Origin of the sequence: Oleisolibacter albus, assembly GCF_003336875.1 — a bacterium.
Taxonomy (GTDB): Bacteria; Pseudomonadota; Alphaproteobacteria; order Azospirillales; family Azospirillaceae; genus Niveispirillum; species Niveispirillum album.
This window is the reverse complement of the sequence record NZ_QGNJ01000015.1, coordinates 57054-107442: the sequence shown is the minus strand read 5'-3', so window position 1 is coordinate 107442 and position 50389 is coordinate 57054. Positions and strand designations below refer to the sequence as shown.

The following is a 50389-nucleotide window of genomic DNA, read 5'->3' as shown; positions in this document are numbered from 1 at the left end:
CGGTGAACCGTGCCGATGCCCACCGGCGTCCCGCGCTCCGCCAGACGACGCTGGATCTCGACCAGCGTGATGTCGCCCTGATCCGCCCAAAGGCCGAGGATGAAGTCCGCATGCGCCTCGATCCGGTGCGAGAGCTTGTCCCCACCCTGCGGTTTTGGGGCCGGGCTGCCCGTGGCCCGCGTCCGGGAGCACCAGCGGATCGCGGTCGACGGCGCGATCCCGAACCGGGACGCAGCGCCCCGGCAACTCATTCCCTCGTCCAGCACCGCCGCAACCACCCGACGGCGCAGATCCATCGAAAGCCCAAGACCCATGCAGGCTGGCCTCCATACCCAGCCAGCAGCATGAATCACAAAATCAGGCCCCTGGGAATCCCTAACGACTCCTGTCGCCCGGAAACCGCTCTAAGGTCGCGTTGGCGTCACCTTTGCCGGGCTGATGTCACCGTGAGCCCCTGCCTGGAAATCAATGTCCGGCTGGCCGGGGCCAGGCCGGAGCCAGGCCGGGATGGAATCTCGCCAGGGGAACGGGACAAGCGGCTCTGTCCGCTGTTGGCGCTGCGAAGCCTGCCTCCTTCCCATGACCGGGGACCCCATGCCCGACACCGCAGCCCCCACCCGCCTGACCGCTGTGCGCCCGCCGGTGCCCGAGGGACAGACGCTGACCTTGACCATCAATGGCGTCGACCGGGCCGTGACCATGCCGCCCTGGACCACGCTCCTGGATGCGCTGCGGCAGCACCTGGATCTGACGGGAACCAAGAAGGGCTGCGACCATGGGCAGTGCGGGGCCTGCACCGTGCTGGTGGACGGCAAGCGCATCAATGCCTGCCTGACCCTGGCGGTGATGCAGCAGGGGCGGGCGATCACCACCATCGAGGGGCTGGCCTCCGGGGCGGACCTGCATCCGCTGCAACAGGCCTTCATCGACCATGATGCCTTCCAGTGCGGCTACTGCACGCCGGGACAGATCTGTTCCGCCATCGGCCTGATGAACGAAGGCACGGCGCGGACACCCGACGAGATCCGGGAACTGATGAGCGGCAACATCTGCCGGTGCGGGGCCTATCCCAACATCGTCGATGCCATCCGCACCGTCATGGCCGCGCAAGCCGGCGGGGAGCAACAGCCATGAGGAGCTTCAGCTACAGCCGCGCCGACAGCGTGGATCAGGCGCTGCTCGGCATTGCCGCCAATGGTCACGGGCCTGCGGGCACCGCCGCCGCCGTCCGTTTCATCGCCGGAGGCACCAATCTGCTGGACCTCATGAAGGCCGATGTGCTGCGGCCATCCGCCCTGGTCGATATCAACCCCTTGCCGCTCGCCCGTATCGAGGACGGGCCGGATGGGGGGCTGCGCCTGGGCGCCCTGGTGACCAATGCCGATACGGCATATGATGACCGTGTCCAGGCCCGCTATCCCCTGGTCAGCCGGGCCATCCTGGCCGGGGCCTCCCCGCAGCTGCGCAACATGGCCAGCAATGGCGGCAACCTGCTGCAACGGACGCGCTGCTATTACTTCTATGACACGGCCACGCCCTGCAACAAGCGGACCCCTGGGTCCGGGTGCGCGGCCCTGACCGGGGTCAACCGCATCCACGCCATCCTGGGGGCGAGCGAACACTGCATCGCCGTCCATCCGTCCGACTTCTGCGTGGCCCTGGCCGCCTTGGACGCGGTGGTGCAGGTCAGGGGCTCGGATGGGGAACGCTCGATCCCGTTCGCCGATGTCCACCGCCTGCCCGGTGATACGCCCCACATCGACACCTGCCTGAACGCGGATGAGATCATCACCGCCATTGATCTGCCCCGACAGGGCTTCGCCCGGCACTTCACCTACCTCAAGGCGCGGGACCGGACATCCTATGCCTTTGCCCTGGTTTCCGCCGCGGTGGGGCTGGAGATCGAGGCCGGCACGGTGCGAACGGCCCGGGTTGCGCTGGGCGGTGTCGCCCACAAGCCCTGGCGCGACCCGGCGGCCGAAGCCCTGCTGGTCGGCAAGCCCCCGACGGCGGAGACCTTCGCCGCGGTGGCGGACGTCCTGCTCCAGGGGGCTCGCGGCTACGGCCACAACGACTTCAAGATCGAACTGGCCCGGCGGGTGGTGGTGCGGGCCTTGCGCGATGCAGCCGAACGGGAGCCGTCATGATCGCCTTTCCCTCCTTCCCCGACAGGCTGGAAACCCCGGGCGGACAGATCGGCCGTCCCGTCAACCGCGTGGACGGGCGCCTGAAGGTGACCGGCGCCGCCAGATATGCCGCGGAGCACACGGCCCCCGATCTGGCGCACGGCTACATCGTGTCCAGCGCCATCGCCAAGGGACGCATCACCCGCATCGACACCAGCGCCGCCCTGGCGCTGCCGGGGGTCCTGGCTGTCTTCACCCATGAGAACCGGCCCGACCTGGCCTGGTTCGACCGCAAATGGAAGGACGAGGATTCGCCCAAGGGCTCCCCCTTCCGCCCGCTTTACGACGCGACCATCAGCCATTCATTCCAACCCGTGGCACTGGTGGTGGCCGAGAGTTTCGAACTGGCCCGCTATGCCGCCCGGCTGGTCAAGGTGGATTACGCGGCCGAACCGCACCAGACCGACCTTGCCGCCGTCCATCGTGATGCCTTTGCCCCCAGCAAGGACAAGGGCGGCTTCCAGCCGCCGCCCAGGCCGCGGGGCGATGCCGACCGCGCGTTGGTGGAGGCGGAGGTGACCGTCGACTGCCACTACAGCCAGCCCGCCGAGTACCACAACCCCATGGAGATGCACGCCTCCACCGTTCTCTACAACGACGACGGCACGCTGACGATCCATGACAAGATCCAGGGCGCCAGCAACAGCCAGACCTATGTCTGCAACGTCTTCAACCTGCCGAAATCGGCCGTGCGGGTCTGTTCGCCCTTTGTCGGCGGCGCCTTTGGATCGGGTCTGCGGCCGCAGCACCAGCTGTTCATGGCGGTTCTGGCCGCCACGCAGCTGAAGCGGTCAGTGCGGGTGGAGCTGTCGCGGCCGCAGATGTTCAGCTTCGGCCACCGGCCCCGATCCCTGCAGCGGGTGGCGCTGGGCGCCCACCGCGACGGCCGCCTGCGGACGCTGATCCATGAGGCCGTGCAGGAGACCTCCCAGTTCGAGAATTATGTGGAGATCGTCGTCAACTGGTCGGGGCAGCAGTACAAGGCGGACACTACGCGGCTGGACTACAGGCTGGCCCGGCTGGACGTCTACACGCCGCTGGACCAGCGGGCGCCGGGGGCGGCGACCGGCGTCAATGCCATCGAGATGGCCATGGACGAGCTGGCCTATGCGCTGGAGATGGACCCCATCGCCCTGCGGCTGAAGAACCATACCGACATCGATCCCAACACCGGTCGCCCCTTCTCCAGCAAGGAGCTGCGGGCCTGCTTCGCCCAGGGGGCGGAGCGCTTCGGCTGGTCACGGCGCAATCCGGTGCCGCGCTCCATGCGCCAGGGCCGCGACCTTGTCGGCTGGGGCGTGGCCGCCGGTGTCTGGGACGCCATGCAGGGACAGGCGGAAGCCCGGGCCGTGCTGGGCCTCGACGGCAGCCTGATGGTGGCCAGCGCCACGGCCGACATCGGCACCGGCACCTATACCGTCATGTCGCAGATCGCCGCCGATGTTCTGGGCCTGCCGCTGGAACAGGTCCGCTTCAGGCTGGGCGATTCCGCCCTACCCACGGCCCCGATCGAGGGCGGGTCCTGGACCGTGTCCAGCGTGGGATCGGCGGTCAAGGCGGTCTGCGACAAGGTCCGTGACCGGCTGGCCCGGGCAGCGCTGACGCTGGAGGGGCGGCCCTTCGGCACGGCCACAGCCGACGACCTGCTGTTCACGGACGGCTGCATCCAGTCCCGCATCGATCCCGCCCAGCGCCTGCCATTGACCGAGGTGATGCGCGAAGCCGGCCTGTTCGCCATCGAGGAGACGGCGCGGTCCCTGCCCTACCTGCTGCAGCGGGCCCGGCACACGCTGGGCACCCATTCCGCCATCTTTGCCGAGGTGCGGGTGGATGCGGATCTGGGCACCGTCCGGGTCAGCCGCATCGTCAGCGCCGTGGCCGCCGGGCGCATCATCAATCCGAAGACCGCGGGCAGCCAGATCCTGGGCGCCGCCGTCTGGGGCATCGGCATGGCCCTGGAGGAGGAGGCCCTGACCGACCATCGGCTGGGACGGGTGATGAACCATGACCTGGCCGAGTACCATGTGCCGGTCAATCCCGACGTCGGGACCATCGACGTGATCTTCGTCGACGAAGAGGACAGGGTGGTCAACCCGCTGGGCGCCAAGGGCGTGGGCGAGATCGGCATCGTCGGCGTGGCCGCGGCCATCGGCAATGCCATCTTCCATGCCACCGGGGTGCGGGTGCGCGAGCTGCCCTTCACCGTGGACAAGATCCTGGCGGCCGGCGGCCCGTGAACCGGCATCCGCCGGCCCCGGTCAGGGGATCTGGCGCAGGGCGGCCAGTCCCGCCTCGGCGATGCGGAGGGTCCGGGTGTCGTCCTGGCCATACGCTTGGCCCTCGGGCCGGTTCTGCCGGGCCGCCGCGCGGGCCCGTTCGAGCATGGCCTTGAGTTCCCGGGCCAGTTGCCGTGCATCCTCCAGCAGGGTGTCCCGCGAGCGCACAGGCGATGAGATGGCTTCGCGCGCGCCCAGCGGCCGGGGGCCTCCGTCGTCATGCCCCTCTGCCTGCTGGCCTGACGGCTGCTCTGCCGGCCCGGCGGCGGCTGTGGCCGGGGCCGTGGTTTCCTGCGCCGTCCCGTCCTCCACGCCGGCCACGGTGTCGGCCTCGACGACAGGGAGTGAGGGCGGCGGCATGGTGGCCGCAGCGTCGGTGCTGTCGGCCAATGGCTGGTCGGCCGTCGCCTCGGCCGCAGCCGCGCTTCCTCCCGCACCCCCGGTCGTGGTTACGGTCGCTGACCCGGTCATGGTCTGCGGCCCGGTCGCCGCCGGAACGCCGGCATCGCCGCCACCGGCGGACCGCACCGCTGCCGCCAGATCCCGGGCCAGCCGGGCCGCCATGCGCGCCATGGTCTTGGCGTCCAGGCCCATCATCCGCAGGCTGCGCAGCTGCTCCTTGATCTGCTCAATCCGCTTCTGGGCCGCGGCCTTGCGGGTCTGTGCCGGATCGGCCCGGTTGCGGTACATCTGCTGCAACACTTCCATCGCCTTGGCCTGTGACTCGCGGCGTTCCGCCCAGAGGCCCGGCGCGGTCCGGCCTGAAGCGTCATAGAGGCCGAGCGGGCCAGACTCCACAGCACCGGTCGGCGACGCCGTCGGAGCCGAACCGGTCTCCGCCGCCGCCACAGGGGCAGACCGCACCGGGGACGTCCGCAGCGACGAGGGCAGCAACGGCATAAGTCTGGTGGACAGAACGGACATGATGGTCATGCTCCAGCAGCCGGGTTCATCCCGGCCCATCATACGCGGACAACAACCTGCCGACGATAGCCCGCTGCGGTTTACGCACCGTAAAACGGCGGATGCGTCAGGTCAGCAGGACCGCGGCCCCGGCCCCCAGCGCGGCGATGCTGGCGCCTCCCACATAGGCACCGATGCCGCGGCCACCAACCCAGGCGGCGATGACGGCCTTGGAGAGGGTGTTGACGGCCACGGCGGTGGCGATGGCCTGGGCCGCCAGCACCGCCAGGGTGCCGTCGGCCATGCGGGCCATGGAGATGGTGACGGCATCCACGTCGGCGATGCCGGAGGCCGCCGCCACCAGCAGCACGCCGCTATTACCGACCCAGTCGCGCACGGCCTGCGCCGCCAGCAGGACTAGGGCGATGAATCCGGCCAGCTTCAGGGCCGTCGCCAGATCCAGCGGGTTGGAGATGGCCAGATCCGGCTGTTCCTGCCGGGTGTTGCGGGCCAGCAGGGCCAAGCTGGCCACGGCCTGCACCAGCGCCGCAACGGCCAGGGCCGGCAGCAGGGCGCCGGCGAGAGCGGGATTGAGCAGCAGGGCCACCGCCCCCACCCGCAGCACCATGACCACACCGGCCAGCAGGATGCCGGCGGCCAGCAGGCGGGCGGAGTCCGGATGCTGCCGCCCCAGCCGCGCCAGAGTCAGGGTGGTGGCGGTGGAGGAGGCCAGTCCCCCGGCCAGCGCTGCCATGACCACGCCCAACCGCTCCCCGAACAGCCGCACCGCCACATAGCCACCGAAGGAGATGGCGGCGATGAGGATGGCCAGCAGCCAGATCTCCGCCGGGTTGAGACTGTCCCAGGGATCGACGGTGCGGTTCGGCAGCACCGGCAGCAGCAGGAACGTCATGGCCAGCAGGATCAGGACGGCCCGGATCTCCTCCCAGCGCAGGGTGCGCAGCCATTGGTGCAGCGGCTCGCGCATGGCCAGCAGGCCGGTCATAGCCACCGCCCCGGCCACCGCCACCCGCTGGTCGCCCAGCAGGGCGTAGGCGCCCAGCAGGAAGGTGCAGAGACCGGCCACCACAGCGGTCACGCTGCGGGACTGGCCCGCCCGCGCCTCCAGCAGGTGGAAAGCGGTGAAGGCAATGGCAAAGCCGAGGAAGGCGAAGCCCAGCAGCCCGACCTGGGTCAGCGCGGTCAGCGCTCCTGCGACGCCGCCCAGTAGACCGGTCAGGGCGAAGGTGCGCAGACCGGCGATGCGCTGGCCTTCCACCTCGTCGCGGCTGCGCCAGCCCCGCTCCAGCCCGACCAGCAGACCGATGGCCAGGGCAACGCTGAGGCGCATGAGAAGGGACAGTTCATCCATCCCCCGTTTTTGCCGGCCAGGATGCGATTTGAAAAGAGGGAACTGCAGAGACCCGAAGTAGGGCGACCGGAGCAGGTCAGCGGATGGCGGCCGGCGTCTGTACCGGCCTCACGCCGCCGAAAGGGCGCAGGCCCGGACCAATGGATTCAAGGCCAGCCTGTCACCATCGCGCTCAAGCATCGACTTTCCATGCAGCCGGCCCAACCAGCCTCCGCCGCCTCCGACGCGGGCCAGGGCCAGGCCGGCTTCACGGGCGGTGAACGCACCCGGCAGCGCCGACAGCGCGGCCAGCGCACTCCGCTCCTCCGGTGTCAGCAATCCCAGAGACCAGCCCATGGCGGCGCCCACCGACTGATGGCGGGCCGGCCCGGGCCGGCGCAGCCCCGGCAGGGCGCGCACCGGGTCGCGGCAGGCCTCGGCCGTTGCCGCCAGTCCCAACAGCCCGGCGGCCCGCGCCGCGAGTTCCACCCCCAGCGGCAGCCCACCCAGATCGCGGCAGATGCTGGCAATGGCGGGAGCCGCCGTCTCGTCGCCCTGGAAATCCAACCCTGCGGCGGCGGCCGTTTCCAGGAACAGGCTGGTGGCGGCTGCCGGGGCTCCCGCGGCGGGAACCGGCAGCGGCGACAGGCGCACGCAGAAGGCGTGCAGCCGCCGATGGGCCAGATGGGACGTGACCAGGACGGCCGCCTGCGGACAGGCCTCCAGCAGGCGGGGCACCAGCGTCAGCGCCCCCTCCCCCAGCAACTCCACCCCGTCCAGCAGCAGCAGGCAGGCGCGCTGGCCGACAGCATCGATCAGGGTTGCGACCGGACTGCCCTGTATTCCTCCGCTCGCCCCCAACCGGCTGTTGATCCGGATGGCGAGCGCCTCGGCATCGGTCAGGGTGACGCCGCTGAGGGGCACCAGCCATTGGCCGGCGGGAAAATCATCCGCCAACTGACGGGCGGCGCTGCAGGCCAGCCGTGTCTTGCCCGTTCCCGAAAGGCCGGTGATGACCAGCAGACGGTCGCGCCGCAGCCGCCGCACGGCATTGGCCAGCTCGGTCTCCCGTCCCGACAGGGCCAGCAGCGTGTGCGGGATGTTCCCTGGCGTCGTCGTCAGCGCCGGTGACGCCAGCCGGTATCCACGGCCATGCACGGTCAGGATCACCGAGCCGTCGCTGTCGCCGATGGCGGCCCGCAGGCCGGAGACCTGCACGGCGACATTGGCCGGATCGACGATCTGGCCGGGCCAGACCCGGTCCAGAAGCTGCGCGGCGGAGACATCCTGGCCGGCATGGTCCGCCAGCACCGACAGCAGTGCCCGGGCCCGCCGGCCCAGCGGCACCACCGAGCCGCTGCGGCAGGTCAGGGTTCCGCTGCCCCGGCGGAAGATATAGGCGCCGACGGCCAGATCGGGCTGCCGCGCATCCTGTGCGGTCTGTCCAGTGTCGGTCCACATGCGCGCCTCCGCCAGCAGGACACCGGTTCCCGCCGAGGACGGCGCCCCGGCGGGAACCGGCAGAGTAGCCTCAGGCCCTGGCAAACGCCAGGAGGTCTGCGCTTAGCTGCTCCTTATGCGTATCGGTCACCCCATGGGGACCGCCCGCATAGACCTTCAGTTCAGCATGGGGAACCAGGCGGGCCACGGCGCGGCCGGCAGCGTCGATCGGCACGACCTGATCGGCATCGCCATGGATCACCAGGGTCGGCAGCCCTTCGAACGCTTTCAAATCCTCGGTGAAATCGGTTTCCGAGAAGGCCTTGATGCAGTCATAGGTGGCCTTGTGGCTGGCCATCATGCCTTGCATCCAGAAGCTGTCCATCATGCCCTGCGATGGCTTGGCATCGGGCCGGTTGAAGCCGAAGAAGGGACCCGCGGCGATATCCTTGTACAGCTGCGAGCGGTCGGCCAGACTGGCGGCGCGCAGCCCGTCGAAGACGTCCTTGGGCGTGCCGGCCGGGTTTGCATCCGTCTTCAGCATCAGCGGCGGCACGGCACCGACCAGCGCCACTTTCGACACGCGGGCACGGCCATGGCGGGCGATGTAGCGGGTCACCTCGCCGCCACCGGTGGAAAAGCCGACCAGCACGGCGTCGCGCAGATCCAGCGTTTCCATCAGTTGGGCCAGATCATCGGCATAGGTGTCCATGTCATGGCCCTGCCAGGGCTGACTGGAACGGCCATGGCCGCGCCGGTCATGGGCCACGGCCCGCAGACCGTTGCTGGCCAGATGGAACATCTGGGCCTCCCAGCTGTCCGAATTCAGCGGCCAGCCGTGGCTGAACACCACGGGGCGGCCACTGCCCCAATCCTTGTAATAGATCTGTGTGCCGTCATCGGTGATGATCGTGCCCATGTGTCCGCTCCGGTTTCTGCGTTGGCGTCGGGGTGCCGATCGTCGGTGCCGCGCCGGCACCGGAAAAGATCGACGAGGGAACTATTCGGACGAAAACCGGAATTATGCGTGTTAAAAGACATAAAATCGCACCCGGACCAGGGGCTATCCGCCTACCTCTAACGGTTTGATTATTTGTGTGGATGGATGTCTTTGCGATCGGACAGCCGTTTTCTGTTGGATGCCGCCCGCCGCCGCCTGTTGCGGGATGGAACCCCCGTGCCCCTGGGTGACCGCGCCTTCGATCTGCTGCTGAGCCTGGCTGCGGCGGACGGGCGTGCCGTCACAGTGGAGGATCTGACAGACCGGGTCTGGCCGGGCCTGACGGTCGGAGCCGGGAATTTGCGTGTCCAGGTGCGGGCGCTGCGCCGCGTCCTTGGCAATGACGCGGTGGAGAATGTGCCCGGCATCGGCTATCGCCTGGCCTTGTCCCTGGACCGGACCGGTCGCACTCCCCTGCCCGCAGCCGATGACCTGCTGGGGCGAAGCCGGGATATGGCCCGTCTGGACGAGCTTCTGGACCACTCGCGGCTGGTCAGCATCATCGGCCCCGGTGGCGTGGGCAAAACGGCACTGGCTCTGGCAGCCCTGGCGACCAGAGCCGGACAGGACGGGGTGCGTGTGGCCCATGTGGAACTGGCACCGGTACGGCAACCGGGACTGGTGGCAGTGGCGACGGCGGCAGTCCTGGCGGCCAAGCTGCTGGGACCGGACATCATTGCCGCCATCCAGACCGCCCTGGCGGATCAGCCGACGCTGCTGTTGCTCGATAATGCCGAGCATCTGCTGGATGAGGTCGGGGACTTCGCCGAGGGCCTGCTGGGTGCCTGCCCCGGCGTGCGGCTGCTGCTGACCAGCCGGGAGCCGCTGAACATCAGCGGGGAGCTGCTGTTGCATCTCTGCCCGCTGGACTGTCCGCCCGACGGACCGCTGTCCGCGGCGGAGATTCGCCGCTATCCCGCGGTACAGCTGGTGCTGCACCGCCATGCCTTGGGTGGCTGGCTGTCACTGCCCGACGAGGATCTGCCGGCCCTCGCTCGCCTGTGCCGGCAGCTGGACGGACTGCCGCTGGCCCTGGTTCTGCTGGCGGCACAGTTGCGCGACTGCGGGGTGGAGGCTGCGGCACAGGCTTTGGACGGGCGGTTCCAGGATCTTCCCCTGCCCGATACCGTCGAGTACCACCATGGCAGCCTGTCACGGATGTTGGACTGGAGCCTCGACCTGTTGCCAGAGGCGGACCGGCTGCTGCTGGGCCGCCTGACCGTCTTTTCCGGCCTCTGGCAGGTCCAGGCGGCGGCGCAGGTCTGCGGCGGCCCGCCCCTCGATCCGGCAACCGTTCCCGGCCTGGTGGCGGGTCTGGTGGCCCGCTCGTTGATCGCCGGACCGGTGCAGACCCAGCAGTCCGGTCTGCGCATGCTGGAAACCATCCGCCAGTACATGACCGCCCGCAGCCACACCCGCCTGGAACAGGAGGATCTGCAGCGTCGGCTGGTTCGCTGGCTGACGGTCCGGCTGCGGGAAATCCGGTCCACCATGGCCAGCACGGGGTCCATTGATCCACGGACCATTCCGGACCTTGCCGATATCTTCGCTGCCACGGATTGGGCACTGCGCGGGGGTGACGTGACCGGCGGGCAGATCCTGGCCATCGATGCCCTGAAGACGCTCTGCCGTGACGCCCTTTACCCCCAGGCGGCCCGGATCCTGATCCAGGCCCGCGACGGCGGCGGCGATGCGACACCTCGCGCCGTGCGTGCCATGCTGGATCTGCTGCTGCATGGGGAGGCGATCCCCATCCGCCTGCCGTTCCATGCCGATCGGCCCCGCTTCACACGGAACGAGTTGGATCCCATCCTGGCAGTCCTGCGCCAGACCCCGGACCTTCCGGTCACCTGGCAGATCGATGCCCTGACGACAGCCGGCTGGCTGAAGCATTATGCCGGCGATTTCGACGGGCGGCATTCCCTCTGGATGGACGGTGTTGCCGTGGCCGAACGCAGCGGCTTCTGGCATGATCAGGCCTCGATAGTCTCTCTGCTGGGCTGGACCAGCGCAGGCCAGGGAGATTTCGTCCAGGCCCGGGCCTATTTCGTCCAGGCCCAGGCTTTGGCGGAGCAGCATGGATTGCGGCGCAAGCTGCTGCTGCTCCGCTACGCCGATATGGAATTCATGGCTGGCGAGCTTGACCGGGCCATCGCCATCACCCGGGATGCGATCGCCTTGGATGAACAGGCTGTGCCCGCGCTGATGCAGACGCTGCATGCCAACCTCGCCTCGTATCTTCTGCTGGCCGACCGGACGCAGGAGGCTGTGCCCCAGGCGCTGGCGGCCTTGCGCCTCACCCTTCGCCACCAATATGCCTATGCCCATGCCTGGACCCTGGAGCGCGGCGCCCTGCTGGCCTTGCGGCTGGGACACCGCGATCTCGCCCTGTCCCTGGCCTGCCTTGGTCAGGCCCTGGTCCCGGCCAATGATCTCAGCCGCAGCGGCCCCGAACTGGCCATCCATACTCTGCTGGCCGGGACCCTGGGCGAATTGCATCCGGCCATCGACCAGCCATCCGTCGATGCCGTCTTGACCCGGCTGGCCGATGTCTATGAAGCCGCGATGGAGAGGGCACCCTCATTGTGAAGTGAAGCGTGCTTTTGCTTCACACACGCCCTTGGCTCCTACCCTTGTCTCCATGACATCCCCGGCAGACAGGCGACCGAACCCTCGACCGCTCAGACGACGCTGTACGCTTCAACTCCGCGCCAGAAGGGCACCGAGCCGCCGATACAGGCTGTCCAGCTGCGCCCGCTGTATCGTGGTCAAGGGCGCTGCCTGATCTTCCAGGAGCGTCAGGCTGCGCTCGACCCGAACCACATCCAGGAAGACCTTGCCCACCCGATCGCCATCCCGGGTCTCGGCCGGTCGGCGCGCCTGTTTCGGTTGGCGGGCTTCCCGCAGGGCCTTGACCGAGCCGCCGCGGCGAACCAGCTCCATCAACATGGCCCGTTCCGCCGGGTCCTCGGCCAGCGCCAGTTCGATCATGGCATTGCGGCTGAGGTGCAACGTTGCACATTCCTCCAGCACCGCGTCCGGCAGGGTCAGCAGCTTCAGCGCCCGGTTGACCTGGGTCCGGCTCCACCCAACAGCCGCCGCGGCGGCCTCCTGGGTGTAGCCGTGGCTGTCCATCAGGGCTTGCAGCCCCCTAGCCTCTTCCGCCGGTGACAGATCGACCCGCTGCAGATTCTCGACCAGGGCGATTTCGGCGGCATCGCCGGTGCTGACGATGGCATTGACCCGGTCCCAGCCCAGCAGTTGCACCGCACGCCAGCGCCGCTCGCCGGCCACAAGATCATAGTCGCCCCGCGCCCCGGCCTTCGCCCGGACGATGATGGGCTGCAACAGCCCCTGCCGGTTGATGCTGTCCGCCAGCTCACGCAGAGCCTGGGCATCGAAGTGGCGGCGCGGCTGGTCCGGGCGCGGATGCACATGGGCCAGTTCCACCTGGATCAGGCGGGGGAAGTCGCGCTTCAACAGCGACGGATCGCCCTGTTCCGCCACATCATCCATGGCCCGCTCGAACGCGGCATTACCCTTGCGCAGCTTCATCGGCGATCTCCCGGGCGATCTGCATATAGGCTTGCACCGGATGATCCGCCGGCAACACGTCCACAGCGATCAGGCCGTTGTAACTGGCCTGGTTCAGGCCGGTGCTCATGCGGATGGCCGGAAACACACGGCCCAGCCCGCTTTCCGGCGTGAAGCGCCGGCCCAGATCCGACAACACTTCTCGATCAACCGTTTGCCGTTCCGTGAACATGGTGGGCACCACGCCCAGCACCTCCAGGTCATGGTTGGTGAAGCGCCGAACACGGCTGATGGTTTTCAGCAGCAGCGGAATACCCAGCAGATCCACCGGCCGCGTCGCCACGGGGATGATGACCTGATCGGCAGCGTTCAGGGCATTGATGGTCATGCTGCCCAGGTTTGGCGGTGTATCGATCAGGATCCAGTCGTAATCCTGCCGGACTTCGGCCAATGCTGCGCGGAGCCGTGTTTCCCGTCCGACGATTCCCGCGGCGGCATCGAAATCGGCCAGGGCCACACCGGACGGCAGCACATCGAATGTCTTCAGCCGGATGATGGTGTCACGGATTGGCCGGTCTTCCACCAGCACGGCATAAAGGGTGGCATTGGCCTGCTCCAGTTGGATGATATCGCATCCGACCATGGAGGTGGCGCTGCCCTGCGGATCGGCATCCACCAGCAGCACCCGGAATCCAAGCCGGGCGAAGCAGGCGGCGAGGTTGACTGCCGACGCCGATTTGCCGACGCCGCCCTTCTGGTTGCTGCAGGCGACCACACGCGCTTGTGCATTGGTTCCGCCTTGCATGAACCGGCTGACGGCTTCCGGAATCGGTTCCTTGCCGCTTTCCCAGCGGCTTATCCGGGCTTTGTCATAGGCACGGTCAAACCGTTCATTGAGAAGGCTGGCCAGTTGGTCCTGCGTCAGTTCCCGTTTGCGGCGGAATGCCTTCAAAACGTCGCCGTCCATGGCCCCCTCGTTCGGTCGTCCGAAAAAGATAGAGCATGGCGTCTTGGGGCTGTCAATAAAGTTGACGATACTGCGTCAACCATGACGTCACCTGTCGTGTCTGTGCAACGTTGCACAACGATCGGCTGGCCCGTGTCGAGGGAACGGTCGCCTGCTGCATTCCGAGCGAAGGATACGGTGTTATCGCCTATGTTGACATTCATCGAGGGAACGGTCGCTTGATCGAGCATGGCGACCTTGATTGAGAAAATCTCCCCGTCGGCCCGCGAATGAGCTGACCTTTTCTGCTCTGTGCTTTCCACGCACATTGTCCGGGAAGCCCGTCTTTTCACTGCCGCTGTCGTTTGGTCCTGGCCGGTTGCAGCGAGGCGTGAGCTGTCCTGGCCGTCTAGACCAGTCGTGATTCTGGTTAAAAAGTTAAGGTGTTAAAGGGTTACGGGCTGGAATCCAACAGCCTTTTCAGCGACTTATGATCGGGTTGGGCGACTGATCCCTCGCAGATAGGCGTCTGATCCCTCGATTTCTGGCGACGGTTCCCTCGGCTCCAAGCGACTGTTTCCCCGACTTCGTTTTTCCTGGCGACCGTTCCCTCGGAGTGCATTTCCCCGAGTCCTGACCTGTTTCGGCCTCTGGCGATCATTCCCACGGTGGAAGGCGACCATTCCCTCGCTGCTGGTGGTCCCATTGCAGGGCTTGTACGGCACATTACGAGTCCGCGTCTGATTCGTGACAGCGATTTGGCGATCGTTTCCTCGACACAGGTCTTTCGCCGCCACGGACGGCCTTGAAAATTCATCTGTATAACAATGGGTTCTGGATGATTTGGCGACCATTCCCTCGAAACCGTCGCTTGACCATTGGAATAAGCGACCATTCCCTCGACTCCGGGCCGAACTTTCCCGGGAAGGGACGTCTTGTGCCGATTGGCGACCCATCCCTCGAGTCTGTCTCAGGAATCTTCGAGGGATGGGTCGCTTGTTCCAAGATCTGGGTGACAGAATTGCCTTGGATACCACATGCTGCTGATCCCCTCCGGCCATGGATCGGTCGGTGCCATCCATGGCCGCTCTTGGACCGTGGGAACGGTCGCCTGTCAGCGGGAGCGTGAATGGACGGTGAGGGCAGGGGGCCTGACCCGACGAGGGATTGGTCGCTTACGACGGAGGAAGTCATGGTCGCCAAGCAGCAGATCTTGCCGGGCCTCGACAGTCCGCTGCGCGGATCGATCAAGAATGAACGCAGCGTCATGGCCTATTCCTTCTTCAGCCTGTCGAAGGAACCGAAGACGGAGCTGGAACCCTATGACGACGGCAATGTCCGTATCGAGGTCAAGGGCACCAAGGCCGGCGTCGCCACCGTCTACGACAAGGAACTGCTGATCTACGCCGCTTCGCTGATCGTGGACAAGGCCAATCGCGGCGAGCGCATCAGCCCGAAGATCACCTTCGCCGCCAACGACTTCTTCCGCGTCATCCATATCCAGAGCGCCGGCACCGCCTATGAGCGTGTCACCGGGGCGCTGGAGCGGCTGCAGGGCACCCAGATCAAGACCTCGATCGAGACGGGCGGGGAGGGGACGGACAGCTGGTTCAGCTGGCTGAAGGATGCCCGCGCCAATTACCGCAAGGATCCCCGCACCGGTGAGCGTGTGCTGCAATCGGTGACGCTGGAGATCTGCGACTGGCTTTACCGCGCCATCGAGCGCGACAACAAGATGCTGACCTACCACCCCGACTATTTCGAGCTGGGGGTGCTGGAAAAGCGCCTGTACGAGCTAGCCCGTGCCCATTGCGGGCATCAGCCGGGCTTCCGCATCGGGTTGGAGAAGCTGCGCCGCCGCGTCGGCAGCGAGATGCAGCTGAAGGATTTCCGCATCCGCCTGTCCCGGATCGCCGAGAAGCAGAAACCGCTGCCGGAATACGCCTTCAAGCTGGAGGACCGCTCGGTCCTGCGCCCGGGGGCCGAGAAGAAGCCGCGCCAGCGCATGAAGCTGGAGAATGTGCTGGTGGTGTTCTGGCGTCTGGACCGCTGGCGCGACTACAGCCTGGAACGCTTCCCCGACGTGGACGATCTGGAAGACTGATCCGCCCCCACGGCGAGGGTCCCGACGTCGGGACTTCGGCCGGTCATGTCCAGCAGATTCAGACGACGCGCTGCCCGGCAACCCAGGTGCCGCGTACCCGCAGATCGGTATCCAGCAGCACCAGATCGGCCTGGGCGCCGGGGGCGATTCGGCCGATCCGCGTCTCCAGGCCGAGATAGCGGGCCGGATACAGGCTGGCCATGCGCAGCGCCCGCTCCAATGGCAATCCCAACAGGCCGATGGCGTTGCGCATAGCCGCGGCCATATCGATATCGGCGCCGGCCAGCACGCCATCCGCGGTCACCAGCCGCCCGTCGCGGCGATAAATGGTGCGGCCATGCAGCTCGAAGCTGGTGGCATCGGTGCCTGTGGGCGGCATGGCGTCGGTGACCAGGAACAGCCGATCCTCGGGCTTCAGGGCAAGGGCGGTGCGCAGCAGCGCCGGATGCACATGCACACCGTCGGCGATGATGCCGCAGGCTGTCGCCGGGTCGGTCATGGCTGCCAGGGTGATGCCAGGCTCGCGGTTGGCGATGGGCGGCATGGCGTTGAACAGGTGGGTGAAGCCCGCCAGACCGGCGGCGATGGCCTGGAGCGTGCGGGCATGGCTGGCGGCGGAATGGGCGCCGGCCACCACCAGCCCGGCAGCGGCAAGGCGGGCGATGTCGCTGTCGGCTACCACCTCCGGCGCCAGCGACAGCAGCACCCGGCCGCTGGGGAACCGGGCGGGCAGGGTGCAGAGAAAGGCCAGATCGGCGTCCGTGGGCGTGCGCACATAGGCTTCGGTATGCACACCGCGCCGCTCGCGGCTGATGAACGGGCCTTCCAGATGCAGGCCGGCGATGCCGCTGCCGGGCCGGGCGGCCGCCTCCGCCGCTGCGTCGGCGGCCCGGCGCATGCCTTCGGCGCTGTCGGTGATGAAGGTGGGAAGCAGCGCCGTGGTGCCGAAGCGGCGATGGGCGGCGGCAATGGCCAGGACACCCTCCAGGGTCGGCGTCTGGTTGAACAGCACGCCGCCGCCACCATTGACCTGGGTGTCCAGGAAGCCGGGCGCCAACAGCCCATGCTCGGGCAGCGGCACCATCGTGACACCGGCCGGGGCCTCATCCGCCGGCACCAGGGCGGTGATATCCCCATCCTCCAGCAGGACCCCGTAATCCTCCCGCATGTCCGTGCCGGTGAAGATCCGGCACCCCGTCAGGAACTGTCGCATCCATGGCCTCCGCGGCCGGCCGGTCCATCGCTGACCACACCGTCCCATACCGGAATCACACGTCATCACAAGTGGTTAAGGTCCCTGCGGTTCGATGCGGGACACGGGTACGACCCTAGCACGCCGGCAGTGGCCGGGCCAGACGCAGGGCGCCGTCCAGCGCATCGCCCCGTGGCGCGACCAGTGCCGCCTGGGCGGATTCCGGAAGCCAGGGCCGCAGCGGCCCGGCCAGCCCGCCCATCAGGCTGACGCCCGGCGCCCCCAGGGCACATAGCCGGGCCACCATGGCGGCCAGATCCCGGGCCGCCTGCCGCAGGATGGCCGCCGCAACACCATCGCCCTGACCGGCCAGATCCAGCACCAGTGGGGCCAGGGCGCCGTAATCACCCGGCGTGGCCTTGGCCGACCAGTCCACCACGGCCACCGGCCCGCGTCCCGGCCCTGCGTCCAACCGTGTCAGCACTGCCGCGGTCAGCGGGCTTGCCGGGGTCAGTCCGTCATGGGCCAGCAGGGCCATGCGCACCGCCTCCCGCCCGATCCAGGCGCCACTGCCCTGGTCGGACAGGGTCAGGCCATAGCCGCCGATGGCGTGGCCGCGCCCCTGGATGATGGCATAGCCCTGGCTTCCGGTGCCGGCGATGAGGATGGCGCCGTCGGCCCCACCCGCAGCGCCAAGGCAGGCGGTGTGGGCATCGCTGGCCACGGCGATGGCGCCGAATCCCACCGGGACCGTTGTCAGCAACGGGTCCGAATCCGCGGGGGCGACGATGCCCGCCAGTCCGAAGCCGGCGCGGAGCCGGGGCAGGGCGCTCCGGTCCAGCCCGGCGGCGGCGAGGGCCGCATCGGTGGCCGCCAGGATGCCGGCCCAGGCCACGGCCGGTCCCAGGCGGATATTGGCCGGCCCGCCCACCCCTTCCCCCAGGATGTGCCCCTGCGCATCGGTCAGGCGGGCGCGGCAGCGCGTGCCGCCACCATCGATGCCGAGGTATAGGGGCAGGGCGGGATCGATGCGCATCGGGGAAACCCAGTTCCGTTTCAATCTTGAACTGCAAGGCACGCCACCAGGCTGGGGCCTTCCTCCGTATCGAGATACACCGGGAAGACTCCGGGTTGGCAGCAGAAAATCATGGACATGCGTAGTTGGAAGCGTGTTCACCGTGGCCGGCACCGGTGTTCAGCCGGCGCAAGGCACCCTTCCTGAAACGGCACTGTTCGGATGCATCGCCAACCCGCACTCGATAGGACCGGAAGATGCTTCCGCCTGCCGGTCCGGTACAGTAGGGAGCTCCCGACGCAGGGATGGGGTTGCTGAGTGGCCAATCAGTCCGTGAAGATCGATCCGGTATCCGGGCCGCAGTCCCGCGCCCTGCCGCTGCTGTTCCTGCTGGCCTCGCTGCTGTCGCAATATGTGGGCGCAGCCTCGGCCAAATCCCTGTTCCCGCAGGTGGGGGCGGAGGGGGTGACGGCGCTGCGCGTCGGCATCGCCGCCATCCTGCTGATGCTGGTCTGGCGTCCCTGGCGGTCGCCGCCCGCGGCCGGGGCCTGGCGGACGCTGGTGGTCTATGGCCTGACTCTGGGGCTGATGAACCTGTCGATCTACCGGGCCATGCAGCTGATCCCCATCGGCATCGCCATCGCCATCGAGGTGACTGGGCCGCTGGCCGTGGCGCTGTTGGGATCGCGGCGGCTGCGGGACTTCGTCTGGATCGCCTGCGCCATGCTGGGGCTGTCGCTGCTGCTGCCCATCGGTGAGGCCGGATCGGCGCTGGATCCGCGCGGCGTGGCCTTCGCCGTGGCCGCGGCCGTGTGTTGGGCGCTCTACATCATCTTCGGCAAGCGGGCCGCGTCCCTGCCGGGCGGACAGGCGGTGGCCTGGGGCATGCTGGTGGCGGCCAGCTTCACCGTGCCCGTCGGTCTCGCCCATGCCGGGACAGCCCTGTTCGCGCCGGGGGTGCTGCTGGTCGGTCTGGCCGTGGCCGTGCTGTCCAGCATGGCCCCCTATTCGCTGGAGATGCTGGCGCTGAAACGCCTGCCCGGCCCCGTGTTCGGCGTCATCGTCAGCGCTTCGCCCGCCGTGGCCGCGGTCATCGGCTTCCTGATGCTGGGGGAGCGGTTGAGCCCGCTGCAATGGCTGGCCATCGCCCTGGTCATGCTGGCCTCGGCCGGCAGTGCCCTGACACGCCGCGCCCAGCCTTGAGATCGCGGCGGGCTGACACCGTGGGGCAGGGGGGAAGGGGATAGGGCCGGAGGGGCTTTATCCCAGCAGGCCGGCCAGGGGCAGGGCGTCCAGCAGGACCCCGGCCTCCACCGATCCCAGCTCCGCCGGCACGATCAGCAGCGCGTCGGCGGCGGCCATGGCCGATTGCTGCGCCGAGCTGCCATGGCCCAGCCGGTCGGCCACGGGCACCCCGTCGTCCGCCTGACGCAGTGCCACGCTGACATACTCCTCCCGACCCGGCTGGTGCCGGATCGGACCGCCGGTGCGCACGCGCAGCCGGGCTGGGGGCGCATGGGGGCTGCCGGCCAGGGCCCGCAGCAGCGGCAGGCCCACCAGCGCCAGTGTCACCAGCACGGCATTGGGATTGCCCGGCAGGCCCAGGAACAGGGGGCGCCGGCCATCACCTCCCGGCAGATGGCCCACGGCCAGCGGTTTGCCCGGCTTGATGGCCAGGCGCCAATGGTCGATCTCGCCGCCCACCGCCACCAGGGCGGTGCGCACATGGTCCTCGTCACCCACCGATACCCCGCCGGAGGTCACCAGCGCGTCGCAGCCGGCGGCCGAGCGCAGCGCCGCCTTCACCTGCTCCGGGTCGTCGGCCACGGTGGGCAGATCCACCACCTCGAACCCCGCGCTCTCCAGCAGTCCGGCGATCAGGAAGCGGTTGGAATTGTGGATGGCGCCGGGGCGCAGCGCCTGACCCGGTTCCACCAGCTCGCTGCCGGTGGACAGCACCGCCACCCGCAGCCGGCGACAGACCGGCACGGTGGACAGCCCCAGCGTGGCGGCCGCGGCCAGATGGCGCGGGTCCAGACGTGTGCCGGCCGGCACGGCCACGGCGCCGGCCTCCATATCGTCGCCGGGCAAACGGACATTGGCGCCCGCCGCCGGGATCTTGCGCACATGCACCATGCCGGCCTGTTCCCGGCAATCCTCCTGCATCACCACCCGATCACAATCGGGGGGCAGGGCGGCGCCTGTGAGGATGCGGACCAGTCCCGGACCATCCGGCAGGTCCAGGCCGCTGTCGCCGGCCGCCACCCGTCCGCGCAGCGGCAGCATCAGCTCGCCCGCCCCGTCCGGCACATCGCCAGGACGCAGGGCATAGCCGTCCATGGCCGAGCGGCGGAAGTCCGGCACTGGACGGGTGGCCACCAGATCTACGGCCAGAACCCGGCCGCGGGCCGCCCGCAACGGCACCGCCTCGCGCTCCAGCACCGGCTGCATGCGCGGCAACAAGGTCGACAGCAGGCCGGCGATGGTCCGGTCCCGGCTGTCAGGGCCGCAGCAGCCGCAGGCGTCGGGCGATGGCATGAGGTGGTCCTCCGCGGCAGGGGTCAGTGCCCGGCCGCGTGGGCCGGCATGGTCCAGATCGGCACGCCGGTCATGTCCGGCAGGCGGTGGGCGATGCCCTTGTGGCAGTCTATACAGGTCTGCCGTCCCGTGAACAGGAACTCCTGGTGGGCGGCAGCGGCACGGGCACTCTGGCGGGTAATGTCCATGGATTCCGCGCTGTGGCAGTTGCGGCATTCCAAGGAGTTGTTGGCCTTCAGCCGGGCCCATTCATGCTCGGCCAGTTCGCGCTTCTTGGCCTCGAACTTCTCCGGCGTGTCGACGGTGCCGAACACCTTGCCCCAGACCTCCTTGGACGCCTGCATCTTGCGGGCGATCTTGTCCGTCCAGTTGTGGGGGACGTGGCAGTCGGGACAGGTGGCGCGAACGCCCGAGCGGTTGGACCAATGGATGGTCTGTTTCAGGTCGGCATAGGGATTGTCCCGCATCTCATGGCAGCTGATGCAGAACGCTTCCTTGTTGGTGGCCTCCAGGGCGGTGTTGAAGCCGCCCCACCAGATGACGCCGGCGACGAAGCCGCCGACGGTCAGGACGCCGATGCCCAGATGGGCGGCAGGACGGTTGAAGGCCGCCCAGGCCGCTTTGGCCAGACAGAAGACCCGGTTGAGCAGCCCCATCACTTGTCCCCCTTCCCCTCGGGATGGGCGCCGCGGATGACGCTGTCCACATCCTGGAACTGGTTGGGCACGCGTGGCTGTGCATCGGTCTGCGGCACATGGCACTGCAGGCAGAAATAGCGGCGGGCGGAAACGGCGCCCAGAACCTGGCCGTCGCGGTCCTGGAAGTGGGTGACGGAGATCATCGGCGCCTGGCTGTCGCCGGTGAACTCACGGGCGTGGCAGGTCAGGCATTTGTTGACCTTCAGGTCCAGCTGGTAGTTGACCACGCTGTGCGGAATGACCGGCGGCTGTTCCGGATAGTTGCGCGGTCGGCGACGGTCGTCGGTCACGTCCTTGGGCATGGCTGGCGCTTCCATCACCGTCTGCCCGCCGGCCCCGGTGAAGGCGGGCCGGCCGCTGGCGGCGACGTCGCGGGCTGTGGCCGTGGCTGGAGTTGTCGTGGTTGCGGTGGCAGGCGCGGGCGCCTTGTCCTCCGCTGGCGCTGCCAGCGGTACTGCCAGCACGGGCAGAGCCGCCAGGGCGGCTAGCAGCAGACAGGTGCGCAGGGGCCGGGGCATGCGGAACGTCATCATCGATCAGGCCTCCTGCGCCAGGGTGATGCGGACGGCGCACTTCTTGAAGTCGGTCTGCTTGGAGATCGGGTCGGTGGCGTCCAGCGTGACGCGGTTGATCAGCACGTCGGCGTCGAACCAGGGCACGAAGACCAGGCCGACGGGCGGCTTGTTGCGGCCGCGGGTCTCCACCCGGGCCCGGACCTGACCGCGGCGGGAGGCGACGACGACCTCCTGCCCGCGCCGCACGCCCAGGGTCTTGGCGTCTTCCGGGTGCATGTAGCAGAGCGCCTGCGGCACGGCCTTGTGCAGTTCCGGCACCCGCCGGGTCATGGACCCGGAATGCCAGTGCTCCAGCACGCGGCCGGTGCTGAGCCAGAAGGGATAGTCCTTGTCCGGGCTTTCCGCAGCGGGCTCGTAGGGCAGGGCGAAGATCCGGGCCCTGCCGTCCTTGTGGCCGTAGAAGCGCATGCCTTCACCGGCCGGCACATAGGGGTCGCTGCCCTCGCGGAAGCGCCAGCGCGTCTCCTTGCCGTTCACCACCGGCCAGCGCAGGCCGCGCTCCTGGTGATAGACGTCATAGGGCGCGAGGTCGTGGCCGTGGCCGCGGCCGAAGCTGGCATATTCCTCGAACAGCCCCTTCTGCAGATAGAAGCCCAGTTCCTTGGACTCGCGGTTCTCATAGGCCGGGTCACAGTCGCTGACGGGGAACCTGTCCACCTGCCCGTTGCGGTACAACACGTCGTACAGGGTCTTGCCGCGGTAGTCCGGCGCCTTGGCCAGCAACTCCTCTGGCCAGACCTCTTCCACCGTGAAGCGTTTGGAGAATTCCACCAGTTGCCACAGGTCCGATCGCGCCTCACCCGGCGCATCCACCAGCTGATGCCAGACCTGGGTGCGGCGCTCGGCATTGCCGTAGGCGCCTTCCTTCTCCACCCACATGGCGGCGGGAAGCACCAGATCGGCGGCCATGGTGGTCACGGTGGGATAGGCGTCGGAGACGACGATGAAATTGTCCGGGTTGCGGTAGCCGGGCCAGGTCTCGTTGCCCGTGTTGGGCGCGGCCTGCATGTTGTTGTTCACCTGCACCCAGTAGCAGTTCAGCTTGCCGTCCTTCAGCATCCGGTCCTGCTGCACGGCGTGGAAGCCCGGCTTGGCCGGGATGGTGCCTTCCGGCAGCTTCCACAGATGTTCGGCATGGGCGCGGTGTTCGGGGTTGGTCACCACCATGTCGGCCGGCAGCCGGTGGGAGAAGGTGCCCACCTCCCGCGCCGTGCCGCAGGCGCTGGGCTGCCCGGTGAGGGAGAAGGGGCTGTTGCCGGGCTGGGAGATTTTCCCGGTCAGCAGATGGATGTTGTAGACAAGATTGTTGGCCCAGACACCGCGGGTGTGCTGGTTGAACCCCATGGTCCAGAAGCTGGTGACCTTGATCTTGGGATCGGCATAAAGCTCGGCCAGGGCCAGCAGCCGGTTGGCCGGCACGCCGGACAGGGCGGCCACCTTCTCCAGCGTGTAGGGCGCCACGAAGGCCGCATATTCCTCGAAGGAGATCGGCTCGGAATCATTGGCCTTGGCCGCGTTCTTGGCCGCCTTCTCCAGCGGATGCTCGGGACGCAGGCCATAGCCGATATCGTCCAGGCCCTTGACGAAGCTGGTGTGCCTGCCGACGAAGTCCTTGTTGACCCGGCCGGTCTTGATGATGTGGTTGGCGATGAAGTTCAGGATGGCCAGATCGGTCTGCGGCGTGAACACCATGGGGATGTCGGCCAGCTCGAAGGAGCGGTGCTCGAAAGTGGACAGCACCGCCACCTTGACGTCCGGCTTCGACAGGCGGCGGTCGGTGACCCGTGTCCACAGGATCGGGTGCATCTCCGCCATGTTGCTGCCCCACAGCACGAAGGCGTCGGCCGCTTCGATGTCGTCGTAGCAGCCCATCGGCTCATCAATGCCGAAGGTGCGCATGAAGCCGGCCACGGCCGATGCCATGCAGTGCCGGGCGTTGGGATCGATGTTGTTGGAACGGAAGCCGGCCTTCATCAGTTTGACGGCGGCATAACCCTCATGCACGGTCCACTGGCCGGATCCGAACATGCCGATGGCTTCCGGCCCCTTGGCCTTCAGCGTGGCCTTCCACTTCTCCGCCATGATGTCGAAGGCCTGGTCCCAGGTGACCGGCGTGAACTCCCCGTCCTTGGCGTACTGGCCGTTCTTCATGCGCAGCAGTGGCGTGGTCAGCCGGTCCTGGCCATACATGATCTTCGACAGGAAATAGCCCTTGACGCAGTTCAGGCCGCGATTGACCTCGGCCTTCTGGTCGCCATGGGTGGCGACGATGCGTCCGTCCTTCACGCCGACCATGACGCTGCAGCCGGTGCCGCAGAAGCGGCAGGCGGCCTTGGACCAAGTCATGCTGGCGTCGGTGCCTGTGGGCAGCTGGGTGGCTCCAGCCTGGAGCGTGACGCCCGCGGCAGCCGCGGCGGTCACGGCGGCCTGGGCTTTGAGATAGTCGCGTCGGGTCAGGCTCATGTCATCAGTTCCCCAAGGGCGGCCGTGGGCTCGGCGTGGTGGTAGACAAGCAGGGCGCTCAGCACGCCCGGGATTTCATGGATGGCGTCGATGGCCTGGACCACGGCGCGGTCGCTGGGCCGCTCCAGCAGCACGACCAGGCGTCCCAGGGCGCCGCCGTCCGTGCTCGGGGCGATGTCGCAGTCCAGGGTCCGGATCTTCGCGGTCACTGCGCCGATCATTTCCGGTCGGGCATGGACGACGACGCTGGAGATGTGGATCTCGTCACTCATGCGGCGGCTCCCGGGTTGGCGGGCGAAGAACTGGCGGGCAGCGAGCCGGCCGACAGGGTGATGGCGCCGACCGGGCAGACCGGCAGGCACGCGCCGCAGCCGGTGCAGCGCTCGGCCAGCACTGCGGCGCGGGCACGGCCCTGGAGCAGCAGATGGAAGCGGATGGCGACCTCCGGGCAGGCCTCGTCGCAGGTCCGGCAATAGGCGCCGTTCTCGGCCAGGCAGCGCGCGGTCACGACGGCCAACTGCGGCACCTCCGCCTCGGCAGGGGGGGCGGGGGCCGCGACGGCCGGCCGGGGGGCGAGGGCGCGGGTGAACAGGGCGCGGCGGGACAGGGAGGGAGCCATGGCGGTTGCTCACATTCCCGGCGGGCCGGCGATCAGCTGGTACATCCAGACGGAAAAGCCGTAGGCGCCGACCACGGCCACCGACAGAACCGGAACCAGCACGGCGGCCAGGAACAGGAAGGTCAGCAGCTCCCGGCATTTCCCGGCTTGGACCTCTTGGCGCGGCATGATGGTGCGTCTTTCCGTTCAATGTTCAGGGGGCGATAGATCCATGAATCCGACAGGGTGGCGTTGATCGAGATCAAATCAAGACAAGCGTTACCTGAAACAGTATTTCTAAGTTTGGAAATAAAAAATGAATCACCCGGAATTTTGCCGAACTGCATATATGCGCTTGATATTTATCAATCTAGAAGTTGATGTAGTTTTATTTTGTTTGTCCGTTGCGTTTTCTGCATGGAGCGTGTCTCGCGATCCGCGGGTCCGGTGTCCACCCCCGCTTCCTGGTCAGTGTCCGCGCCCTGGCATCAGTCAGCCATCCCCGGGACGGCGGCTCTTTGTCCCGGCGCAAAGAAGCCGGCGATGTGCTGGATTAGAGACCCGGCCGACAGGGGCTGCGACAATTCGGCGGGGCGGTCGTCCTTGACGCCGCCAACCCCAAAGAGCCACCATATTTGGTGTTACGGATACGGATCGCCTCAACATATTGCGATTATGGACCTTCAGCGCGTCGGAATGCCACGCCGCGGGCCGGGGGGTCTGCCGTAACCTGTCGAAACCGCCGGGTGGGGGTGCTCGGGGGGGGCGGAGGGTGCCAGCTTCAGCAGAGGCTTGGCGCTGCCGGCCTTTGCCCGTTCCGGCCCCGTCCGTCAGTCCCCTCCCGTCAGCCAGGATCACTGACCCGATGTCTGCCGCCTCCCTGCCCTTCACCTCGGTTGCCAAGCGCAACGGGACTGTCGTTCCCTTTGACGGCCGCAAGATCCAGGCGGCCATCGCCCGCGCCGGGGAGGCCACGGGCGAGTTCGATGCGGCCGCAGCCGAAGGCCTGACGGCCGATGTCATCAAGGTGCTGAGCCACCGCTATGCCGGCCAGACCCCGCAGATCGAGCAGATCCAGGACGTGGTGGAACAGGCGCTGATCAGCGCCGACCATATCAAGGCCGCCCGCGCCTATATCGTGTATCGCGAGCAGCATGCGCGCCTGCGTCAGGACAAGGCGACGGTGGTGGATGTGGCCGCCTCCATCAACGAGTATCTCGACCATGCCGATTGGCGCATCAACGCCAACGCCAACCAGGGCTATTCCCTGGGCGGGCTGATCCTCAATGTCTCGGGCAAGGTGGTGGCCAATTACTGGCTCTCCCATGTCTATCCCAAGGAGATCGGCCAAGCGCATCGCGACGGCGACATCCATATCCACGATCTCGACATGCTGGCCGGCTACTGCGCCGGCTGGTCGCTTCGCACTCTGCTGGCCGAGGGGCTGAACGGCGTCCCCGGCAAGGTCGAGGCCGGGCCGCCCCGTCACCTGACCAGTGCCGTTAGCCAGATCGTGAACTTCCTGGGCACGTTGCAGAACGAATGGGCCGGCGCCCAGGCCTTCAGCTCCTTCGATACCTATCTCGCCCCCTATGTGCGGCTGGACGACCTGACCTACGAGCAGGTGCGCCAATGCATCCAGGAACTGGTCTACAACCTCAATGTCCCCTCCCGCTGGGGCACGCAGACGCCCTTCACCAACCTGACTTTCGACTGGACCTGTCCGGAGGACCTGCGCGAGCAGGTGCCGGTGGTGGCGGGGCAGGAGGTGTCCTTCACCTACGGCGACCTGCAGCGCGAGATGGACATGATCAACCGCGCCTATATCGAGGTCATGACCGCCGGTGACGCCAAGGGCCGTGTCTTCACCTTCCCCATCCCCACCTACAACATCACGCCCGACTTCCCCTGGGAGAGCGAGAACGCCACGCGGCTGTTCGAGATGACGGCCAAATACGGGCTGCCCTATTTCCAGAACTTCGTGAATTCCGAGCTGAAGCCCAACATGATCCGGTCCATGTGCTGCCGGCTCCAGCTCGATCTCAGCGAGCTGCTGAAGCGCGGCAACGGCCTGTTCGGCTCGGCCGAGCAGACGGGATCGCTGGGCGTGGTCACCATCAATTGCGCCCGGCTGGGCCATGTCCATAAGGGCGACGAGGCGGCGCTGTTCGCCCGCCTGGACACGTTGATGGAGCTGGGCCGCAACAGCCTGGAGATCAAGCGCAAGGTCATCCAGCGCCTGATGGACAACGGCCTGTTCCCCTACACCAAGCGCTACCTGGGTACGCTGCGCAATCACTTCTCCACGCTGGGGGTGAACGGCATCAACGAGATGATCCGCAATTTCACCGGCGACCACGAGGACGTCACCAGCGAGTGGGGCCGCGCCTTCGCCCTGCGCTTCCTCGACCATGTGCGCGCTCGCATCGTGCAGTTCCAGGCCGAGACCGGCCATATGTACAATCTGGAGGCCACGCCGGCGGAGGGGACGACCTACCGCTTCGCCCGCGAGGACCGCAAACGCTTCCCCGGCATCATCCAGGCCGGCACGGCGGACAAGCCCTATTACACCAACTCCTCGCAGCTGCCGGTGGGCTATACCGACGACCCGTTCGAGGCGCTGACCCTGCAGGAGCCGCTGCAGGCCAAATATACCGGCGGCACCGTGCTGCATCTTTATATGACGGAGCGCCTGTCCTCGGCCGAAGCCTGCCGCAAGCTGGTGCGCCGGGCGCTGGAGGGCTTCCGTCTGCCCTACATCACCATCACGCCCACCTTCTCCATCTGCCCCAAGCACGGTTATCTGCCGGGCGAGCATGCCTTCTGTCCGAAATGCGACGAGGAGATCCTCGACCGCAAGCGCCGCGCCGCGGCGCATTGACCCGCACTCTCCTTCCGACCCGATCATCCAGAAAGGACCAGCAATGACCACGCTTGCCAGCTTCCAGCGCGCCCGCGATGCCAGCTTCGAGCTGACCGATGCCGAACGCCAGCCCTGCGAGGTCTGGACCCGCGTCATGGGCTATCACCGGCCGGTTTCGGCCTTCAATGTGGGCAAACAGGCGGAACATCAGGAGCGGCGCTTCTTCCAGGAATGCCATGCCAAGCTCGACTGATCTGCGCATCGGCGGGCTGACGCGGCTGTCCAGCTGCGACTGGCCGGGGGAGCTGGTGGCGACCATCTTCTGCCAGGGCTGCCCCTGGGCCTGCCGCTACTGCCACAACCCGCACCTGATCCCGGCCGGACGCGAGGGCGATGTGCCCTGGGCCGGGGTCCTCGCCTTTTTGCAGACGCGCCGCGGCCTGTTGGACGGAGTCGTCTTCTCCGGCGGGGAGCCTACCCTTCAGGCCGGTCTGGCCGAGGCCATGGCCGCGGTGCGGGATCTGGGGTTCCGCGTGGGGCTGCACAGCGGCGGCCCCTATCCCGACCGGTTGGCCGCCCTGCTGCCCCTGCTCGACTGGGTCGGTTTCGACGTCAAGGCCCCGTTCGAGGCCTATGCCCGCATCACCGGTGTGCCTGGCAGCGGCGAGCGGGCCAGGGCCAGCCTGGATCTGCTGCTGGCCAGCGGTGTCGATCTGGAGGTGCGCACCACCGTCCATCCGGCGCTGCTGGGGGCGGAAGATCTGACCGCCTTGGCCACAAGCCTGCGGGACCTGGGCGTCCGCCGCTATGTGCTCCAGCCCTTTCGACCCCAGGGCTGCGCGGACCCGGATCTGCTGACCCGGGCCGTCGTGCAGGATGGCACCCTGCTGGCCCGTCTGGCCGCACTATTTCCGGCCGGTGCCGTGCGGGTGGGCTGATCAGCGCATTCCACGCCCGGACGGGTCGGTTTATGCGTCGTGGCGGGCGACCGAGAACAGGAGCGGCTGTGTCGCCGCCACATCCGGGTTGCACCAGCGGGCGGACAGGCCGGCCGCGCCCAACTGTTCCAGCCAGCGGGAATAGGTCCCCTCCAGGATCAGCGCAATCCAGGCCGGCGCCACCGGTGCCGTTCCCGCCCGCACCGGGACCGGATAGGCGCCATGGCTGATGCGCAGGGCGTTGCCCTCGTCGTTGAGCTGGGCCCAGCCCCAATCCAGCCGTGCCCAGGTGGCGTTGACGGCTTTCTGCAGATCGGCCAGGGAAACGCAGGCCGGCAGGGGCATGGCATCGGCGAACTGGCGGCCCACCGTGTTCAGCAGGTGGACCATGGTCGAGGGATCGAGCATCTGGCCCAGCTCTTCGCCCAGGATGGCCAGCAGGTCGCGCCATTGCAGGGCACAGGACGCCGCGGTGTGGCTTTCCAGGCTGCGCAGGGTGGCAGGGTCCGCCGTCGTGACCGAGGACATCCGTTCAGTGAGCTGATTCTTCAGGATCGGGATCATCTGTCATTGCCCAAGGGTTGCTTTGAGGGAGACGAGGCCGCGGCCCTCTGTCCAGTCGGCGGCCCGGCGCATGCTGATGCTGCCTTCCATGGACAGGCCCGGTTGCAGACGGTAGGTGACGGCACCTTCAATGTTGTAATTGATGCCGGTGGTGGACTGGCCGGCATAGCCGGAGGCCGAGGTGGGGTCGGTGGCGGCGCGCTCGGCAGCCAGGACCTGGACCGCCGCCTGTCTGTCCGGATCGTTCGGGAACAGCACGGTGCCGTCCTCGCGGAAGTAGCGCAGTCCGATCCCGGCACCCAGCTGGTATTTCAGATCCCCTTCGGTGTGCGTGTAGGTGACAGGGAAGGTCACGGCATAGAACTCCTGCGGGCTGAAATAGCCGCCATGGCCGAAGCTGAAGTGGCGCAGGTTGTGCTTGTAGCTCGCGTTCGTCAGGTTGGCGCCGATGGTCAACTCGGAATCCTCGCGGCGGACCAGCCGCAGGAAGGTGCCGAGGCTGGCTTCCGTCCTGCTGTTGCCCTTGACATTGGTGCCGTCCAGATCGGCGTAGCCGACATCGCCATAGAAGCCGACCCAGCCGGTGTCATAAACCACGCCGACGCTGCCGCCTGTGCTGTCCACGCCGCCCCATTTCAGGTTGGTGCTGGGATCGCGGGCACCGGCATAGCTGAGGACGCTGTCGGTTACCGGGCGACGCTCCGCCTTGATGCGCAGTTGCAGCTTGTCAGCCAGCTTGGGTTCCCAGCGCAGCCCGCCTTGCACGCGGGTCAACACGAAGCCGAGCGGCGTCGTGCCAATATCCGCCGCCAGCGAGCCGATGCGGTAGGCCAGGTTCAACTCGACGCCCGTATCCTTCTGCTGGGGCGGCTTCAGGGCCGTGGTCAGGGTGCGGAACATGCCGAAGCCGAAGAAGCGGTTGGTCTCGGCGTTCGATCCGAACGCACCTGCATCGACATAGACAGCCGTGGCCTTTGTGGTCAGCCGGTCGCGTCCGAACAGCGGCAGTGACAGGCCGGCCGACGCCTTGGTCTCCACCAGCCGGCTGGTGCCGCTGGAGCCGGAGCGTGTGCGCAGGCTCGCATCGCCCACGATCTGCGGCGCCAGGGCGTCCCGGACCTGGTCGCGTTCCTGCGCGATGGCGGCCAGCATGGCGTCCTGCGGCTTCAGCGGATCGCCCGTCAGCCCCTCATTGCGGAACGGATTGGCGGCCGCCCTGATCCCGCTTTCACCGCCGTCACCGAGGGCGGTGCGGCGCAGATTCTCGGCACGCTCCAGGCTGGCCATGGCAGCGCGCTCGTCTCCAGCCGCCCGTTGCAACTGCGCTTGGCGCAGGATCAGAGCGGGGTCGTCGGGGGCACGCACAAGGGCGGTCTTGATGATGGCGGCGGCCTGGGCCGGTTTGCCCACGGCCAGGGCCGCCGTGGCTGCCCCCTGGGCCGCATCGGCATTGGCCGGGTCCTGCCGCAGCACACCCTCATACAGGGCCAGCGCTTCCCGCGGGCGGCCGGCGCTCTGATAGATGCGGGCCATGGCCTGGGCCAGCACCGGATCGGAGGGCCGCTCGCGGTACAGCGGCCCCACCTGATCATAGGCGTTGGCGTAGTTCTGCTCCAGCCGGGCGGCGTCGGCGGCGGTCACGGCCATGGCGATGCGCAGGGCGGACACGCCTTGCTGCTCTGTGGCCGACAGATCGGAACGGCCTTCGAGCTGGCGCAGGATGGCGGCGGCTTCGGACCGCTGCTCCGCCTTCAGCAGCAGCATGGCATATTGGACCTGGGTGCCCGGTGTGACCGTCGGCTGCATCAGCTGCGGTCGCAGCAGGGTCAATGCCTCGGGCAGTGCATCCGCCTCGGCCAGGGCCGTCGCCAGATCGGCCTGGGCGGCCGCTGTTGTCGCCTGGGGCCGGAGGGCCAGCAGCCGCTCGCGCGCCTGTCCCCCGGTCCGCCGGGCCTCGGCGATGCCGGCCTTCAGCGACGCCTGCTGCCGCAGGGTCTGGATGGCAGGGGTAACGGCGCTGGGCGGCAGCTTGTCCAACAGGGCGGGCACCGCCGACCAGTGGCCGCGCTCCATTTCGAACAGGGCACTGGCATGGATGAATTCCGGGGAGGGAGCCTGTCCGCCCGATGGGAGCGCCATCAGCCCTGCGGCCGTGGCCTCCTCCTTCTGCCGCAGCAGCAGGCGGGCATAGTCCAGCCGCAGCCAGGGGTCGTCGGGGGTCAGCGACAGCGCCTCGAAATAGCGCGACCGGGCCTCCTGCAGGTTGCCGCGTCCGGTCAGCGCCGCTGCTTCGGCCCGCAGGCTGGCGGCCCGCAGCCGCGGATAACCGGGCAGGCGGGCGATGGTCGACTGGTCCAGACTGGCGATCACCTGCTTGGCGTCATTGTCACGGCCCTGCCGGAACAGGGTGGTCACCAGCCCGTTCAGCGCATCGGCATTGCTGGGGTCGGCGGCCATCAGGCTGCGGTAGGATTGTTCTGCCCCGGTCAGATCGCCCTGGCGGTCCTGGATATCCGCCAGCAGCAGCAGGGCGGCCTGGCCCTCCGCGCTCTTCTGCGCCGCCAGCGGCCGCACGCGGGCCGCTGCCTCGGCCAGGCGGCCATTGTCGCGCAGTGTCTTCGCTTCTGCCATGCCGGCCCACAGGTTGGCACTGTCCAGGGCGGCCTTCCATCTGCCGGCCTTGTCGGGTGCGGCCTGGGTTGCTGCGGCCAGGATCTGCTGCGCCTCGCCGAAGCGCTGCTGCCGCAGTCGGATCAGGCCCAGTCCGGCGCGGGCCTCGGCATCGGCCGCATTCTCGGCCAGGGCGGCATTGAACTGTCGTTCCGCCGCGGCCAGATCGCCGCGGTTCAGGGCGGCGTAGCCTTGCGCCCGTGCCCCGCCTTCGCTGGGGGCGGGCTTCAAGGCGATGGCCAGTTTGCTGCGCACCTCGGTATCGCTGGGGGTCTGCGCCAGATAGGTTTCATAGGCCGCCTTGTCGGCCGGCCCGGCGTTCATCCATAGCAGGGCGTCGCGCCAGGCGGCGCGGACATCGGGGGCCGGCGGCCCGTTCTGGGCCATGCGCGCCAGCAGGGAGATACCCTCGCGCCGGGTGTTTTCCTGATAGGTCAGCACCCGCGCCAGCACCAGCCGGTCCTCCGCGGTGGCTCCGGCCGCGCCGGCCCGCTTGCGCAGGCCCGCCACCGCTTCGGCCACGCCGTCCTTGGTGCCCGCCAGGGTCTGGTAGTACTCGGCGGCGAGTCCGGCCGGCGGTTCGCTGCCGCCGAAGGCCTCCTTGTACTTGGCCACCGCCTCTGCATAGGCACCGCCCTTGGCAAGGCGGCGGGCTTCGGCCAAGACGCCGGAGCGGTTGCCTGCCAGCTGCACGGCCTGGGTCGCCCGCTGCACCTCTGCCGATGCCGACGGTTTCAGTTTCGACAGCTGGGCCAGCAGGGCGTCGGCCCGGGCGCGATTGCCCTGGTCGGCCTCCAGCTCCGCCAGCCGGGCCAGGGCGTCGGTGTTGTCCGGTGCCGTCTGCAGGATGGTGTTGAGGGCTTCTCGGGCCAGATCCGGACGGTCGCGCCGGGACCAGAACTCCGCCTTCTCCAGCAGCAGGGCATAGGGGTCGTCCGCGGCCCGGCTGTGGCTGGGGATGCCGGCGGCAAGAGCCAGGACAAGCAGAAGGGCCAACCTGTTACGCACGACGGGACTCCACACCGTTGGTTGCGGCGAGACGCTGGCGCGCACGGCGCTGCAGCAGCCGGGTCGCGCCCACTGTGATCAGCACCAGACCCAGCAGCGTGCCCAGCAGCACCAGGCCCGAATGACGGGACAGGACATGCTGTATCCAGATCCAGCGCGGCAGCGAGCCGACCCAGTAGCGCGGTCCGATCCGGAAGCTGCGCAGGTCCCCGCCATTCATGATGACAAGGTCGCCCTGGAAGTGGTCGGCCAGCGCCGGCTGGCGCAGGGCCGCCGTCAGCCGCGGCAGCGTGGCCGCACCGGTGCCGGTCACGGCCACCACCGTGCGGCCGGCGGTCACCGGTGACTCGAACGACATCAGGATCCCCAGTCCGCCGGCCTGATCGATCAGGGCCCGCTCGGCCTCGGCCGGTTCGCCCATGCCGGCAGCCTCCAGCTCATCATCCAGGATGGTGTAGAGCCGGTAGAGCGGGCTCAGCGTATTCAGTGCCAGCACACCGCCGGCCTGTTTGACCGGTGCCTGCTGTCCCCAGCGCTGCAGCAGAGGCTGACGGGCGAAATCGCCGATGATGATGATGTCGCGGTCGCGCAGCTGCGCATCCCCGGCATTGGCGCGGCGCACCTGTACCCGTGTCGCCGGGAAGCCCGTGGCCGCGCCGGTCAGGCCGAACAGGTCCAGCGCGGCCTCCAGATCGGCCGGCTCCGGCCGGTCGGGCAGCACCATCACCGTCTCGCCCAGATCGGCCATGCGGGTGAAGGGGAAGCCGGCTCCCGTGAGATGCGCCAGGTTCGGCATGGCCGTGAAATGCACGGCGCCGGACAGGTCGATCTCGCTATCGGGGTCGATGACCGTGCGCAGGTTCTCCGGAAGGGTCGGCTGGCATTCGCCGCGGTCAACCGGATGCAGCGCGTAATAGAACTCCAGGCGGTTACGGCCATAGAACAGGTAGGGCGGCAGCTGGACCTTGCGTTCCCGTTGCTGATAATCCCCCAGCAATTGGGACCGGAACCAGTCGGTGATCCAATCCTCCCGCAGACGCAGGCTGTTCACATAGACGCCGTTCATCGAGACGTCCAGGCGTGAATGGGCGAGGTCGATCCAGTTATCGCCGGGATAGCGGTAGCGCACCGTCATCGGCAGGCCCTTGTTGCGCCAGACGAACAGGTCCGGGGCCATGCCGAAGGTCACGCGCAGCGGGGCCGGGGTCAGCCCGGCGGCCTGGAGGTCGGCGGGGGCGACCAGTTCTCCCAGCCGGATCGACCGGCCTGACGGTATCCAGCGCGGCGCATCATAGGGCTGGCGAGCCGCCAGCAGCGGCGCATGGACAGAGGCCCGGTTACCGGTGAGCCCGCCGCTTCCGAGCGCCAGCACCTGGGCGGCGGCGGCAAGTTCCTCCTCGGTCCGGCCCAGCACCAGCAGCAGGCGGTGGCTGGGGGAGATCGGATTGGTGATCACGGCCAGGGTCGGGCCGGCGACCGGACCGATATCCAGCCCGGCGGGGGCCGTTTCCGGTGTCGCCACGATGACGGCGTTGTCGTCCGGCAGCTGGTCGCCATAGGCCGGGAAATGGGCCGGCCGGTAATCCGCCAGCAGGCCGAACCAGGAGGCCACGATTCCCGCCGCGCGCACCACGCTGTCGGACGGGGCCGCGCCCAGCACGAAGGGAAGCGTCAGCGGCCGCCGGTCATTGGTATCGAAGAAGGGGCGCGGCAGCATGGCCAGATCCGGTACCAGCGGCAGGCGCTGCAGGCTGACATTCAGCGTGGAGCTGGCATTGACCGTGGCCCACAGGCTGCTGTGCCGCGGATCCTCGCAGGACATGGTGTAATGGCCGACGAACTCCAGATCGACCCGGTTCTCGGGGCGTAACACCAGCGGATTGATGGGCAGCGTGACGGTCTGACCGGCCGCGGTTTCGGGCGCCAGGGTGATGGTGCCCACCACCTCGTCATTGACGCTGACCTTGAGATGGCTGAGCTGCTGCAACAGCGCCGGAGAATTGCCGAGACTGAAATTCAGGCTCGCGGCCGTCGGCACCTCGTCCTTGCGGATGGTGAAGTAGAAAGAGCGCCGGTCGGTGACACCGCGCAGGGTCAGCGCATCCTGCGCCGTCAACTCGGACAGGGGCGTGATCTCCGCGCGGCTGTTGCCGGGGAGGGGTGCCGGAGCGGCGGCAGGGGGGGATGCAAGGACGGGAACCGGGTCCTTGGTCGCCGCCGCTGCCGGCAGGACGCTCCAGGTCAAGCCCAGCAGAAGCAGCACGGCCACCGGTCCGGCGATCCGGCGTCCCGGTGTCCGCAGGCCATGGACCAGGAAGGCCAGGAAACTGGACAGAATGCGGCGGATCGAGCGGCTCAGGCCCGACGTTTCCACCTGATCCCAGTCGAGCCAGGCATCGGCCCGGCCGAAGGTGGCCAGCACCAATTGCCGGGTCTGTTCCTCATCCAGGTCGGAGAAGGCCAGGCGCGTGGCACCGGCGCCATTGCCGGCAATGCGGGCCGGCAGGAACAGCGGCCGGCCACGCAGATCGAATTCCACCTGCACCTCTGTGCCGGCGGGCGCCGTCGGTTCCCGCGTGTCGAGACTGAGATTGGCGCCACCCATGGAGATGTCGTTGGCGGTGCCAGCCAGGACACGGCCGTCTGGGAAATGTATGGACAGGGGCAGGCGCATGCCGATCCGCACATGTTTGCGGGCCTGCCGCTTCTCCAGCCCCACCGCCGCCGCGGCCCCCAGGATCACGATGTTGAACAGAGCCCAGAACAGGTTGATCAGGAGCACGCCGATCTGATCGGACGGAAGGTCGCCGCTCAGCCAGACATAGAGGCCGTAGCCATAACCGGCCAGCAACAGCAGCATGACCAGGACCTGGGGCCGGACCGAACGGCTGTCGAAGAAGCCCTGGCTCAGCAGGCCGCCCTTGCTTGTCACGTTGAACTGGCCGCGTCCTGGTTTGAACAGGGTGATGGTGGTGGGGATCAGCAGATGGAACGACAGGATGGTCTCGTAGATCTCTCCCCAGAACGGCCCGCGCAGATGTCCCTGGATGCGCTGGTTGGTCAGGACGGCCAGCAGCAGATGCGGCGCGGCATAGCCCACCACCTCCAGCGCATTGGCGGCCATCACATTGACGTTGAGCAGCAGGAAGGCCAGCGGCGCCGTCAGCACCACGATCCGCGGCAGCGGAAAGAAGAAGTGCAGCATGGCGTTGATGTAGCAGAGACGCTGCGGCAGGCTCAGTCCAGGACAGAGGAGCGGGTTGTCGATGCGGAAGACCTGATGCATGCCGCAGGCCCAGCGCAGCCGCTGTTTCAGATGTGCCGCCAGGGTCTCCGTCGCCAGACCGGCGGCCAGCGGCAGGCGCAGATAGGCCGAATGCCAGCCCCGCTGGTGCAGGCGCAGCGCCGTATGTGCATCCTCGGTCAGTGTCTCGATGGCGAAACCACCGATCTCCTCCAGGGCCGAGCGGCGCAGGACCGCGCAGGAGCCGCAGAAGAAGGCGGCATCCCACAGGTCGTTACCGTCCTGAACCAGCCCGTAGAACAGCAGCCCCTCATTGGCCAGCCGGCCGCCGTTTTTAAGGTTCCGCTGCACCGGGTCGGGTGAATAGAAATGGTGCGGTGTCTGGACCAGCGCCAGGCGCGGATCATTGACGAAACCGCCCATGGTCATCTGCAGGAAGGCCCGGTTAGGGACATGGTCGCAGTCGAAGACGGCGATGAACTCCCCCTGGGTCTTGGACAGGGCATTGTTCAGGTTGCCGGCCTTGGCATAGCGGTTGTCCCCGCGGGTGATGTAGTTGATCCCGAAGCGGTCCGCGAATGCCCGAAGTTCCGGCCGCCGGCCATCATCCAGCAGATGCACATGCAGCCGGTCTCGTGGCCAGTCCATATCCAGGGCGGCCCAGACCGTGTTGCGCACGATATCCAGGCTTTCATTGTAGGTGGGGATGAAGACATCCACATGGGGCCATTGCGCCATATCCGCCGGCATCGGCACCGGCTTGCGCCCCAGGGGCCAGGCGCACTGCACATAGCCCAGCACCATGACCAGCCAGGCATAGATCTCCGCCAGCAGAAGCCCGGTCCCCAGTACGCCCTGCAGCGGATCATCCGCCACCATGGTGGTGCTGATGCGCCACCACAGGTAACGGCTGCTGAACAGGACCGAGACCGCCATCATCAGGATGATCCAGCGCCGGCCGCCGCGGTACAGCATCAACAGGATCACCGCTGCCAGCGACAGCAGAGCCTGGGCTGCCAGAGACAAGGGCACGGTGACCGCCGGCACGGCCAGAAGCAGCCCAAGTGCGAACAGCAGGGAAGCCTGGCCCGGATTGTCCGATAACCAGCTTGGAGCTGCAGAGGTCGATCGCATCAGTTCAAGCCCCTCCAGGGCGACCGGCTGAAACAGGCGCGTTTCAGGCGCGGATCGCACGACAAACCGAAAGCCGGGGATTTCCCGCTGTGCCGCCTTTGCCCGGCGGCCCGCCGGTCAGCGAATGCGCGCGAACAGCGCACCCAGTGCCGTGGTCCCGTCCCGCTGTTCCTCGCCTTGCTCTGCCGACAGGCGGCGGAACAGGGCATCGATCATGATCTCCGATGGATCCTTGGCGGGCGCGGGTGAAGACGGAGGCACGGGCTGCGGAGCGGTCCAGGTCTGTCGGCTGTCGGCGGCGCCGGGTGCCGGCCGGTCCGTCCGGGGGGCTGCTGTGCTCTCCGGTGCGCACAGGGGGCCAGGTGCCGGTGCGCGCACCGGCTCAGCACGGACAACCGTGACCGGTGCCGCCGCTGGGCGCGCCGGTGGGTCATCCCGGCCGCTCCGGGCAGTCTGCGGAATCTCGTGATAGGTGAAGCCGGAAACGCTCGACGCACTGATCAGACGAGCGATATCGGACAGAGCTTGCATGACCACCCCCTTGACACACTCGCGTTCGGTTCCGCAGCCGAGATTCCCGGTCCGCCGGACGCTTGTTCTGGCCTGCGACCCCACGCTGACCGGAATGGACCGGCAACGGCCCCGTCTGCATCCTGTCGGCCGACCACCGCCATGGCGGGGACCGTCCGACGGAATCAATTTTAGATAATTTTGTTCTTAATCCCGTGGTATAATCCGTTTGCCGGTGAAATCAATAGAAAACATCGAATCTCGTTGTTGATCGTAGTGACGACCCGCAAATTAACGCGTTAATTCACAATGCTGACATGAGCGCGGGGAGATCTTAAGCGGTTAACATACGCTTGAAGATGATAATAACTGGCATTCTGATAAGAGTGTAGTGCGTAAATAAAAGGGCTTTTAGGCTTCGTTTGAAGTTAAACCCAAAAGATGGTATTAATGAATTATTTTCTCGAATATCGATTCGGCGTCGCTGCCATCCCCGGCCAGTGCGCACGGAATGGCGAATGAGTTTGTTCGTGCGGGGATGAGTGTCGTATCCCTCTGCCACAGCGTCTGTTTTCGATACCTCTTCCTGGCGTAGCGTGGTGAGACATGTCCTTCTTCATTTCGCGTCGGACTTTGATGATGCTGTCCCTGACCACGCTGTTCGCCGCCGCGGCAGGCCGTGGCCATGCCCGCTCCGGCACGGACTTCCAGCAGGCCTGGCAGATCTATCGGCGGCGTTTCGTGCGGGCCGAGGGGCGTGTCGTCGATACCGGTAATGGCGGCGTCAGCCATACCGAAGGGCAGGGCTGGGGCATGCTCTTCGCCGAGGCTGCGGATGACCGGCAGACCTTTGATGAGTTGTGGACCTGGAGCCGGGCCAACCTGATGCGCCCGGAGGACGGGCTGCTGAGCTGGCGCTGGCTGCCCAACCGGGCCGATCCCGTGCCCGACCGCAACAATGCCACCGATGGCGACCTGTTCGCCGCCTGGGCCCTGTCGCGGGCGGCCCGGCGCTGGCAGGAGGAGGCGTATCGGCAGGCGGCGCTGCGGATCTCGCAGACACTGCTCGATCGGCTGGTGATCCGGGGGGATAATGGCAAGGTCCGGGCCTTGCTGCCGGGTCTCGATGGCTTCCGCAGCGATGGCGGCGTCACGCTGAACCTGTCCTACTATGTGTTCCCGGCCCTGTTCGAGTTGGTGGAGCTGGAACAGGGCGCGGCACAGCGCGACAGGGCGGCCGACTGGCAGGCCCTGATCCTGCAGGGGCTGTCGCTGGTGCGCCGGGCGCGCTTCGGTCGGTCGCAGCTGCCACCGGACTGGCTCAGGCTGGGTGATGACGATTCGCTCGCCCCAGATCCGGGTTTCCCGCCGCGGTTCGGTTATGATGCCGTGCGGGTGCCTCTGTATCTCGCCTGGTCCGGCCTGCTTGATGCCGATCTGGCGGCGCCGTTCCAGACCCTGTGGTCGCAGTCGATCCCAGGTTGGGTCGATCTCAGCAACGATCAGGTGTCCGACTATCAGGAGCGCAACGGTTACCGCTCTGTCGCCAGCCTGTTGCTGCCGGCGAACCGGCCGCCGCTGGATCTGCCCGCCGACGGCCTGCCCACGGCAGAGGACAATTACTATTCCGCCAGCCTGACGCTTCTGGCGCTTCTGGCGACCATCATCGGCAAAGCGCAGACGAATCCCGCCGGCTTCCCCTGATCCCGTCGCCTCTGTGCGCGACGCTCGCGGCCAGCGGCCCGGGCGGCTCCGACCCGCTCATCGGGCCTGAGTTTCTCCGGCGTCACCGGGGGGCGTCAGCTCGCCCGGCTCCACGCCCAGCGCCGCGGCCAGCCGGGCCAGCATGCGGGGGGAGGCCAGCTTCTTCCCGGCCTCGACCTCGCTGAGATAGCCCTGGCCGATGCCGGCGGCCTGGGCCAGATCCATCTGCTTCATCCGCCGGTGTTCGCGCCACAGCTTCACCGGATGCTCGCCGGCCACCAGACGGGCCAGGAACGCCAGCGGCAGCCGGTCCTCCACCGCATCCACCACCGTGTCATGCACCAGCCGGTCCAGCAGCAGGCTGTCGCTGCTGCGGCTGTAGGTCCCGACCAGGGTGACGGCGCCGACGCGGTAGCTGCAGCGGCAATGATCGCCGTCCGGATCCTCGTCGGCCTCCGGTGCCACGCCGCGGCGGGTGATCTCGCCATGGAGGTCGCGCATCACCGTCACGCCGAAGCGGCCGAGGTCACGCAGCACCGACCGTTCGATCAGGACCTCCATGCCGTCATTCCTCAGCCGCCGGTTCGAACAGGTGCGGGATATAGCGGCTGTCATTGCCGGTGATCAGGCTGCTGGGATCCTCGCGCACGCCCAGGCCGCAGGCCTCGTCGCCAATGATCCAGCCGCCCAGGATCATGCTGCCGCCGCCGAAATCCGGCAGGTCCACATAGTCCTGATAGACCCAGCCCTCGTCGCCGGCAAAGGACCGGTCCGCCTTCTCCACAATGCGGGACGGGCGACCGTCGGCACCGATCTCGGCGATCTCCACCCCATCGCCTTCGCGGCCCCAGATCGGCTTGGCCACGACCTTTGACCCCGGTCGGAAATCGGCGGCGCGGAAGCTGGCTTTCAGCAGATACGGGTGGTGCGGGTACAGCTCCCACAGGATCGGCAGGATGCCCTTGGTCAGCATGATCTTCCAGATCGGCTCCAGCAGGGTGATCCGGTCCTCCAGGATGGCGTCCATCAGCCGGCTCGGCCCGCCGGCCTCGTCCAGGATGAACCATTCATGCGGATACAGGCTCCACAGAACCGAGATCCGCTCGCCATCGGCATCATAGAAGCAGCGGTCGGCCTGGTCGTACTGGATGCTGGCCACATCGATCAGCTTGCCGGCCAGCCCCGCCTCCACGGCGCAGATGCGCATATAGTCGGCGGTGCCCATGTCCTCGGGATTCTGCTGGGCGGTGAAATGGACCCGGCCGGTGCCCAGCATCGGAGCCACGGCCCGCCAGCGGGCCACCAGCGCCTCGTGCAGGCTGTTGAACTGGTCCTGATCCGGGGCGAACTCCTCCAGCCAGTGCCATTGCACCACGGCACTCTCATAGAGCGAGGTCGGGGTGGCGGCATTATATTCCAGCATGACGGGGGCGCCGGTGCCGTTCCAGACCAGATCGAAACGGCCATAGATCGGGGCCTCGCCCCGGCCGGCGGCGAACCGGGCCCAGCTGCGCTCGACGGCGGGAATGACATGGGGCGGGATGCCCAGCTCGGCATAGAGCCGGTTGTTCACCACATGCTTGCACGCCTCCAGGCACATTTTATGCAGCTCGGTGGCCGCGGCCTCCAGCGTGTCGATCTCGTCGGCCGTGAAGCGGTAATGGGCATCCTCGGTCCAGTAGGGATCGCCGCCCGGGCTGTGGAAGGTGAATCCCAGTTCCTGTTCCACCCGCTTGGTCCAGGCGGGGCGGGGGGCGTTGCTGACGCGCTGCATGGCAGAAATCCTCAGCTGGAGGCGGACAGGCCGGCGCGGCCGCCGGTGCGGCCGAAGCCGGCCGAAGCCCGGGACTTCGACGGGCTGGAACTGGTGGCCGCCGGGCTGCGGGAGACGCTGTCGCTGTTGACCCGGGCCGTGGTTGACCAATTGTAGGCGGTGCGGCCGGCATAATAGGCCCCGCCGCTGCCGGTCCGGCAGTCCGCCGCCCGCGGATTGCAATTGCCCATCCGCGTGATCTCGTTGCCGCCGCTGTACAGGAAGCCGCGGCGGTCGGCATAGAGCGGCCGGCTGTAGTAGCGCCGGGAGTCCCCGATATTGTCCAGGGCGTTGGCCACCATGTAGCCGACCATGAACGGCATGAACATGTCGGTGAAGGACCCGTCGGCATTCTGCTGCCGCACGGTCTGGCAGGCGCCGGGGCCGGCCTCACCCTCGCATTGCTCCAGGCTGGCGAAGCGTGGCGCGCTGACCGCGTGCTCCTTCTCCGCCTCCTTGAAAGCGGCCTCGCAGGTGTCCGCCGGCATTTCGGCGGTGCAGGCCTCCAGCGAGGAATAGATCTTCACATCCTGCTGCGGCGGCTCGCCGTCGCAGGCGCTCAGGGCCAGGGCGGATCCTGCCAGCAGCAGGGTGGTGACGGCGCGGGAACGGCGCATGGTCGGAACATCCCCCTCGGGGTCGGGGGCCGGCCCGGGCCGGCCCCGCCGGATTGTCATCTGTGCGCTGATGTCACTTGCGCTTGGCGGCGATGGCCGCGATGCGGTCGCGGGCGGACGGGCCGCTGCTGCCCGTGCCCTGCACCTCGGCCAGGGCCGCGGCGATGTGCTTGTCGCCCTGGGCGGCGCTGCGCACCTCACCCAGCGCATCGGCCTTGATGTCCATCGCGGCGGCGCGGGTGCGGGCATCCTGGGCCGCCTTTTCCATGGCGCCCAGCGCCGTGTTCAGGCGGGAGCCGGTGGCACCCTGGCGCAGACCGGCCAGACGGGCGGCATCCTCCGACCGCTGCTGCGCCCGCTGGGCGTCGAGCTTGGCCGCGGCCATGTCGCGGGCCGCGCGCTCCAGCTGCTCGCGGGCGCTGGCCAGGGCCTGGGAGCGCTGGCGGAACAGGTCCTCGGCCTGGGCCAGCATGGCCTCGACCTGGACCACATCCTTGTCTTCCCGGTCCAGCCGCTCGTTGGCCTGCTCCAGCCGGGCGGCGAAACTCTCCAGCGAGGCATCCAGTTCGGCCTTCAGCTCCGGATCGGTGGCGGCGTCCAGTTTGCGCTGCAGATTCTCGCCGGCGGCGATCAGCCGGTCCAGCTCGGTGCGGGCGGCGTCGGCCTCCTTCTTCTCCTGGTTCAGCTTGACGCGGAAGTCGGCGACGGTGGCGGCGGCCTTGTCCACCTCCTGCTCCAGCACCTTCAGCTCCGCGGCGGTGGCGGCCTGCGGGTTGGCGGCCACCGCGGCCTCGACCACGGCATTGACGGCGCTTTCCACATTGGCGCCCAGCAGCGCCTTCACGAACTTGAACATGGCGGTTCCCTCGGGTTGCGGGTCAGGGAGACGGATCAGTAGGTCAGGGCGCCGGCATTCAGCAGGCCGGTGGCCAGCGAGATGCCGCCCAGCAGGATGCCGTAGGACACGCGGTCGGACTCGATGCCCTCCCGCAGGTCACGCAGCAGGCGGGAGACGAAGAAGAACACGGCCAGCTGCGTCACCAGGGCAATGACGCCCCACATGGCCAGATCGGCCAGCGCCGTGGTGCCGGCGGCCACGGTCTTCATGGCGATGGCGAAGCCGGTGATGGCACCGATATAGGACAGGGCCGCGGCTTTGTTGCCCCGGCGGATCAGGTCCAGCTCATGGTACGGCGTCACCCGCAGATAGATCCAGGCGAAGCCGAACAGCATGGCGACCATGGTGCCGAGATAGGCCAGATAGGCCGGCAGGTTGGCGGCGGAATCGGCGAGATAGGCGTGCATGGGGCGGGTCCTGGGCAAGGCGCGACGGCGCCGGTCGAAAGGGCGGCACTCCATTTATCGCCCAAAGAGATATCATTCTCCCAGGGAGAAATACAAGCGCTGATTTCAGTTTGACCCTTGACCCGGCGCAGTTCAGGCAGATCGGGGATGCCGGATCGATCAATCCGCTGCGAAGCGCGTTTTGTGATCGTTGTATTTGCGGAGCTGGTCCGGGTCCTGCTCGGATTTCCGCAGGATACAATCCCCAACCACCAGGAGATCAAGGCCGCTGCCCATAAAGCAGGCGAAAGCCTCCTCCGGTGTGTGGACGATGGGTTCGCCCCGCACATTGAAACTGGTATTGATGACCATCGGACAGCCGGTTCGGGCTTCGAAGGCGCGGAGCAAGGCCGCGAACCGTGGATTGGTCCGCTCATCCACCGTCTGGACCCGTGCCGAGTAGTCCACATGGGTCACGGCTGGCACGGTCGAGCGTGCGACCGACAGCGCATCAAACCCCTGCCGTGCCGCTTGTTCCGGGGTTAGAACAAGGCGACGCTGCTCCAGCACCGGAGTGGTCACCAGCATATAGGGACTGTCCTCCTTCAACTGAAACCAGTCGGCTGCGGCCTCGCGCAGTACCGCCGGAGCAAAGGGACGGAAGCCCTCTCGGAATTTGATCTTCAAATTGAGGTCACGCTGCATTGTCGGGGAGCGCGGATCGCCCAAAATCGACCGGTTGCCCAAGGCGCGGGGTCCAAACTCCATCCGTCCCTGGAACCAGCCAACCGCCTGCCCCTCGGCCAATGCATCGGCAGTACGGGCCATCAGCCCGGCTTCGTCACCCGCCCGCTCGAACCGGGCGCCCGCAACGGTCAGTCGCCTGGCACACGCCTCATCGTCGAAAGCCGGTCCCAGATAGGCGCCGGACATCCCGTCCTGCCCCGACGCATCGACGATCCGGGGCCGGTCAAGATGGTGGTGCCAACCGGCCAGGGCTGCGCCAAGCGCGCCGCCGGCATCACCGGCGGCCGGCTGCACCCAGACATTCCGGAAGGCACCATCGCGTAACACCTTGCCGTTTGCGACGCAGTTCAAGGCCACACCACCGGCCAGACACAGGTTGGGCAGGCCCGTCTGCCGGGCCAGCGACCGGGTCAGGCGCAGCACCACCTCCTCGGTCACCGCCTGCACGCTGGCGGCCAGGTCCATATGGAATGCCTGCAGGGGTTCGTCGCGTCCCAATCGGGGAGCCCGCCCGAAAAGCGCGTCGAACTTGGCGTTGGTCATGCGTAGACCGGTGCAATAGCTGAAATAGGACATGTCGAGGCGGAAGGAGCCATCCGCCTTCACATCAATGACCTTCTCCATAAGCAAATTCTTGAACCGGGGCTCCCCATAGGGGGCCAGGCCCATAACCTTGTATTCCCCGGAATTGACCTTGAACCCCAGATGATAGGTCACCGCCGAGTAAAGCAGGCCCAGCGAATGGGGAAAATGGATCTCGTTAAGCGGTTTGATCCGATTGCCCCGACCAATGGCGATCGACGTGGTGGCCCATTCCCCGACCCCGTCCAATGTCAGTATCGCTGCTTCTTCAAACGGTGATGGGTAGAAGGCGGCGGCGGCATGGCTTTGGTGATGCTCGGCGAAAAGCAGGCGCGATGCCCAGTCAATGCCCGGTTCGCACGCGGCAAGCTCGCGGCGAAGCCCGTCTTTCTGGAACAACTTTTCCTTCAACCACACCGGCATTGCGGTGCGAAACATTTCAAAGCCGCGCGGTGCTGTGGCAACGGCCGTGACGAACAGCCTCTCGAACTTCAGAAAAGGCTTATCAAAAAACACAACATGATCAATCGCCGCCAGCGGGCATCCCGCCTCGGCCAAGCAATAATCAATGGCACGGGCGGGATAGGCGGCGTCGTGCCGAATGCGTGTAAACCGCTCCTCCTGTGCCGCAGCTACCACCCGTCCATCTTCGATCAATGCGGCCGCGCTATCATGGTAAAAAGCTGAAATCCCCAATATCCGCACGATATGTTGCCTCTTATTCTCACAAGCGCGTTGAATTGTCAGAATTGATCCCGCATGGAGCCATAAGCCGATGGCGGATTTCGGGGAACCCAATAGCTGTCAGCCTTGGCATCCCAACGCAGCCGAAGCGGATCCTTGCGCAGCAAACCAAAAAGGATACCCAGTGGCAGCACCGAAAAAACATATACGATGCCTATGGTCACCGGTGACATGACACGATGGAGAAGGGTGCCAAACAGGAACCAGACGCGATTGGGCCAGTAGAGGATGCGGGGAATCAAAAGGGCCAGAGCCAATATGACGGCAGCCAAGAAAAGCGCAGACCATTTAGGCTGATTACCACCGGACAGGGGCCAAAGCCCGATAACAGTGAAGAAAATCGTGAAAACCAGTCCAAACGACCGATTAGACCCCATCGTCACCTTCGGTCGCATCGGCATCGGATCAATCATCCCATTTCCCCCACGCACTCCAGGCAGACAGCGATTTTATCTTGAACCAAATCGGGAATTCTTGTAAACACAAAGCTGAAGGCATAGACACATAAGATCGCAACGGAAGCAAAATCGGGAAATAAAATTGCGAGAGGAAGATGGATACAATTTTTGAAATTTTCAGGTTTTTGTTCAGCAAGAAGACCCGAATTATATTCATACCGGCGATTGTCGTTCTTCTTATCGCATCTTTTCTGATTGGCATTAGCCAGGGCACCGCGTGGGCGCCTTTCATATATACAATTTTCTGAGTCCTGCTTCGGCGCGAATAGAAGACAAAATTATAACTCCATGTGACAGTACGAAGTGTATAAGAGCGCCTTCGTGCGAAAGGGAATGTTAATCATGTCTTCGGGCAATGCCGGGTCTATGGCTGCCTCTCTTGGAATTCGGGTGGCAAAGCTGCTCCTCAGTCTTGTTTTCGCATTCGCGGCCGGGGAGATGCTGGTTCGGATCGCCACATCGTCCCAAGATCATTACGTTATTGAAATGTGGCGTTATGCCAATCTTCTGCAGCGGGCGACGCCCGCGCGGCTGCCCGGGCATGAGCATCGCCCGGGAACCGCGGCCGATCTCCAGCATGTCCATGTCCGCATCAACAATCTCGGATTGCGTGGCCCGGATGTGGATATGGGAATGCTGAAGGGCAAGAAGGTTATTGTGTTGCTGGGCGATTCACTGACCTTTGGCTGGGGGGTGCCAGAGTCCGAGACATTGGCTGGCCAGCTGCAGGAGCGGCTGGGGGCGGATTTCGCCGTTCTGAATGCTGGCATTGGCAACATGAATCTCGAGCAACTTGCCGCCCGGTGGCATGATCTGAACGCTCAACTGTCCCCAGATCTGCTTGTTGTCCTGCCGACAATGCGTGCGACCGATCCTCAACAAGAGGGGCGCGCCTCCCTGTTGGTGCGCAACAGCCAGTTGGCAGCCTTGGCATCGTCTTTTATCAGTCAGGTCGCTGGCGGGGTCAGCGGTCGTGAGGATCTCACAACCTATTACCGTCGGCACTGGACTGGACAAGAAATGACCGCCTCTCTGGATCGCGCGTTCAGAAGCATCGCGGATGATCGCTCGAAAGGCGATTACAAGGTTCTGTTTGCCATGATGCCCGAAACAAACGACTTCATCAATTATCCATATGATTTTGCAACCGAGATCATTCAGCGGCGCACTGAAGGATATGGATGGAATTTCATTGATCTCTTCCCGTTGTTTAAGGGCGAGCCGGCCCAAAAATACTGGGTATCAAGTTATGATATCCATCTGAATGGTGCTGCTTTTGCGAAAATGCAGAAGCCAATTTCTGAAAAAATCCTCTATATGCTGTCGTCTGATGCAAATTGAGGATTTCGGCTGATGCTGTTCCATCATTATGAATTTTTTATTTTTCTTGCTGCTTTCGCGACTGTTTTTGCGATCACCAAAGGAAGTGTTCGTCTTGGCTGGACGACGCTTGCCAGTCTATTCTTTTATGCTTGGTGGTATCCGCCCTACGCGTTGCTGATTGTGATGTTCGTGCTGATGGCGTGGGCCGGTATCAGGATTGTCCGGCGATGGCCGAGGACGCTGCCTGCTATCATCATTGCCGTGCTTCTGCCGCTGGCAGGATTTAAATACACGCATTTTCTCTTATCTGTACTCGACGGATTGATTGGCACTGAATGGACATTGCCTCCCTGGACATTGCCATTAGGTGTTTCATTTGTTACTTTCACTATTGTCAGCCTGATCCTTGATTCGCGCCGCGACAAGACGGAGCCGCCGCCGTCGCTCCTCGCCATTTCTGTTTATGTGACTTTCTTTCCGCATCTGATTGCGGGCCCGATCCTACGCGGCCATCAGATGTTCCCGCAGTTGCCAGGGATGCGCATAAATTGCGCGGCCGTGATGTCGGCACTTTATCTATTCACGGCTGGGGTGGTGAAGAAAGTCGTCATCGCGGACCCTCTGGCAGTTTATGTCGATTCTGCGTATTTGCGGGTTGATATGCTGGGTGCTGGCGAAGCCATGCTGGCCGTTTTGGCATTCATGGTACAGATATATTGCGATTTCAGCGCCTATTCTGACATGGCAATCGCATTGGCAATGTTGTTCGGCGTTAACTTTCCGGAAAATTTCCGTTCACCGTATCTGGCAACGTCGCTGACCGAACTCTGGCGACGCTGGCACATCACGTTGACATTATGGTTGCGGGATTATGTCTTCGTGCCGCTGTTCCGCCGGTTTCGTGGAAGCGTACCCAGACTGGCGATCTTCCTGACCATGGTCGTATCCGGAATATGGCACGGTGCCGCTTGGCATTTCGTTCTGTGGGGGGCTGCTCACGGTGCAGCCCTGGTCGTCGAACATTGGACCGGCTTCAGTCGATTGACCCAAAAGGGTCGCTTATGGCTTCGATTATCCGGGGTTCTTTATACTTGTACATTTTTCGCGTTGACGGCGACCATGTTCCGCGCGCCGACAATGGGCGTTGCCGGCGACATGGTGCTTGCCTTCTTTGGCGCCAATGGTTGGGGCGTCGCGCCTGCGGGCTGGCCCATGTTGTGTGGGCTTTGCGTGACGGCATTGGCGCTACACGGACTTGACACCCGCGACAGGATCACCAGCATGGCAAACGTAATTCCAGCCTGGATCGGTGCGCCGATTTGCATGGTGGTTACTGTGACCTGCTCTCTCGTGGCATCCAGCCAGCCTGCGTCTTTTTATTATTTTGATTTTTGATCCTTATAGCCTCTGATTCGGAAGGCCTGCAATGATCGCCAAAGCCTTGGACTTTTTGCTGAAGACCGTGATCCTGCTGGCATTACTGAATGGGATCGTCGATGGCCTTTTATTCACCCAACGGTGGGTTCGAGATTCTGTTGCCGATTTACGAGCAAAACGACCTGAGTTGGCAAGATCTGTCATCGTAAATATGGCCCAGGATCCCGGTATCGGCAGAACGCCCAAACCGATCGCGTTCCCCGACTTCACAATTGCCGGCGATGGTCGGCGTGCGCCTCGCGCTGCCGACGCTCTTCCGGCACAACGGCGCATTCTCATGCTTGGGGCGTCACAGGCGTTCGGGATGCATGTACAGGACAAACAAGTCGTGTCAACGCTGCTCGAACAGGATCATCCTGGTTGGGAGGTGATGAATTATGCAGCCCCGGGAGAGACGCTTATCGGTAATCGCATTCGGCTTTCTTTTTTGCATAACAAGGGTGTTGCGATAGATCAGGTTTTGGTTGTTACGGGATTGTTGGAAATCGGCGATAGATGTTTGGTGCGAGATCCGGGACCGGAAAAAATGCATGAATTGGCGCTGGGGCGCCTCTTTGCTGCCTTTGGAAGAAAGCTCACAGAGAAGACGGAAACAACTGCTCTTGCCACATGCGCACAGCCAGAGCGGGCAAACGCACTTGCACAGGCCATATATGGCGAGATGTCGGCGATGCTGGCTACAGCCGATAGTCTGCACCTTCCAGTCCGTATCGTCATTGCGCCAACTGACTTCAGCCGCCCGTTGACAGCGGAGCAGGGCCTTAACAATCCTGTGATCCGCTCACGATATGAGGTGCTCCGTCCCGCTTACGATTCTCTTCGGCACCTGATTGTCGAGAGGCAGGATCCACGGATCATTGATATGTCCGATGCATTTGATACGGTCGAAACACCCTTCATTGATGCATGGTCTCACTTCTCGCCGGATGCCCATAAAGCCTTGGCTGATCTTTTGGGGCCATTGGTCGATTCTTACGGTGTCGGGAAATAGTTGCTCGGGTCTCTAAAGTTCGTGGGCATGATGTGCGGCACTCAATGATTGGTGTTGCAGGCTGATCCGGAGGGCTGGGAGGAGGCCGATGCCTGTCGTCGGGCGATCTCGGTGACGGCCGCTATGCGCGACCGCTCCCGTGTGCTGCGATCCAGGCGGCGAATGGCAGCATTCTCCTGGTCTGCAACAGGTAAGCGACAAGACCCTGGCGGGGTATCTGACCGGCGTCGACCTCGACAGTCCGAGCGAGACCGTCGGGCATGGCGCCGACAAGCGCATCCACCGGTATCGCTGGATCGGCGACGTGCCATTGCGCGGCGGCACCGATGCGGATGACCGTCAATTGGCCGGAAATCGAGATCACCAAGTCCGATGGCAAGGTCACCACCTGCCGGTCAGCTGTGACACCGTTGCCGATCTGGCCGTTCTTCCCGCCCCGCATTGCCCCCCAGGCCATAATGAGATGCGCCGTAACAATAACTTTGTGGATAGACGAAACTTTCGTATAATGACCAATGTTGTCACAACCGTGCCGCATCATTCAGGGAAATACGGGGGATACCATGGCTGCTGAGTGCAATACCGTGATGGCGGAACCTGCCGCTGAAACCAAGTCTCCGGAGCGTCGGGCGTGGTGCGCGCCGATCATGCGCTCCATCGACATCAGCGAAACCGCCGGCGACACCCTAACCGGCGGGTCTGATGGGTCTTTTGGCAGCTGATCGTCCATACGGGCGCTGACGCTGCTTCTTCTGGTTGCATTTTGACCCGGGCTCGGTAAGAGCGGGGCCGCGGTGGAAGACAGCGTTGAGCCTGCAGCGGTCGGGTTGGGTCCGGTGGAGATTGGCGACCCATCCCGTCGCGTCCAGGTCACTGACCTGCCGGTCAGCCGCGACGCCGTCGCCGATCTGGCCGTTCTTTCCCGCTCTGCATCGCCAC

At 66.2% G+C, this 50389-nt stretch carries 42 protein-coding genes; 15 read left to right on the top strand and 27 right to left on the bottom strand.

What is annotated here, in order from left to right:
* A partial coding sequence (locus DK368_RS17880; RefSeq protein ID WP_205028281.1) for a helix-turn-helix domain-containing protein occupies positions 1-296 on the bottom strand: 296 nt, incomplete at its 3' end.
* Between the two features lie 298 nt (positions 297-594).
* Here DK368_RS17880 and DK368_RS17875 point away from each other — a divergent pair.
* Genes DK368_RS17875 through DK368_RS17865 form a run of 3 tightly spaced genes read left to right on the top strand, consistent with a single transcriptional unit; the run spans position 595 to position 4423 of the window.
* Positions 595-1134: a (2Fe-2S)-binding protein gene (locus tag DK368_RS17875; protein WP_205028279.1), complete on the top strand. Its 540-nt coding sequence runs from the start codon at positions 595-597 to the stop codon at positions 1132-1134.
* Positions 1131-2147 carry an FAD binding domain-containing protein gene (locus DK368_RS17870; protein WP_114395336.1) on the top strand — a complete coding sequence of 339 codons (1017 nt, stop codon included), beginning with the start codon at positions 1131-1133 and terminating at the stop codon, positions 2145-2147. Before DK368_RS17875 ends, DK368_RS17870 begins: the two co-directional genes overlap by 4 nt.
* The gene (locus tag DK368_RS17865) at positions 2144-4423 is read left to right on the top strand and encodes a xanthine dehydrogenase family protein molybdopterin-binding subunit (RefSeq protein ID WP_114395335.1); all 2280 of its coding nucleotides are present in this window, start codon (positions 2144-2146) and stop codon (positions 4421-4423) included. The genes DK368_RS17870 and DK368_RS17865 overlap by 4 nt, the downstream gene beginning before the upstream one ends.
* A 21-nt stretch (positions 4424-4444) precedes the next feature.
* Here the strand turns inward: DK368_RS17865 and DK368_RS17860 are convergent, their stop codons facing one another.
* The 4 genes from DK368_RS17860 to DK368_RS17845 all read right to left on the bottom strand — a co-directional run bounded on the left by DK368_RS17860 (position 4445) and on the right by DK368_RS17845 (position 9075).
* Positions 4445-5326, bottom strand: a complete 882-nt coding sequence (locus tag DK368_RS17860) for a hypothetical protein (RefSeq protein WP_155524628.1) — start codon at positions 5324-5326, stop codon at positions 4445-4447.
* 166 nt (positions 5327-5492) lie between these two features.
* Positions 5493-6737, bottom strand: coding sequence for an MgtC/SapB family protein (locus tag DK368_RS17855; RefSeq protein ID WP_114395333.1), 1245 nt, complete (start codon positions 6735-6737; stop codon positions 5493-5495).
* 108 nt (positions 6738-6845) lie between these two features.
* Entirely contained in the window at positions 6846-8177 is a 1332-nt protein-coding gene (locus tag DK368_RS17850; RefSeq protein ID WP_114395332.1) for a winged helix-turn-helix domain-containing protein, read from the bottom strand.
* Positions 8178-8247: 70 nt separating this feature from the next.
* Positions 8248-9075, bottom strand: a complete 828-nt coding sequence (locus tag DK368_RS17845) for an alpha/beta fold hydrolase (protein ID WP_114395331.1) — start codon at positions 9073-9075, stop codon at positions 8248-8250.
* Between the two features lie 186 nt (positions 9076-9261).
* On the opposite strand from DK368_RS17845, the gene DK368_RS17840 reads away from it, so the two are divergent.
* On the top strand, positions 9262-11745 hold the full coding sequence (locus tag DK368_RS17840) for an ATP-binding protein (protein WP_114395330.1): 2484 nt from the start codon (positions 9262-9264) through the stop codon (positions 11743-11745).
* Positions 11746-11856: 111 nt separating this feature from the next.
* Here DK368_RS17840 and DK368_RS17835 read toward each other — a convergent pair whose 3' ends face one another.
* Both DK368_RS17835 and DK368_RS17830 read right to left on the bottom strand, forming a co-directional pair.
* Positions 11857-12711 carry a ParB/RepB/Spo0J family partition protein gene (locus DK368_RS17835; RefSeq protein WP_114395329.1) on the bottom strand — a complete coding sequence of 285 codons (855 nt, stop codon included), beginning with the start codon at positions 12709-12711 and terminating at the stop codon, positions 11857-11859.
* The gene (locus DK368_RS17830; RefSeq protein WP_114395328.1) at positions 12692-13657 is read right to left on the bottom strand and encodes an AAA family ATPase; all 966 of its coding nucleotides are present in this window, start codon (positions 13655-13657) and stop codon (positions 12692-12694) included. Before DK368_RS17830 ends, DK368_RS17835 begins: the two co-directional genes overlap by 20 nt.
* A gap of 1171 nt (positions 13658-14828) precedes the next feature.
* Here DK368_RS17830 and DK368_RS17825 point away from each other — a divergent pair.
* Positions 14829-15740, top strand: coding sequence for a replication initiator protein A (locus tag DK368_RS17825; protein ID WP_114395327.1), 912 nt, complete (start codon positions 14829-14831; stop codon positions 15738-15740).
* A 58-nt stretch (positions 15741-15798) separates the two neighbouring features.
* Here the strand turns inward: DK368_RS17825 and nagA are convergent, their stop codons facing one another.
* Both nagA and DK368_RS17815 read right to left on the bottom strand, forming a co-directional pair.
* Positions 15799-16953 carry an N-acetylglucosamine-6-phosphate deacetylase gene (gene nagA / locus DK368_RS17820; protein ID WP_114395326.1) on the bottom strand — a complete coding sequence of 385 codons (1155 nt, stop codon included), beginning with the start codon at positions 16951-16953 and terminating at the stop codon, positions 15799-15801.
* A 115-nt stretch (positions 16954-17068) separates the two neighbouring features.
* Positions 17069-17968: a glucosamine kinase nucleotide-binding domain-containing protein gene (locus DK368_RS17815; protein ID WP_114395325.1), complete on the bottom strand. Its 900-nt coding sequence runs from the start codon at positions 17966-17968 to the stop codon at positions 17069-17071.
* 297 nt (positions 17969-18265) lie between these two features.
* Between DK368_RS17815 and DK368_RS17810 the strand changes: the two genes are divergently transcribed.
* A complete protein-coding gene (locus DK368_RS17810; protein ID WP_240002554.1) occupies positions 18266-19150 on the top strand; it encodes an EamA family transporter in 885 nt (294 codons plus the stop codon).
* A 57-nt stretch (positions 19151-19207) separates the two neighbouring features.
* On the opposite strand, the gene DK368_RS17805 is transcribed toward DK368_RS17810, so the two are convergent.
* From DK368_RS17805 to napE, 7 genes are read right to left on the bottom strand one after another with little or no spacing between them, the layout of a single operon-like run.
* Positions 19208-20485, bottom strand: a complete 1278-nt coding sequence (locus tag DK368_RS17805) for a molybdopterin molybdotransferase MoeA (RefSeq protein ID WP_114395324.1) — start codon at positions 20483-20485, stop codon at positions 19208-19210.
* Positions 20486-20508: 23 nt separating this feature from the next.
* A complete protein-coding gene (locus tag DK368_RS17800) occupies positions 20509-21141 on the bottom strand; it encodes a NapC/NirT family cytochrome c (RefSeq protein WP_114395323.1) in 633 nt (210 codons plus the stop codon).
* Positions 21141-21716 carry a nitrate reductase cytochrome c-type subunit gene (locus DK368_RS22110; protein ID WP_240002553.1) on the bottom strand — a complete coding sequence of 192 codons (576 nt, stop codon included), beginning with the start codon at positions 21714-21716 and terminating at the stop codon, positions 21141-21143. The genes DK368_RS17800 and DK368_RS22110 overlap by 1 nt, the downstream gene beginning before the upstream one ends.
* A gap of 3 nt (positions 21717-21719) precedes the next feature.
* On the bottom strand, positions 21720-24221 hold the full coding sequence (napA, locus tag DK368_RS17790) for a nitrate reductase catalytic subunit NapA (protein ID WP_114395322.1): 2502 nt from the start codon (positions 24219-24221) through the stop codon (positions 21720-21722).
* Positions 24218-24493, bottom strand: a complete 276-nt coding sequence (locus tag DK368_RS17785) for a chaperone NapD (RefSeq protein ID WP_114395321.1) — start codon at positions 24491-24493, stop codon at positions 24218-24220. The genes napA and DK368_RS17785 overlap by 4 nt, the downstream gene beginning before the upstream one ends.
* Positions 24490-24840, bottom strand: coding sequence for a 4Fe-4S binding protein (locus DK368_RS17780; protein WP_114395320.1), 351 nt, complete (start codon positions 24838-24840; stop codon positions 24490-24492). Before DK368_RS17780 ends, DK368_RS17785 begins: the two co-directional genes overlap by 4 nt.
* Before the next feature lie 9 nt (positions 24841-24849).
* The gene (gene napE / locus DK368_RS17775; protein ID WP_114395319.1) at positions 24850-25008 is read right to left on the bottom strand and encodes a periplasmic nitrate reductase, NapE protein; all 159 of its coding nucleotides are present in this window, start codon (positions 25006-25008) and stop codon (positions 24850-24852) included.
* A 676-nt stretch (positions 25009-25684) separates the two neighbouring features.
* Here napE and DK368_RS17770 point away from each other — a divergent pair.
* The 3 genes from DK368_RS17770 to DK368_RS17760 are packed head-to-tail and all read left to right on the top strand — an operon-like array spanning position 25685 to position 28620.
* The gene (locus DK368_RS17770; RefSeq protein WP_114395318.1) at positions 25685-27700 is read left to right on the top strand and encodes a ribonucleoside triphosphate reductase; all 2016 of its coding nucleotides are present in this window, start codon (positions 25685-25687) and stop codon (positions 27698-27700) included.
* Between the two features lie 43 nt (positions 27701-27743).
* The gene (nrdD, locus tag DK368_RS17765; protein ID WP_114395317.1) at positions 27744-27935 is read left to right on the top strand and encodes an anaerobic ribonucleoside-triphosphate reductase; all 192 of its coding nucleotides are present in this window, start codon (positions 27744-27746) and stop codon (positions 27933-27935) included.
* Positions 27919-28620 carry an anaerobic ribonucleoside-triphosphate reductase activating protein gene (locus DK368_RS17760; RefSeq protein ID WP_114395316.1) on the top strand — a complete coding sequence of 234 codons (702 nt, stop codon included), beginning with the start codon at positions 27919-27921 and terminating at the stop codon, positions 28618-28620. Before nrdD ends, DK368_RS17760 begins: the two co-directional genes overlap by 17 nt.
* 30 nt (positions 28621-28650) lie before the next feature.
* On the opposite strand, the gene bcsD is transcribed toward DK368_RS17760, so the two are convergent.
* From bcsD to bcsA, 3 genes are read right to left on the bottom strand one after another with little or no spacing between them, the layout of a single operon-like run.
* A complete protein-coding gene (gene bcsD / locus DK368_RS17755; RefSeq protein WP_114395315.1) occupies positions 28651-29184 on the bottom strand; it encodes a cellulose biosynthesis protein BcsD in 534 nt (177 codons plus the stop codon).
* A 3-nt stretch (positions 29185-29187) separates the two neighbouring features.
* On the bottom strand, positions 29188-32862 hold the full coding sequence (locus DK368_RS17750; RefSeq protein ID WP_155524627.1) for a cellulose biosynthesis protein BcsC: 3675 nt from the start codon (positions 32860-32862) through the stop codon (positions 29188-29190).
* Complete coding sequence (gene bcsA / locus DK368_RS17745) at positions 32855-37240, bottom strand: UDP-forming cellulose synthase catalytic subunit (RefSeq protein WP_114395313.1); 4386 nt, start codon at positions 37238-37240, stop codon at positions 32855-32857. Before bcsA ends, DK368_RS17750 begins: the two co-directional genes overlap by 8 nt.
* Before the next feature lie 1146 nt (positions 37241-38386).
* On the opposite strand from bcsA, the gene DK368_RS17740 reads away from it, so the two are divergent.
* Positions 38387-39454 (top strand): family 8 glycosyl hydrolase, encoded by a 1068-nt coding sequence (locus tag DK368_RS17740; protein WP_162306087.1) that lies wholly within the window; start codon positions 38387-38389, stop codon positions 39452-39454.
* A 57-nt stretch (positions 39455-39511) separates the two neighbouring features.
* Here the strand turns inward: DK368_RS17740 and DK368_RS17735 are convergent, their stop codons facing one another.
* The 7 genes from DK368_RS17735 to DK368_RS21500 form a co-directional block, all read right to left on the bottom strand.
* Positions 39512-40015, bottom strand: a complete 504-nt coding sequence (locus DK368_RS17735; protein WP_114395311.1) for a helix-turn-helix domain-containing protein — start codon at positions 40013-40015, stop codon at positions 39512-39514.
* Between the two features lie 4 nt (positions 40016-40019).
* Positions 40020-41228: a glutathionylspermidine synthase family protein gene (locus DK368_RS17730; RefSeq protein ID WP_114395310.1), complete on the bottom strand. Its 1209-nt coding sequence runs from the start codon at positions 41226-41228 to the stop codon at positions 40020-40022.
* A gap of 11 nt (positions 41229-41239) precedes the next feature.
* A complete protein-coding gene (locus DK368_RS17725) occupies positions 41240-41884 on the bottom strand; it encodes a DUF1190 domain-containing protein (protein ID WP_162306086.1) in 645 nt (214 codons plus the stop codon).
* A gap of 73 nt (positions 41885-41957) precedes the next feature.
* Positions 41958-42740, bottom strand: coding sequence for a hypothetical protein (locus DK368_RS21680; protein WP_162306085.1), 783 nt, complete (start codon positions 42738-42740; stop codon positions 41958-41960).
* A 35-nt stretch (positions 42741-42775) separates the two neighbouring features.
* Positions 42776-43189, bottom strand: a complete 414-nt coding sequence (locus DK368_RS17720) for a DUF350 domain-containing protein (protein WP_114395308.1) — start codon at positions 43187-43189, stop codon at positions 42776-42778.
* 159 nt (positions 43190-43348) lie between these two features.
* Positions 43349-45202, bottom strand: a complete 1854-nt coding sequence (locus DK368_RS17715) for a carbamoyltransferase family protein (protein ID WP_114395307.1) — start codon at positions 45200-45202, stop codon at positions 43349-43351.
* A gap of 38 nt (positions 45203-45240) precedes the next feature.
* The gene (locus tag DK368_RS21500) at positions 45241-45654 is read right to left on the bottom strand and encodes an SxtJ family membrane protein (RefSeq protein ID WP_155524626.1); all 414 of its coding nucleotides are present in this window, start codon (positions 45652-45654) and stop codon (positions 45241-45243) included.
* 140 nt (positions 45655-45794) lie between these two features.
* On the opposite strand from DK368_RS21500, the gene DK368_RS22405 reads away from it, so the two are divergent.
* From DK368_RS22405 to DK368_RS21495, 4 genes are all read left to right on the top strand, one after another.
* Positions 45795-45947 carry a DUF5989 family protein gene (locus DK368_RS22405; protein WP_420818909.1) on the top strand — a complete coding sequence of 51 codons (153 nt, stop codon included), beginning with the start codon at positions 45795-45797 and terminating at the stop codon, positions 45945-45947.
* A gap of 94 nt (positions 45948-46041) precedes the next feature.
* On the top strand, positions 46042-47040 hold the full coding sequence (locus DK368_RS17710; RefSeq protein WP_162306084.1) for an SGNH/GDSL hydrolase family protein: 999 nt from the start codon (positions 46042-46044) through the stop codon (positions 47038-47040).
* Positions 47041-47052: 12 nt separating this feature from the next.
* Complete coding sequence (locus DK368_RS17705; RefSeq protein ID WP_114395305.1) at positions 47053-48417, top strand: MBOAT family O-acyltransferase; 1365 nt, start codon at positions 47053-47055, stop codon at positions 48415-48417.
* Positions 48418-48448: 31 nt separating this feature from the next.
* A complete protein-coding gene (locus DK368_RS21495; protein ID WP_155524624.1) occupies positions 48449-49450 on the top strand; it encodes a hypothetical protein in 1002 nt (333 codons plus the stop codon).
* 121 nt (positions 49451-49571) lie between these two features.
* On the opposite strand, the gene DK368_RS17700 is transcribed toward DK368_RS21495, so the two are convergent.
* The gene (locus DK368_RS17700; protein ID WP_155524623.1) at positions 49572-49991 is read right to left on the bottom strand and encodes a hypothetical protein; all 420 of its coding nucleotides are present in this window, start codon (positions 49989-49991) and stop codon (positions 49572-49574) included.
* 22 nt (positions 49992-50013) lie between these two features.
* Between DK368_RS17700 and DK368_RS21490 the strand changes: the two genes are divergently transcribed.
* Positions 50014-50172 (top strand): hypothetical protein, encoded by a 159-nt coding sequence (locus DK368_RS21490; protein WP_155524622.1) that lies wholly within the window; start codon positions 50014-50016, stop codon positions 50170-50172.
* Positions 50173-50389 lie beyond the last annotated feature (217 nt).

Bases quoted from the DNA above. Each gene is read 5' to 3' on its own strand.
- DK368_RS17875 (WP_205028279.1), top strand. From the start codon at position 595: ATGCCCGACACCGCAGCCCCCACCCGCCTGACCGCTGTGCGCCCGCCG.
- DK368_RS17870 (WP_114395336.1), top strand. From the start codon at position 1,131: ATGAGGAGCTTCAGCTACAGCCGCGCCGACAGCGTGGATCAGGCGCTG.
- DK368_RS17865 (WP_114395335.1), top strand. From the start codon at position 2,144: ATGATCGCCTTTCCCTCCTTCCCCGACAGGCTGGAAACCCCGGGCGGA.
- DK368_RS17855 (WP_114395333.1), bottom strand. From the start codon at position 6,737: ATGGATGAACTGTCCCTTCTCATGCGCCTCAGCGTTGCCCTGGCCATC.
- DK368_RS17850 (WP_114395332.1), bottom strand. From the start codon at position 8,177: ATGTGGACCGACACTGGACAGACCGCACAGGATGCGCGGCAGCCCGAT.
- DK368_RS17845 (WP_114395331.1), bottom strand. From the start codon at position 9,075: ATGGGCACGATCATCACCGATGACGGCACACAGATCTATTACAAGGAT.
- DK368_RS17840 (WP_114395330.1), top strand. From the start codon at position 9,262: ATGTCTTTGCGATCGGACAGCCGTTTTCTGTTGGATGCCGCCCGCCGC.
- DK368_RS17835 (WP_114395329.1), bottom strand. From the start codon at position 12,711: ATGAAGCTGCGCAAGGGTAATGCCGCGTTCGAGCGGGCCATGGATGAT.
- DK368_RS17830 (WP_114395328.1), bottom strand. From the start codon at position 13,657: ATGGACGGCGACGTTTTGAAGGCATTCCGCCGCAAACGGGAACTGACG.
- DK368_RS17825 (WP_114395327.1), top strand. From the start codon at position 14,829: ATGGTCGCCAAGCAGCAGATCTTGCCGGGCCTCGACAGTCCGCTGCGC.
- nagA (WP_114395326.1), bottom strand. From the start codon at position 16,953: ATGCGACAGTTCCTGACGGGGTGCCGGATCTTCACCGGCACGGACATG.
- DK368_RS17815 (WP_114395325.1), bottom strand. From the start codon at position 17,968: ATGCGCATCGATCCCGCCCTGCCCCTATACCTCGGCATCGATGGTGGC.
- DK368_RS17805 (WP_114395324.1), bottom strand. From the start codon at position 20,485: ATGCCATCGCCCGACGCCTGCGGCTGCTGCGGCCCTGACAGCCGGGAC.
- DK368_RS17800 (WP_114395323.1), bottom strand. From the start codon at position 21,141: ATGGGGCTGCTCAACCGGGTCTTCTGTCTGGCCAAAGCGGCCTGGGCG.
- DK368_RS22110 (WP_240002553.1), bottom strand. From the start codon at position 21,716: ATGATGACGTTCCGCATGCCCCGGCCCCTGCGCACCTGTCTGCTGCTA.
- napA (WP_114395322.1), bottom strand. From the start codon at position 24,221: ATGAGCCTGACCCGACGCGACTATCTCAAAGCCCAGGCCGCCGTGACC.
- DK368_RS17785 (WP_114395321.1), bottom strand. From the start codon at position 24,493: ATGAGTGACGAGATCCACATCTCCAGCGTCGTCGTCCATGCCCGACCG.
- DK368_RS17780 (WP_114395320.1), bottom strand. From the start codon at position 24,840: ATGGCTCCCTCCCTGTCCCGCCGCGCCCTGTTCACCCGCGCCCTCGCC.
- napE (WP_114395319.1), bottom strand. From the start codon at position 25,008: ATGCCGCGCCAAGAGGTCCAAGCCGGGAAATGCCGGGAGCTGCTGACC.
- DK368_RS17770 (WP_114395318.1), top strand. From the start codon at position 25,685: ATGTCTGCCGCCTCCCTGCCCTTCACCTCGGTTGCCAAGCGCAACGGG.
- nrdD (WP_114395317.1), top strand. From the start codon at position 27,744: ATGACCACGCTTGCCAGCTTCCAGCGCGCCCGCGATGCCAGCTTCGAG.
- DK368_RS17760 (WP_114395316.1), top strand. From the start codon at position 27,919: ATGCCAAGCTCGACTGATCTGCGCATCGGCGGGCTGACGCGGCTGTCC.
- bcsD (WP_114395315.1), bottom strand. From the start codon at position 29,184: ATGATCCCGATCCTGAAGAATCAGCTCACTGAACGGATGTCCTCGGTC.
- bcsA (WP_114395313.1), bottom strand. From the start codon at position 37,240: ATGCGATCGACCTCTGCAGCTCCAAGCTGGTTATCGGACAATCCGGGC.
- DK368_RS17740 (WP_162306087.1), top strand. From the start codon at position 38,387: ATGATGCTGTCCCTGACCACGCTGTTCGCCGCCGCGGCAGGCCGTGGC.
- DK368_RS17735 (WP_114395311.1), bottom strand. From the start codon at position 40,015: ATGGAGGTCCTGATCGAACGGTCGGTGCTGCGTGACCTCGGCCGCTTC.
- DK368_RS17730 (WP_114395310.1), bottom strand. From the start codon at position 41,228: ATGCAGCGCGTCAGCAACGCCCCCCGCCCCGCCTGGACCAAGCGGGTG.
- DK368_RS17725 (WP_162306086.1), bottom strand. From the start codon at position 41,884: ATGCGCCGTTCCCGCGCCGTCACCACCCTGCTGCTGGCAGGATCCGCC.
- DK368_RS21680 (WP_162306085.1), bottom strand. From the start codon at position 42,740: ATGTTCAAGTTCGTGAAGGCGCTGCTGGGCGCCAATGTGGAAAGCGCC.
- DK368_RS17720 (WP_114395308.1), bottom strand. From the start codon at position 43,189: ATGCACGCCTATCTCGCCGATTCCGCCGCCAACCTGCCGGCCTATCTG.
- DK368_RS21500 (WP_155524626.1), bottom strand. From the start codon at position 45,654: ATGATTGATCCGATGCCGATGCGACCGAAGGTGACGATGGGGTCTAAT.
- DK368_RS22405 (WP_420818909.1), top strand. From the start codon at position 45,795: ATGGATACAATTTTTGAAATTTTCAGGTTTTTGTTCAGCAAGAAGACC.
- DK368_RS17710 (WP_162306084.1), top strand. From the start codon at position 46,042: ATGTCTTCGGGCAATGCCGGGTCTATGGCTGCCTCTCTTGGAATTCGG.
- DK368_RS17705 (WP_114395305.1), top strand. From the start codon at position 47,053: ATGCTGTTCCATCATTATGAATTTTTTATTTTTCTTGCTGCTTTCGCG.
- DK368_RS21495 (WP_155524624.1), top strand. From the start codon at position 48,449: ATGATCGCCAAAGCCTTGGACTTTTTGCTGAAGACCGTGATCCTGCTG.
- DK368_RS17700 (WP_155524623.1), bottom strand. From the start codon at position 49,991: ATGATGCGGCACGGTTGTGACAACATTGGTCATTATACGAAAGTTTCG.
- DK368_RS21490 (WP_155524622.1), top strand. From the start codon at position 50,014: ATGGCTGCTGAGTGCAATACCGTGATGGCGGAACCTGCCGCTGAAACC.